Annotated in this window: 56 protein-coding genes and 1 pseudogene (1 of these 57 running past the window's edge); 27 read left to right on the top strand and 30 right to left on the bottom strand. The window is 69.9% G+C overall.

Features of this window, described 5'->3' with window-relative positions:
* From ACFYW3_RS36435 to ACFYW3_RS36415, 5 genes are all read left to right on the top strand, one after another.
* Positions 1–429: the 3' end of a YhgE/Pip domain-containing protein gene (locus ACFYW3_RS36435; protein ID WP_389388646.1), read on the top strand. Its footprint begins 990 nt before the window's first position; 429 of the gene's 1419 nt are visible here — the last part of the coding sequence; its start codon lies off the left edge, out of view; it ends in the stop codon at positions 427–429.
* A 304-nt stretch (positions 430–733) separates the two neighbouring features.
* Complete coding sequence (locus ACFYW3_RS36430; protein WP_389388645.1) at positions 734–1684, top strand: ABC transporter ATP-binding protein; 951 nt, start codon at positions 734–736, stop codon at positions 1682–1684.
* Positions 1681–2538 carry an ABC transporter permease gene (locus ACFYW3_RS36425; RefSeq protein ID WP_351758016.1) on the top strand — a complete coding sequence of 286 codons (858 nt, stop codon included), beginning with the start codon at positions 1681–1683 and terminating at the stop codon, positions 2536–2538. The genes ACFYW3_RS36430 and ACFYW3_RS36425 overlap by 4 nt, the downstream gene beginning before the upstream one ends.
* Positions 2496–3734, top strand: coding sequence for a sensor histidine kinase (locus ACFYW3_RS36420; RefSeq protein WP_389388644.1), 1239 nt, complete (start codon positions 2496–2498; stop codon positions 3732–3734). The genes ACFYW3_RS36425 and ACFYW3_RS36420 overlap by 43 nt, the downstream gene beginning before the upstream one ends.
* 13 nt (positions 3735–3747) lie before the next feature.
* Positions 3748–4374 carry a response regulator transcription factor gene (locus ACFYW3_RS36415; protein WP_351758020.1) on the top strand — a complete coding sequence of 209 codons (627 nt, stop codon included), beginning with the start codon at positions 3748–3750 and terminating at the stop codon, positions 4372–4374.
* Between the two features lie 431 nt (positions 4375–4805).
* Here ACFYW3_RS36415 and ACFYW3_RS36410 read toward each other — a convergent pair.
* The 3 genes and pseudogenes from ACFYW3_RS36410 to ACFYW3_RS36400 all read right to left on the bottom strand — a co-directional run.
* Positions 4806–5060, bottom strand: a pseudogene (locus tag ACFYW3_RS36410) (GNAT family N-acetyltransferase); the annotation flags it as partial.
* A 24-nt stretch (positions 5061–5084) separates the two neighbouring features.
* Entirely contained in the window at positions 5085–5726 is a 642-nt protein-coding gene (locus ACFYW3_RS36405) for a hypothetical protein (protein ID WP_389388643.1), read from the bottom strand.
* A gap of 502 nt (positions 5727–6228) precedes the next feature.
* Positions 6229–6579 (bottom strand): hypothetical protein, encoded by a 351-nt coding sequence (locus ACFYW3_RS36400; RefSeq protein WP_389388642.1) that lies wholly within the window; start codon positions 6577–6579, stop codon positions 6229–6231.
* Between the two features lie 283 nt (positions 6580–6862).
* Between ACFYW3_RS36400 and ACFYW3_RS36395 the strand changes: the two genes are divergently transcribed.
* Positions 6863–7693 carry a nucleoside 2-deoxyribosyltransferase domain-containing protein gene (locus ACFYW3_RS36395; RefSeq protein WP_389388641.1) on the top strand — a complete coding sequence of 277 codons (831 nt, stop codon included), beginning with the start codon at positions 6863–6865 and terminating at the stop codon, positions 7691–7693.
* Between the two features lie 58 nt (positions 7694–7751).
* Here ACFYW3_RS36395 and ACFYW3_RS36390 read toward each other — a convergent pair whose 3' ends face one another.
* Positions 7752–8072 (bottom strand): hypothetical protein, encoded by a 321-nt coding sequence (locus ACFYW3_RS36390; protein WP_389388640.1) that lies wholly within the window; start codon positions 8070–8072, stop codon positions 7752–7754.
* Between the two features lie 118 nt (positions 8073–8190).
* On the opposite strand from ACFYW3_RS36390, the gene ACFYW3_RS36385 reads away from it, so the two are divergent.
* Positions 8191–8649 (top strand): hypothetical protein, encoded by a 459-nt coding sequence (locus ACFYW3_RS36385; RefSeq protein ID WP_389388639.1) that lies wholly within the window; start codon positions 8191–8193, stop codon positions 8647–8649.
* A 435-nt stretch (positions 8650–9084) separates the two neighbouring features.
* On the opposite strand, the gene ACFYW3_RS36380 is transcribed toward ACFYW3_RS36385, so the two are convergent.
* The 5 genes from ACFYW3_RS36380 to ACFYW3_RS36360 all read right to left on the bottom strand — a co-directional run bounded on the left by ACFYW3_RS36380 (position 9085) and on the right by ACFYW3_RS36360 (position 14244).
* A complete protein-coding gene (locus ACFYW3_RS36380; RefSeq protein WP_389388638.1) occupies positions 9085–9708 on the bottom strand; it encodes an ABC transporter permease in 624 nt (207 codons plus the stop codon).
* Positions 9709–9721: 13 nt separating this feature from the next.
* Complete coding sequence (locus ACFYW3_RS36375) at positions 9722–11302, bottom strand: MFS transporter (RefSeq protein ID WP_389388637.1); 1581 nt, start codon at positions 11300–11302, stop codon at positions 9722–9724.
* A gap of 195 nt (positions 11303–11497) precedes the next feature.
* The gene (locus tag ACFYW3_RS36370) at positions 11498–12763 is read right to left on the bottom strand and encodes a cytochrome P450, cyclodipeptide synthase-associated (protein WP_351758049.1); all 1266 of its coding nucleotides are present in this window, start codon (positions 12761–12763) and stop codon (positions 11498–11500) included.
* A 123-nt stretch (positions 12764–12886) separates the two neighbouring features.
* Positions 12887–13324, bottom strand: coding sequence for a hypothetical protein (locus ACFYW3_RS36365; RefSeq protein ID WP_389388636.1), 438 nt, complete (start codon positions 13322–13324; stop codon positions 12887–12889).
* A gap of 572 nt (positions 13325–13896) precedes the next feature.
* On the bottom strand, positions 13897–14244 hold the full coding sequence (locus tag ACFYW3_RS36360) for a ferrous iron transport protein A (RefSeq protein WP_389388635.1): 348 nt from the start codon (positions 14242–14244) through the stop codon (positions 13897–13899).
* 111 nt (positions 14245–14355) lie between these two features.
* Here ACFYW3_RS36360 and ACFYW3_RS36355 point away from each other — a divergent pair, with 111 nt between their 5' ends.
* Positions 14356–14772 (top strand): hypothetical protein, encoded by a 417-nt coding sequence (locus tag ACFYW3_RS36355; RefSeq protein ID WP_351758058.1) that lies wholly within the window; start codon positions 14356–14358, stop codon positions 14770–14772.
* A 147-nt stretch (positions 14773–14919) separates the two neighbouring features.
* Here ACFYW3_RS36355 and ACFYW3_RS36350 read toward each other — a convergent pair whose 3' ends face one another.
* Together ACFYW3_RS36350 and ACFYW3_RS36345 are read right to left on the bottom strand one after the other, a co-directional pair.
* Positions 14920–15909, bottom strand: coding sequence for a ParB/RepB/Spo0J family partition protein (locus ACFYW3_RS36350; protein WP_389388634.1), 990 nt, complete (start codon positions 15907–15909; stop codon positions 14920–14922).
* Positions 15906–17090: a ParA family protein gene (locus ACFYW3_RS36345; protein WP_351758063.1), complete on the bottom strand. Its 1185-nt coding sequence runs from the start codon at positions 17088–17090 to the stop codon at positions 15906–15908. The genes ACFYW3_RS36350 and ACFYW3_RS36345 overlap by 4 nt, the downstream gene beginning before the upstream one ends.
* Before the next feature lie 281 nt (positions 17091–17371).
* Here ACFYW3_RS36345 and ACFYW3_RS36340 point away from each other — a divergent pair, with 281 nt between their 5' ends.
* Both ACFYW3_RS36340 and ACFYW3_RS36335 read left to right on the top strand, forming a co-directional pair.
* On the top strand, positions 17372–18025 hold the full coding sequence (locus ACFYW3_RS36340; RefSeq protein ID WP_351758065.1) for a helix-turn-helix domain-containing protein: 654 nt from the start codon (positions 17372–17374) through the stop codon (positions 18023–18025).
* Positions 18022–19422, top strand: coding sequence for an MFS transporter (locus ACFYW3_RS36335; protein WP_389388633.1), 1401 nt, complete (start codon positions 18022–18024; stop codon positions 19420–19422). Before ACFYW3_RS36340 ends, ACFYW3_RS36335 begins: the two co-directional genes overlap by 4 nt.
* 364 nt (positions 19423–19786) lie before the next feature.
* Here the strand turns inward: ACFYW3_RS36335 and ACFYW3_RS36330 are convergent, their stop codons facing one another.
* From ACFYW3_RS36330 to ACFYW3_RS36320, 3 genes are read right to left on the bottom strand one after another with little or no spacing between them, the layout of a single operon-like run.
* Positions 19787–20161, bottom strand: coding sequence for a DUF6009 family protein (locus tag ACFYW3_RS36330; protein ID WP_351758070.1), 375 nt, complete (start codon positions 20159–20161; stop codon positions 19787–19789).
* Entirely contained in the window at positions 20158–21675 is a 1518-nt protein-coding gene (locus ACFYW3_RS36325) for a phage/plasmid primase, P4 family (protein WP_351758072.1), read from the bottom strand. Before ACFYW3_RS36325 ends, ACFYW3_RS36330 begins: the two co-directional genes overlap by 4 nt.
* Positions 21672–22775 (bottom strand): bifunctional DNA primase/polymerase, encoded by a 1104-nt coding sequence (locus ACFYW3_RS36320; RefSeq protein ID WP_351758075.1) that lies wholly within the window; start codon positions 22773–22775, stop codon positions 21672–21674. The genes ACFYW3_RS36325 and ACFYW3_RS36320 overlap by 4 nt, the downstream gene beginning before the upstream one ends.
* A gap of 1719 nt (positions 22776–24494) precedes the next feature.
* Between ACFYW3_RS36320 and ACFYW3_RS36315 the strand changes: the two genes are divergently transcribed.
* The 3 genes from ACFYW3_RS36315 (at position 24495) to ACFYW3_RS36305 (ending at position 27651) form a co-directional block, all read left to right on the top strand.
* Entirely contained in the window at positions 24495–25523 is a 1029-nt protein-coding gene (locus tag ACFYW3_RS36315) for a bifunctional DNA primase/polymerase (protein WP_389388661.1), read from the top strand.
* A complete protein-coding gene (locus ACFYW3_RS36310) occupies positions 25520–27094 on the top strand; it encodes a phage/plasmid primase, P4 family (RefSeq protein WP_351758078.1) in 1575 nt (524 codons plus the stop codon). The genes ACFYW3_RS36315 and ACFYW3_RS36310 overlap by 4 nt, the downstream gene beginning before the upstream one ends.
* 179 nt (positions 27095–27273) lie before the next feature.
* Positions 27274–27651, top strand: coding sequence for a DUF6009 family protein (locus tag ACFYW3_RS36305; RefSeq protein WP_053685107.1), 378 nt, complete (start codon positions 27274–27276; stop codon positions 27649–27651).
* A 189-nt stretch (positions 27652–27840) separates the two neighbouring features.
* Here ACFYW3_RS36305 and tpg read toward each other — a convergent pair whose 3' ends face one another.
* From tpg to ACFYW3_RS36275, 6 genes are all read right to left on the bottom strand, one after another.
* Complete coding sequence (gene tpg / locus ACFYW3_RS36300) at positions 27841–28404, bottom strand: telomere-protecting terminal protein Tpg (RefSeq protein ID WP_351758080.1); 564 nt, start codon at positions 28402–28404, stop codon at positions 27841–27843.
* A 5-nt stretch (positions 28405–28409) separates the two neighbouring features.
* Positions 28410–30692 carry a telomere-associated protein Tap gene (gene tap, locus ACFYW3_RS36295; protein ID WP_389388632.1) on the bottom strand — a complete coding sequence of 761 codons (2283 nt, stop codon included), beginning with the start codon at positions 30690–30692 and terminating at the stop codon, positions 28410–28412.
* A gap of 137 nt (positions 30693–30829) precedes the next feature.
* Positions 30830–31816 (bottom strand): ParB/RepB/Spo0J family partition protein, encoded by a 987-nt coding sequence (locus tag ACFYW3_RS36290; protein ID WP_351758085.1) that lies wholly within the window; start codon positions 31814–31816, stop codon positions 30830–30832.
* Positions 31813–33090 (bottom strand): ParA family protein, encoded by a 1278-nt coding sequence (locus ACFYW3_RS36285; protein WP_389388631.1) that lies wholly within the window; start codon positions 33088–33090, stop codon positions 31813–31815. Before ACFYW3_RS36285 ends, ACFYW3_RS36290 begins: the two co-directional genes overlap by 4 nt.
* A gap of 180 nt (positions 33091–33270) precedes the next feature.
* Positions 33271–33945 carry a ScbR family autoregulator-binding transcription factor gene (locus ACFYW3_RS36280; RefSeq protein ID WP_351758091.1) on the bottom strand — a complete coding sequence of 225 codons (675 nt, stop codon included), beginning with the start codon at positions 33943–33945 and terminating at the stop codon, positions 33271–33273.
* A gap of 256 nt (positions 33946–34201) precedes the next feature.
* Positions 34202–35416, bottom strand: a complete 1215-nt coding sequence (locus tag ACFYW3_RS36275; RefSeq protein WP_351758093.1) for an FAD-dependent monooxygenase — start codon at positions 35414–35416, stop codon at positions 34202–34204.
* A 125-nt stretch (positions 35417–35541) separates the two neighbouring features.
* On the opposite strand from ACFYW3_RS36275, the gene ACFYW3_RS36270 reads away from it, so the two are divergent.
* Positions 35542–36321 carry a TetR/AcrR family transcriptional regulator gene (locus tag ACFYW3_RS36270; protein ID WP_351758095.1) on the top strand — a complete coding sequence of 260 codons (780 nt, stop codon included), beginning with the start codon at positions 35542–35544 and terminating at the stop codon, positions 36319–36321.
* A gap of 603 nt (positions 36322–36924) precedes the next feature.
* Here ACFYW3_RS36270 and ACFYW3_RS36265 read toward each other — a convergent pair.
* The 7 genes from ACFYW3_RS36265 to ACFYW3_RS36235 all read right to left on the bottom strand — a co-directional run bounded on the left by ACFYW3_RS36265 (position 36925) and on the right by ACFYW3_RS36235 (position 40689).
* Positions 36925–37056 carry a hypothetical protein gene (locus ACFYW3_RS36265; RefSeq protein WP_389388630.1) on the bottom strand — a complete coding sequence of 44 codons (132 nt, stop codon included), beginning with the start codon at positions 37054–37056 and terminating at the stop codon, positions 36925–36927.
* Between the two features lie 378 nt (positions 37057–37434).
* Entirely contained in the window at positions 37435–37701 is a 267-nt protein-coding gene (locus ACFYW3_RS36260; RefSeq protein WP_351758100.1) for a hypothetical protein, read from the bottom strand.
* 234 nt (positions 37702–37935) lie between these two features.
* Positions 37936–38412 (bottom strand): hypothetical protein, encoded by a 477-nt coding sequence (locus ACFYW3_RS36255; RefSeq protein WP_351758102.1) that lies wholly within the window; start codon positions 38410–38412, stop codon positions 37936–37938.
* On the bottom strand, positions 38409–38720 hold the full coding sequence (locus ACFYW3_RS36250) for a hypothetical protein (protein ID WP_389388629.1): 312 nt from the start codon (positions 38718–38720) through the stop codon (positions 38409–38411). Before ACFYW3_RS36250 ends, ACFYW3_RS36255 begins: the two co-directional genes overlap by 4 nt.
* A 30-nt stretch (positions 38721–38750) precedes the next feature.
* Entirely contained in the window at positions 38751–39179 is a 429-nt protein-coding gene (locus ACFYW3_RS36245; RefSeq protein ID WP_351758105.1) for a hypothetical protein, read from the bottom strand.
* A 188-nt stretch (positions 39180–39367) separates the two neighbouring features.
* Entirely contained in the window at positions 39368–39754 is a 387-nt protein-coding gene (locus tag ACFYW3_RS36240; RefSeq protein ID WP_389388628.1) for a hypothetical protein, read from the bottom strand.
* A gap of 158 nt (positions 39755–39912) precedes the next feature.
* Positions 39913–40689 (bottom strand): glucose 1-dehydrogenase, encoded by a 777-nt coding sequence (locus ACFYW3_RS36235; RefSeq protein ID WP_351758150.1) that lies wholly within the window; start codon positions 40687–40689, stop codon positions 39913–39915.
* 300 nt (positions 40690–40989) lie between these two features.
* Here ACFYW3_RS36235 and ACFYW3_RS36230 point away from each other — a divergent pair, with 300 nt between their 5' ends.
* The 6 genes from ACFYW3_RS36230 to ACFYW3_RS36205 all read left to right on the top strand — a co-directional run bounded on the left by ACFYW3_RS36230 (position 40990) and on the right by ACFYW3_RS36205 (position 46900).
* Positions 40990–41583, top strand: a complete 594-nt coding sequence (locus tag ACFYW3_RS36230) for a ScbR family autoregulator-binding transcription factor (RefSeq protein ID WP_389388627.1) — start codon at positions 40990–40992, stop codon at positions 41581–41583.
* Between the two features lie 237 nt (positions 41584–41820).
* Positions 41821–42672, top strand: coding sequence for a BTAD domain-containing putative transcriptional regulator (locus tag ACFYW3_RS36225; protein WP_389388626.1), 852 nt, complete (start codon positions 41821–41823; stop codon positions 42670–42672).
* A 235-nt stretch (positions 42673–42907) separates the two neighbouring features.
* Positions 42908–43699, top strand: coding sequence for a TetR family transcriptional regulator (locus tag ACFYW3_RS36220; protein WP_389388625.1), 792 nt, complete (start codon positions 42908–42910; stop codon positions 43697–43699).
* A 370-nt stretch (positions 43700–44069) separates the two neighbouring features.
* Entirely contained in the window at positions 44070–44891 is an 822-nt protein-coding gene (locus ACFYW3_RS36215) for an AfsR/SARP family transcriptional regulator (RefSeq protein WP_351758116.1), read from the top strand.
* 256 nt (positions 44892–45147) lie between these two features.
* Complete coding sequence (locus ACFYW3_RS36210; RefSeq protein WP_389388624.1) at positions 45148–46329, top strand: epoxide hydrolase family protein; 1182 nt, start codon at positions 45148–45150, stop codon at positions 46327–46329.
* 64 nt (positions 46330–46393) lie between these two features.
* Positions 46394–46900 (top strand): DinB family protein, encoded by a 507-nt coding sequence (locus ACFYW3_RS36205; protein WP_351758122.1) that lies wholly within the window; start codon positions 46394–46396, stop codon positions 46898–46900.
* Positions 46901–47000: 100 nt separating this feature from the next.
* Here ACFYW3_RS36205 and ACFYW3_RS36200 read toward each other — a convergent pair whose 3' ends face one another.
* Positions 47001–47546 (bottom strand): flavoprotein, encoded by a 546-nt coding sequence (locus ACFYW3_RS36200; protein ID WP_351758124.1) that lies wholly within the window; start codon positions 47544–47546, stop codon positions 47001–47003.
* 447 nt (positions 47547–47993) lie between these two features.
* Between ACFYW3_RS36200 and ACFYW3_RS36195 the strand changes: the two genes are divergently transcribed.
* Together ACFYW3_RS36195 and ACFYW3_RS36190 are read left to right on the top strand one after the other, a co-directional pair.
* Positions 47994–48590, top strand: a complete 597-nt coding sequence (locus ACFYW3_RS36195) for a dihydrofolate reductase family protein (protein ID WP_351758127.1) — start codon at positions 47994–47996, stop codon at positions 48588–48590.
* Positions 48591–48700: 110 nt separating this feature from the next.
* The gene (locus ACFYW3_RS36190) at positions 48701–48913 is read left to right on the top strand and encodes a DUF4287 domain-containing protein (protein WP_351758129.1); all 213 of its coding nucleotides are present in this window, start codon (positions 48701–48703) and stop codon (positions 48911–48913) included.
* A 138-nt stretch (positions 48914–49051) separates the two neighbouring features.
* On the opposite strand, the gene ACFYW3_RS36185 is transcribed toward ACFYW3_RS36190, so the two are convergent.
* Positions 49052–49540 (bottom strand): GNAT family N-acetyltransferase, encoded by a 489-nt coding sequence (locus ACFYW3_RS36185; RefSeq protein ID WP_351758132.1) that lies wholly within the window; start codon positions 49538–49540, stop codon positions 49052–49054.
* A 149-nt stretch (positions 49541–49689) separates the two neighbouring features.
* Between ACFYW3_RS36185 and ACFYW3_RS36180 the strand changes: the two genes are divergently transcribed.
* On the top strand, positions 49690–50637 hold the full coding sequence (locus tag ACFYW3_RS36180) for an NAD-dependent epimerase/dehydratase family protein (protein ID WP_389388623.1): 948 nt from the start codon (positions 49690–49692) through the stop codon (positions 50635–50637).
* 31 nt (positions 50638–50668) lie between these two features.
* Here ACFYW3_RS36180 and ACFYW3_RS36175 read toward each other — a convergent pair whose 3' ends face one another.
* A complete protein-coding gene (locus ACFYW3_RS36175; protein WP_351758137.1) occupies positions 50669–51661 on the bottom strand; it encodes a ScbA/BarX family gamma-butyrolactone biosynthesis protein in 993 nt (330 codons plus the stop codon).
* A gap of 415 nt (positions 51662–52076) precedes the next feature.
* On the opposite strand from ACFYW3_RS36175, the gene ACFYW3_RS36170 reads away from it, so the two are divergent.
* The 4 genes from ACFYW3_RS36170 to ACFYW3_RS36155 all read left to right on the top strand — a co-directional run bounded on the left by ACFYW3_RS36170 (position 52077) and on the right by ACFYW3_RS36155 (position 55728).
* Complete coding sequence (locus tag ACFYW3_RS36170; protein ID WP_351758140.1) at positions 52077–52751, top strand: ScbR family autoregulator-binding transcription factor; 675 nt, start codon at positions 52077–52079, stop codon at positions 52749–52751.
* Positions 52752–52856: 105 nt separating this feature from the next.
* Positions 52857–53525 (top strand): ScbR family autoregulator-binding transcription factor, encoded by a 669-nt coding sequence (locus ACFYW3_RS36165; protein WP_389388622.1) that lies wholly within the window; start codon positions 52857–52859, stop codon positions 53523–53525.
* A gap of 260 nt (positions 53526–53785) precedes the next feature.
* Positions 53786–54610: a BTAD domain-containing putative transcriptional regulator gene (locus ACFYW3_RS36160; RefSeq protein WP_389388660.1), complete on the top strand. Its 825-nt coding sequence runs from the start codon at positions 53786–53788 to the stop codon at positions 54608–54610.
* 296 nt (positions 54611–54906) lie between these two features.
* Positions 54907–55728 (top strand): AfsR/SARP family transcriptional regulator, encoded by an 822-nt coding sequence (locus tag ACFYW3_RS36155; protein WP_351758145.1) that lies wholly within the window; start codon positions 54907–54909, stop codon positions 55726–55728.
* Positions 55729–55880 lie beyond the last annotated feature (152 nt).

The following is a 55880-nucleotide window of genomic DNA, read 5'->3' as shown; positions in this document are numbered from 1 at the left end:
CTGCTGGCCACCATCGTGTTCGTCGCGATGGCCGTCCCGTCCTCCGGCGCCACCGTGCCCGTCCAGGCACTGCCCGGGTTCTTCCGCGCCCTGTCCGAGTTCGAGCCGCTGCGCCAGGTCACCGAGGGCCTGCGCTCCCTGCTCTACTACGGGGCCCAGGCCGACGCGGGTCTGGCCCGGGCGTGGACCTCCATGGGTGTCGCCCTCGTCGCCGCACTGGCCTTCGGCTTCGCCGTCACCCGCCTCTACGACCTCAGGGGGCTGCACCGCATCCCGCACCCCGATCCGGTGACCGACACCAACACGGACTCGGACTCTGGCTCGGGCTCGGGCTCGGGCACGGAGACGGGCACGGAGACGAAGAAGGACTCGGGCTCGGGCTCGGGCTCGGACACCAAGACCGAGGCCGCGGCTCCCACCACGGCCTGAGGGAGGGAACCCGAACGGCTACGAGCCCGGCAGGGGTCGACGTACGGCTCGTCCCCTGCCCCGCTCGGGTCGGCCGGGCTTGGCGGGCCGTCCCGGTCGGCCGGTCCGCGTACGTCGGACAGCCCCGTCGACGACGCCGGTGGGTACCGTGCCGGCGCTGCTGCCCGGCCGCGCGCAGCAGCTCCGGCAGCGTCGGCAGCACCTGCGAACCGTGCCGTACGGGGCGCTCTGTCCACCGTTCGATGGACACGAGGACGTACGTACGGGGGGACCGGTGGACGCGGTTCCGGACGAGCATGGACGCATGACACAGAACGCGGTGGAGGTACGGGGGCTTCGCAAGCAGTACGGCGAGGTCACCGCGGTCGACGGACTGGACCTGACGATCCGGCGGGGCGAGGTCTTCGGCCTCCTCGGGCCCAACGGGGCGGGCAAGAGCACGACGGTGGAGATCCTCCAGGGCCACCGGGAGCGGGACGGCGGCGAGGTGTCCGTGCTCGGCGCGGACCCGTCGACCGGGGATCGGGCCTGGCGTTCGCGCGTCGGCATCGTCTGGCAGGACGAGTCGGCGCCCGCCGAACTGACCGTCCGGGAGACGGTGGAGCACTTCGCCCGCTACTACCCGGTACCCCGCGATCCGGCGGAGGTCATCGCCCTCGTCGGCCTGGAGCACAAGCGCGACCAGCGGGTGAAGGGCCTCTCCGGTGGCCAGCGGCGGCGGCTCGACGTGGCGCTCGGCGTCATCGGCGATCCGGAACTGCTGCTCCTGGACGAGCCCACGACCGGTTTCGACCCGGCGGCCCGGCGCCAGTTCTGGGAGCTGATCCGGCTGTTGGCCGGGGCGGGCACCACCATCGTGCTCACCACGCACTACCTGGAGGAGGCCGAGGCCCTCGCCGACCGCCTCGCGGTGATCGCGCGGGGCAGGGTCGTCGCCGAGGGCGACCCTGCGGGACTGCGTGCCCGCTTCGGCACCGGCGCCACCGTGGGCTGGACGGGGGTCGACGGCTCCCCGCACAGCCTGCGGACCGAGAACCCGACCGGGGCCGTCGCGGAGCTGGCGTCCCACTTCGGCGGCGAGGTTCCGGACTTGACGGTCACCCGCCCCACCCTGGAGGACGTCTACCTGCGCCTCACCGGGCAGCTCACCGAGCCGGACAGCAGGACCGGCACCGGGCCCGAAGCCGAGGCCGGCACCCGACCCACCGCCCCATCCGCCGCTGCGAACAGGACCCAGCGGGAGGAAGCCCGATGAGCACCGACACCCCTTCCGCCGCCACCTCCGCCACGACCACCCGGACGGCGAAGGCCCTGCCGGGCGCCTGGACCCTGGGGCTGAGTCGCGGCGCCCTGGAGATCAGGCAGTTCGTCCGACAGCGCGACGCGATGATCTTCACCTTCGCCTTCCCCATCGTCTTCCTCGCCCTCTTCGCCTCGATCTTCAGCGACACCGTGGAGGGAACCGGGATCACCGCCTCCCAGCTCTACGCGGCGGGCATGGTCGCCGCCGGCATCATGTCCACCAGCTTCCAGTCCCTCGGCATCTCGATCGCCGTCGAGCGGGACGAGAAGGTGCTGCGCCGGCTGCGCGGGACCCCGATGCCACCGGCCGCGTACTTCCTGGGCAAGATCTGGATGGTGCTCGCCACCGGGCTCGCCGAGACCGCGATCCTGCTCCTCGTCGGCTCCACCCTCTTCGGCCTCGACCTGCCCTCCTCCCCCGCCAAGTGGCTCACCTTCGGCTGGATCTTCGCCCTGGGCCTGGCCGGTTGCGCCCTCCTGGGCATCGCCGTCAGCAGCCTGCCGAAGTCCGGGAAGAGCGCCAGTTCGGTGGTCGTGTTGCCGTTCCTCATCCTTCAGTTCATCTCCGGGGTCTTCATCCCGGTCAACCAGATCCCCGGCTGGCTGCTGAACCTGGGCGCGCTGTTCCCCCTCAAGTGGATGTGCCAGGGTCTGCGCGGGGTGTTCCTGCCCGAGTCGGCCGCCGTCCTGGAACAGGCCGGCGGATGGGAGTACGGGAAGACCGCCCTGGTGCTCGGGGCCTGGGTCGTCGGAGGATTGGTCCTGTGCCTGCTGACCTTCAAGTGGAAGAGCCGACGGGACGGTTGAGGGGATTCACCACGGCGACCGGAGCGCGCGACGTCCACGTCTGGGACCGCGCGTTCCTGCCGTGGGACGCGTACTTCGGGGTCGTGTGGCTGGCGACCGCGGTCTTCGTACTCGGCGCCGAGTTCCCCTCGTTGCCCTACAGGGTCCCCGCCCTCGTCCTGCTCGCCCTGATGGTCCCCTGGTACCTGTGGGCCGGGCGGCCGCTGCTCCTGCTGGAGCCGGGGGCGCTGCCGGCTGCGTCGGCCCGCTACCTGAACACGGCACTGGTGCTGTTCCTGCCGGCCGCGTGCCTGGTCGGCGAGACCCGTTTGATCACCTTCGCGCTCGCCCCGCACTTCTTCATGCTGGCGCGGCTGCGCCGGGCGATCCTGTCCATGGCGGCACTGACCCTGCTGCCGGTCGCCGGGTGGGGACTGTTGTGGCGGCCCGAGGCGTACGTGCTCCTCCTCAACTCCGTCGCCGCCGTGGCGACGTTCACCTTCTCCTCGTTCTTCGGCGCCTGGATCCTCCGGATCATCGAGCAGAGCATCGGTCGTGCCGGTCTGATCGCCGAACTCGACGCAAGCCGGGAGGAGGTGGCCAGGCTCTCCGCCGAGCACGGAGCCGCCTCCGAGCGGGAGCGCATGTCCCGCGAGATCCACGACACCCTCGCGCAGGGCTTCACCAGCCTGCTGATGCTGGTGCAGGCCGTGCGGTCGGAGATGGACACCGATCCGGCCCAGGCTCACCGCCACCTGGACCTCATGGAGGTGACCGCCCGGCAGAACCTGGCCGAGGCTCGGGCTCTCGTCTCCGGCGGCGCCCCCGCCGACCTCGACTCGGGCTCCCTGCCCGACGCGGTACGCCGCCTCGCGGCCCGGCACGACCCGCCGGCCGCCGTCACGGTCACGGGCGAGGTCCGGCCGCTGCCGGCGGCGCTGGAAGTGGTGGCGCTGCGCACCTGCCAGGAGTCCCTGACGAACTGCGCGAAGCACGCCGGACCGGGCGCCTCGGCCGCCCTGTCCCTCGTCTACGCTCCGTCCACCCTGACGGTGTCGGTACGGGACACGGGACGCGGTTTCGACCCCTCGGCCCCCTCCCCCGGCTACGGCCTGCGGGGCCTGGCGGCCCGCGCGGCGGAGGCCGGCGGTACCGCCACGGTCGACAGCGCGCGGTCCGGGGGCACCACCGTCACCGTCACCCTCCCGATCCGCTGAGGAGCCGTACGACATGATCCGCATCCTGCTGGCCGACGACCACCCGGTGGTACGGGAGGGACTGCGCGGCATGCTCGCCGCCGAGCCGGACCTGAAGGTGGTCGGCGAGGCCGCGAACGGCCCGCAGGCGGAAGCGCTGGCCGCCCGGCTCCTCCCGGAACTCGACCTGATCCTGATGGACCTGCGGATGCCGGGCGGTGACGGCGTCGAGTCCATCGCCCGCATCACGGCGGCCGGGTTGCCGGTCCGGGTGGTGGTGCTGACCACGTACGAGAACGACGGGGACATCCTGCGCGCGGTGGAGGCGGGCGCCGCGGGCTACCTGCTCAAGGACATGGCCCGCGCGGAGTTGGCGGAGGCGGTCCGGGCGGCCGTCCGTGGTGAGACGGTGCTGGCCCCTTCCGTGGCGGGCCGGCTGGTCGACCGGCTGCGCACCCGCCCGGAGCGGCCGCGACTGTCGGAGCGCGAGGTGGCGGTGCTGCGCCTGGTCGCGGAAGGCGCGACGAACGCACAGATCGGGCGCCGGCTCTTCGTGGCGGAGTCCACGGTCAAGACCCACCTGCTGCGGATCTTCGGCAAGTTGGAGGTGACCGACCGTACGGCGGCGGTGACGACGGCCATGCGCCACGAACTGCTCTAGTGCTGTGACCGGAATGGTTTGCCGGGTCGCGGTGTCCGGTGCGGTGCATCGCAAGGCGGAGGACTGCCTCTTGTACTGGACGTACTTGAGCGGTCCGACAACGCGGCGAGGTGCCGTGCCGGGCGCCGTGACACGGTGAACCTTTCCGGTCACAGCACTAGGCCCCGGCCGACAGTGGCGCGTACGCCCCTGTCCGGCTCAACGGGCACCGCTACCTCTCGTCCCATCCCGCCTGTCGAGTCCGGTCGGGCCCGCCGGCGCGCGGTCACCGCACCGTATCCGGTTGCCGTGGTCCGAGCCGGGCGGATGGGACGATTTCACCGTTGGGTCACAACGCACCCCACGGGCCGAACGACCTACCGATCCAACGGACGTGACGATTCCTCCTGGCGGAAGGTCTCTGCGGTGACGGCCCAGCGCTCGTGGTCTCTTCAGGCGCCATTGAGGAATTGGAAGGCGGCCGAGTACCCCTCGCGTCGGAACCCGAGGCGCTTGACCAGGTTCAGGGAAGAAGTGTTGTCGGGCTGGATGTTCGCCTCCAACCGGTGCAACTCCAGCTCGTCGAAGGCATGCCGGAGGACGAGCCTGAGCCCCTCTGTCATGTAGCCGTGACCAGTCGTGGAGACTGAACCCTTCCGGTCACAGCACCAGGCCGTCTCTTTCGGATCTTGCCTGACCCGCGCCGCCCGGCAAGATCCGAAAGAGACGGCCTAGGCAAGCTGGTCCGCGAGTGAGGTGGCCAGGACGGTGATCCGCTCCCGGCCCAGTGATGAGTGCCCGGTGTCGCCGGCCCCGACCACCATGACCGCGTCGCCCTCTCCGTCCAGTTTCAGCCGGACGGCGGCGACGTTGCCGCTCTTGGTCACGACGGGTTCGCCGATCTTGGCCTCGGCCATCCGATTGATGTAGGCGATCAAGTCGTCCGTGGAGGATCCGGCCAGTTGGGCGACGATCGCGGCGAGTGGCGCCACCGCCTGTGAGTGGCGGGTCGCCGCGGTGTGCACGACCACCTCCTCCCGACCGATGTGGAAGACGCAGCTCACCAGGGCGCCTGGGTTCTGCGCCAGCGGCGTGCCCGCCTCGGCCCGGTTGCCCCCTTCCGCGGTGGCGACCGCCGCCCCGGGCTCCTTCAGGGACCCGGGCGCGGACGCCCCGTCGGCGCCCGCGGCCTTCGCGGCCTTGGTGATGTCGTAGGAGAGGGGGCAACTGGCCTGACCCTCGCGGGGGATGGCGTCGGCGGTCTTGGTCAGGCCGCCCAGACTCAGCGCCGGCGCGCTTCCGCTCTGACACCCGGCCAGGAAGGTCACCGCGGCAGCGGCACCTATCAGCGGTCCGAACCGACGGTCTCTCATGTGCCCTCGCTGCTCTCGTCCACAGGTTCCGCCGACGCGGCGGACGGTGGACAGGGCAGCAACCCCTGCCCTCAACCGCCGTGTTCGCGGCCCCCGTCTCCCCGGCCGGTACTCGTCCCGATCCTAACGACGGATGTCCGGGACCAGGGCGCCACCCTGGATCGCGTCCGCCTCGGATGCCTGAGCCGAGCACCCGACAGCTCGGGCCTCCGCTTCCGGCGGAAGCGGTGATCCCGGTCCGCGTCACACCGCGCCCTCGGCCCGTCCGTGCCCGAGGCCGTACAGGGAGGCCAGGGAGGCCAGTGGAAGGATCCTGCGTCCCCCGGTGATCTGCTCGGCGGCGCCACCGACGCCGCGACCAGGTCGATCGGACGATCTGCCGGTTCAAGAACCGCCGGCCCCTCGCGACCCGATACGACAGGCCGCCCTTCCTTTTCCGCGGCAAGGTCCGCCCTCGCAGCGGTTCGACCATGGCTCTGCGGGTGAGCCGCCCTGACCAACCCTAGAGCCGGCGCTGTGCCGCCTCGACGCTGTCCCCACCGCTGGTGTTGAACGCGATGGCGGCTTGGGGTGCATGGCGGTGGATCAGGTTCACGATCTGCTCGAAGAACGGAAGCAGTTGTTCCGTCTTGCGGATTCCGGCACCGACGATCACCACGTCCCAGGGACGCTCGGCCAGCGACGCGACGAGCGTGGGCTCGGCCGACGCGCCGAACGCGACCAGCGTCATGGCTGCTTCGATGTCGTGCTCCGCGAACCGGGCCAGTTCCTTGTCCAGTGCCGCACGAAGTCCCTCCGCGTCGACGCCGGGTATTTCCTGAGGGTCATAGCCAACAATCAGTACGGAGGACATGCCGCCAGCCTACTCACGCCCGCCCGAGCACGGTCTGCCGGGCCGGCCACTCAAGGGTGCTGCGGAAGGCTCCGCCTTGGGCTTTTCGCCTGGATGGGTGGGGTGGCCTCGTTCGCTTTCGGCAGCAGCCTTTGTCCGGCGCTTTCGTGCGGCAGGCGGAGGCGGCGGAGCCCGGGCTCCGCCCTTGTGTTTGAGCCGGCGTTCGTACCGGTCGAGGAAGTCGGTGGCGGAGGAGACGTCGGGCTCCGGGGCCCGTCGCTGTTACCAAAGGCGTCGGGCTCCGGTGCCCGTCGCCGTTACCAACGGGGACGCGGCCGGCGAGTGGGACGGCGCCATCGCGATCCGCCCGCGCTCGGGCGTGGTTCACCCCGAGTACGTACGTGGACTGCCCGGCATACACGTCCAGGACACGGGAGAGGATCCGGAGGTGACCGCCACCGTGATGCGCCGCGCCGCCGAGCTGACGACCGAGTGTCCGGCCGCGAGCATCATCACGTCGAAGGGGGGAAGGGCCTCGCTGACCGTCTCCGAGCTCCACGTCAACCTCGTGCCCCCGCTCCGCCGACCATCGACTGCCGATCCCCTGGCCCCCGCAGCGCACCGGAGGAACCCGATGACCGTGACCCCGAACCTCGTCTACGCCCGCGAACCGCTCCCCACCGGCGGGCCCAGTGTCTTCCTCGCCGGGCCCACCCCGCGCGCCGACGGCCCCGTCCCCTCCTGGCGCCCCGACGCGATAGGCGAGCTCACCACCCAGTGGACCGGCCGGCAGCCGCTGACCGTCCTGAACCCCGAGTCCCGGGGCGGGTTCCGCGCCGTGCACTACGACGACCAGGTCGACTGGGAGACCGACGCCCGCCGCCATGCCGACGCGATCCTCTTCTGGATCCCCCGCGACCTGGTGTCCCTGCCCGGGTTCACCACCAATGTCGAATTCGGTCTCGACGTCGCCACCGGCCGTGCCGTCCTCGGATGCCCGCCCGACTGCCCCAACCCCGAACGAAACCGCTACCTCGTGCATGTCGCCCGCCGCCACGGCGTACCCGTGGCCGAGACCCTGCACGACACCGTGGCTGCCGCGCTCACCCTCGTCACGGTGAAGGGCACCCGGTAGGCCGGTAACGCGCGAGCGGACGCGCGGAACCGTTGCCCGCGCCCTACGTCCATGGGTATCAGTGGGTTGACAGCCAGCCGACTCCTGCGACGGCGACCACCCCGGCGACTGTCAGCGCGGCAACACGGAAACGGTGCAGCGCGAGGGCGACGATCGCTGCGGAAAGCAGAACCGCGACCGTACCGATAGCGCCCCGCAACACGCCGTTGCTGTAGCCGAGTTCATCCCACTCGTCGACCAAAAATGCCAACCATGCCAGTCTCATGACTCCCCCTTTCGTGATCTTGGCGATCGTATGCCGGTACAACAAGTGCACGGGCGTGATCAGGCCGGCGAAGTGTTCGAATCGGAAGCCGGTCGGGCGCGCCCGGACCCGCATCGCACTGGGCTCTCCAGTAGTCGACCTAACGACGTGCGACAACGTGTCCGTTCGACACCGAAGACCGGCGCCCACCCATCCGGACTCGCAACACCCCGGATGAGGAAGAATCGCGATCATGACGCACCCCCACCTGCCATCCACCGAGGCGGCTGTCACCGCGATACGCGAGATCGCGGCCGAATACGGCATGGAGATGACCGTCACCGATGACATAGGCGCGGACCAGACATCGCGCCGCACATCGGCCGGCGTCTTCACCATCGTCGACCCCGACGGCTCGCTGCCGCACGAGGCCTTCGTCGAACTGTCCGGCGTCCCGACCGTAAGCGTCCAGGTCTTCCCCGAGGACGACGCGAAGATCACCGTGGACAACGTCGAGTTCAACGACGTACCGCGCGACTCCCTTCCGGCGTTCCTCCGGTCCGTCTACAGCGGACTGGCCTACACAAAGGGCCGGTTCTTCCCGCCGGGCCATTGGCTCATCGTGCCCCTGCCCGGCGACGAGACGTACAAGGAACTGGTCACGCTCACCGCTCTCACCCCGTGGCTCTCATCTGGCGCCCGCAGCTCCTAGTGCTGTGGCCGTCTCGTCCTCGATGCGGTCGGCATCCCCCTTCGAAGAGCACCCCACGCGGGTCGTGCCGCCAGGCGACCCGGGCTGAACCTTGTCGACGCTGAACCCCCGGGAGGGGACATTGACTCCGACCCGCGCACGGGGTGATTCGTCTCGGCGGTCCTGGTCCTTGTCCTGGTCGGGGTCCTGGTCGGGGTCGGGGTCGGGGTCGGGGTCGGGGAGGGTGTGGTGGGGGTGCCGTGGTGGAGGTAGGCCCTCTGACGGTCCGGTGAATGGATTTCTTCTTGCAGCCCCGCCCAGCCTCAACAGTTCCCATATGGCAGAGGCACGGCTCCCGGCCGTCGGTGATGTCCGTCCCGAAGGTGAGCAGTGCCCTGCGCTCCCCCGCGTAGGGCAGTGCCTTGCGCTCCCCCGCGTACGAACCCGTGAAAGGCGTCAGTTCCGCGAGGGTCCCGCGGGCTGCCGGAGGCGACGGTGTTCGAGGGCCGTGGCGAGAACGTAGGCACCGCCGCCTGCGAGGGCGAGGGCCCCATAGAGGTCGGGGGCGTCCAGCGAGAGCGCCGCGGTGGAGGTCAGGGCCAGCCAGACCCCGAGGACGTAGTGGAGCACGTCGCGGCGTACGGCACCTTCGGCGAGGTAGAGCAGGCCGACGATGAGACCGGAACCGGCGGGCCAGAGGATGGACTGGAGTTCGGGCTGGTCGAGGACGGAGGTGAGGCCGGTGATGGCGAGGAACAGGGCGGTGAACGCGACGATCCAGGCGGCGCCGAGCAGTCTGCCGGAGAGGAGGTCGGGCGCGGTGGCTCCCCGCTGGGCCCGCGACGCGGCGACGGTCGCTTGGACGATGCCCGTCGCGAGCCCGAACCCGAGGAGTGTCATGGGCAGCCAGCCGGGAAGGCCGAGCAGAGGGGCGTCCCCCTGCGAGGCCGCGGCGGCGCCGTGCCCGAGCACGTAGGCCAGTCCGAAACTGAGGTAGGCCGCGCGATTGTCGACCTTGTACGGAAGACGGATCGGATGGACAGGAGCAGCGGGCGGCGGCGCGGTTGCGTGGCTGGACATGGTGGGGTTCCCCTCAAGGGTGGTTGACGGCGGTCGTCTGGTCGGGCGCATGGTTGGGCACCCGGTCGGTCGCACGCTTGGTCACCTGGTCGGTGGCATGGCCCTGTTGGTGCGGGGCGGTGGCCTCGGAGGTCTCGGAGGTCTCGGAGGTCTCGGACGGGAGGGCCGTGCCGGCGCGGCGACTGGGACTGGTGAGGCACAGGGCGAGGAGGGCGGTGGCCGCAAGGATCGCGGCGGAGACCGCGAAGGCGGCCCGGTAGCCGGCGGTGAGGGCGTCCAGGTGTGACTGGTGGGGAGCCGCGTGGGCCGTGACGGATCCGGCGAGGGTGGCGAGGGCGGCGAGGCCGATCGCGCCACCGACTTGGCGGGTGGTGTTCACCAGTCCGCCGGCCAGTCCCGCGTCCCGCCCCGGGACGCCGTCCACGGCGAGGGTGGTGAGTTGTACGAAGGCGATGCTGAGGCCGACGCCGACCAGGACGCTCGGACCCAGGACATCGCCGAGGTAGTTCCCGTCGGGGCTGATCCGTGACAACCACAGCAGCCCCGCGGCCTCGGTGAGCAGGGCCGCGGTGACGGTCGCGGTGGCGCCGATGCGTCGGGAGACGTGGGGCGCGGCGACCGCGCCGAGTATGTTGGCGACGGCGAGAGGGAGTTGACCGGCCCCGGTGGCCAACGGGCTCATTCCGAGGACCTGTTGCTGGTAGAGCGGCAGGAAGAAGAACAGTGCGATCCACACGGAGCCGAGGAGCGTCATCAGCAGGTTGCCCGCGGCGACACGGCCGGTGGAGAACAGCCGCGGGGGTATCAGGGCGTCGGGTCGGCGACGCTCGATGACGGCGAAGGCCGCGAACAGGGCGACGGCGCCGACGAGGGCCGCGAGCACCCCGCCGTTCGTCCAGCCGGCCCCTCGTGCGCTGGTCAACGCCCAGACCAGGCAGGTCAGGGCGAGGGTGACGGTCGCGGTACCCAGCAGATCGAACCGCCCCGCCTCACGGCCGCCGCCCCGGGGGACGAACATCGCGACGGTGATGAGGACCAGTACCGCCCCGAGGGCGACGATGTGGAAGACCCAGGCCCAGCCCCACGCCTGTGTGAGTACGCCGCCCAGCAGGACGCCGGCCGCTCCCCCGGCGCCGGAGACCGCGCCCCACACCCCCAACGCGCGGCCCCGGCCGGGGCCGGCGGGGAACAGACCCATCGTCAGGGCGAGCGCGGCGGGAGCGATGGAGGCTGCGCCGAGCCCCTGTACGGCGCGGGCGGCGATCAGCACGCCCGGGGAGGCGGCCAGTCCCGCCGCCAGTGAGGCCCCCGCGAACACCGCGAGACCGGCGATCAGCACCCGACGGCGACCGAGCAGGTCGGCCGCCCGACCACCCGCCAGGAGCAGCGCCCCGAATGCCAGGCCGTAGGCGTTGACCACCCATGTGGTACCGCCGTCCGACAGACCCACTCCGGCGCGGATCTGCGGCAGCGCGACGTTCACGATCGAGGTGGCCAGCATCACGGTGAACTGGGCCGCGGCCAGCGCCGCGAGGGCGCTCCCCTGGCGGGGCCGGGCGGCGGCCGGGTTGTCCTTCGTACGTACGAGGTTCATGGCGCACAGCCTCGGGTCGGGCGGTGTCCACAATCCATGCTCGGTGGAGACGACGACTGTCCAGTCCTGTCCGCACCCGTCCACCCGTCCACTCGACCACTCGACCGCGCGACCGCCGCCCGACCGCGCGTCCACTGGACCGCGTCGCGGGCTTCGGGGCCGGGACCGGGGACCGGTGGGGCTCGGTCGGGGGGTCTACGGGGTGAGCGGGCGTCCCTCGCGGCCGGCGACGGGCGTGCCGGGCGTGACGGGCGTGAAGTTCAAGGGCAGGAAGGCGGGGCCTCGCGTGTACAGGCCGGTTTCCCGGTAGCGGGAGCCGGGAGCGTGGTGAACCTGGTCGAGCAGTGGCAGGAGCATCGTGGCGACGGTCTCGATCTCGGCGCGGGCGAAGGCCGCGCCGACGCACTGGTGGAGCCCGGTACCGAAGGCCAGGTGCTGGGCGGCCGCGGTGAAGGAGCGGGCCGTGCCGAGGTCCGGGCGGTGGATGTCGAAGGTGTCCGGGGCGGTGAAGGCGTCCGGGTCGCGGTTGGCCGCGCCGATCATGCAGAAGACGACGGCTCCCGCCGGAACGGTGGCGCCGGCGATCACCACGTCCTTCTCGGCCTGGCGCGGGATGAGTTGGACCGGTGGTGTGTAGCGCAGGGTCTCGGCGATCGCGGCGGTCAGCAGGTCCGGATCCCGGCGGACCCGTGCCATCTGTTCGGGATGGTCGACCAGGTGCTTGAACAGCAGGGCGAGGGTCTTGTCGGCGGGCTCGGTGGCCGCGACCAGGACATTGATGATCAGCGCGGTGACGTCGCGGTTGCTCATGGCGATGCCGTCGAACTCGGTGGTGCACAGCCTCGATATGAGGTCGTCGCCGGGATGGCGGCGCCGCCGTTCGATGACGGGGACGAGGTAGGCCTCCAACTGTTCCGCGCAATCCAGGCAGTGCCGGCGGCGTTCGGGGGTGAGGACGACGCTGGTGATGAACTCGGCGACCCCGCCGTGCCAGACGGCGATCCGCTGCCAGTCCTCCTTGTCCAGGCCGAGGACATCGAGCGTCACATGGACTCCGAAGGGCTTGCCGAAGTCGTTGACCAGATCCACCCTCCCCCGGGAGAGGAACGGCTCGATGAGCTCGGCGGCGTTGGTACGTATGGCCCGTACCTGATCCCGTAGTGCTGCCCCGGTGAAGGCCCGGACGACGATCTTTCGCTTCGCGGTGTGTTCGGCACCGGTCATCTGGGCCAACACCCGCCCGCGCATGACCGGTTCGGCTCGGATCGTCAGCATCTCGGTGCTGAACACCTCGTGGTCGGTCAGCACCCGCTTCACGTCCTGGTATCGGGAGACGAAGTAGCTGTCGATCGCGGGCTCGTGGTGAACCGGCGCGTGCTCCCTCAACCCGGCGAAGAACCGGTAGGGGTCGGTGGCGAAGTCCTCCGACAGGACGCTGAAACGGGAATCGATCACGGGCATGCAGGAAGGACCTCACGGGAGCGGATGGAGCGTCACCAGCCAGTGCTGTGACCGGAAAGGTTCACCGTGTCACGGCGCCCGGCACGGCACTCCGACAGGACGTTTACGGAACTCTCGCAGAACTTACGCGGGCCGCACCGCGGGTGGCAGGTCGGATGTCATCCCGAACACCAGGACGTGCTCCGGGTTCATGGTGTCGTTGTTCAGGGTTGCGATGATCCCGGCCGAGAGAAGAATCTTGATCATCGCATTCTGCATGGGAAGACTCACCATTCCGAGACACCGGAGGGCGGGCCCGTCGGAAGTGCCGGAGACAAGCGCGTCAAGGGCAACCTGGAGCTTGGCGGTACCGCACCTCCATCCCACGGACACGGCTGCCGAACCCAACTCGGCGTCGGGCTCGACGTAGACCACCGCGCCCGCCTGGTCCGGGCCGTCGGATCCCATGTCACGGAAGGCGGGCAACCCGGCATCCTGAAGGGCCTTGACCACCTGCTCGGCCAACTCGACACGTATCGAGATGACTTCGTCAGGGGCGCGGATGAATCCGTACTCGCTCATGGTTCTTCTCCGCTTTCCTCGAAGGCATACCGACGACCCGTCAGCCGGGTTCGGAAGCGAGCTTACGGTTGGCTGCGGACCAGCCGATGTCCAGTGCGAGGAGCGGCTCCCATCCAGCCTACGCAGAGACGATTTCCCGCATAACGGAAATATCCGACGCATGAGAAGGCCCTTCAGGGCGCCGATCTCGGCACTGCCGGTGTGATGCGATCACCCCTCGGCCGAGAGGGCCTCAGCAGGCCGCACAGCCGTTTTTGCCTGCTCCCTGTCGGCTCTGGAGCTACGGACAGGCCTCTCCGAGTACATGTGATCGCGCCTGACGGACTGAGCACCGCACACTGCGCACTGCACCGTAACTGAGCACGGCGCTTGGTCTCTTGGCGTTCCACTCCCGCTGAGTGAGCACGCACGGGTGCGGGAGAAGGTCGACTACTGGAGAGCCCAGTGCGATGCGACGGACTGCGGTGCGACGGACTGCGATGCGATGCGGTGCGGTGCGATGCGACGGGCTGCGATGCGACGGACTGCGATGCGATGCGGTGCCGTGCGGTCCAGGGCTGAGCCCGGTGCCCTCAGCTCTCCCCCGCGGGCTTCAGGTATCGACCCCAGAGCTGGGCCTTGCGGTAGGGCCCCTCCCCCTCGGTGTCGTACTGCGGCTCGTCGAAGGCCACCCAATACATCAGCTCGCCGGTGAGCGCCTGGACATGTTCGTTCGGCTCGGGTGCGCCCATGCCATCGATCGTTCCGGGGAATTCTGCCTGCCAACCGCTGTTCCCGGTCATGTCACGAACGACGGTGACCCGAGTACCCGGTTGCAAGGCACCCTCCGGCCAGGCTTGGTTCAGGGGACGGCCGAGGACGTGCTCGATCACCTGGCGATCCGCCGGGTCCGCGGGATCGGAGTGGGATGTGTCTGTCATGCCTGCCATTGTCCTGTCTCACTGAAGGCTGACCAATCTCACTGACGATTGACCGGTGCGGTGTTGTCTCGACGAAGCGCGATCGAGACATTCCCCTGGCAGCCTGGTGGTGTGGACGACTTCACCGAGCAAGGGCTTCGCGACGCGATCGCCGCAGCGGAATCGCCGGCCTGGTCCGTGAGGGCTGCCGCAGGACGACATCTGGCGGCAGCACCGCAGATTGAGGGTGTCACCGGTGTCCTGCACCGTCTCTTGCTAGACGCTCAGGACACCGGCGTGACCTCGGATACTGCGTCAGCTCTCTTGGCTCGGAGAGATCTGGCCGGCCTGCGCGCCGTGCTCGCTGCCCGTGCAGTCGCCTCTGACCAGGGAACCGCCGATCAGCTCGCTGCGGAGCTTGACTGTGACCCACGCTGGGCCACCGGACAGGACGGCGATGAGCTGATCGTGCAGCTCCGGACGTTGGCCGCGGACCGAGACCCCGATGTCCGCAACGAAGCCCGACTACGACTTACGCGCCTTCGCTGAACGGAAGGCACTGACCAATCTTCGGTGAGATCGGTCAACCTTCAGTGAGACAGGACAGCCATCCTCTCCGAACCGATTCAGAAGGGTGCGAGGGGTGGGGGTGCTAACGGCGTTAGCACCCCCACCCCTCGTAACCCGGCGGACCGGTTATCCCTCGCCCCGGGCAGCCAGAAGGCGTTGCAGGAGCACCGCACGCTGTGCTTCGGTCATCTTCTCGAGGACGAGGTCGGCCACCTCGTTGCCGTCGTGCCACGGGGCCTGCGGAACGGCCGACTCCGGCCTCACGGGTGGTGCGTCGTGCTGCTCCTCCCGCCTGCGGCTCGTGGCGGCGGAGTGAGCCGGAGCAGGAGCCGGGTCGGGGGTGCTAACGGCGTTAGCACCCGGAGTGGTCTTCTTGCGCACCTTGCCGGCGGCACGCTTGGCGAGGGCTCCTGCCGCGGCAGGCTGTTGTTGCTGTGCGGGCAACTGGCCGACGTTGCGGGCGATCTCGACCGGGAGCGTGCGGTCCTCGACCTGCTTCTGAAGCTCGGGGGTGAGTTTGAGCAGGGCGATGCGTTGGGTGACCCAGGGGCTGGACTTGCCCAGCGCCCGGGCGACGGCGCGTTGGGATCCGTGGACCTGGACGAGCCGTTCCAGGGCTTTGGCTTCGTCGAGCGGGTCGAGGCTCTCGTGCTGGATGGCGGCCGTGAGGGCGGTTTCCAGAAGGGTGTCGGCGTCCTCGGCCAGGGAGTCGTCGAGGTGGACGGGTACGTCGTCCAGGCCGGCGAGGTTCGCTGCGGCGAGACGCCGGTTGCCGTCCACGACGATGTAGGCGGCCGCTCCGACCTTGTCTTCCTGACCGGGGTGCGCGGCGAGGAAGGCCTGTCGGGTCACGACGGCGAGGGGCTGGATGACGCCTCGGGACGTGAGGCTGTCCGCGAGGTCCTCGACGGCCTTGAGTTCCTCACGCGGGTTGTAGGGGTTGTGGGCGAGAGCCTCCAGGGCGACCCGGAGCGTCCCGGACTGGCCGGTCTGTGCGGCCTCGGCCGCGGGAGCGTCTTGCCCGGAGAATCGCGCGAAGGAGGCCGCGCGGCTGCTCATGGGCTGAGCGACCGCGTTGAAGGTGGGGGAGTCCCCCAGCATGTCCGCCTTGCTCACGCGAGTTTCACCCCTCGGGCGATCTTCCTCATCTGGTGGGACTGCTCGCAGTCGGGCGCGTAGTCGAGGAGCGCACGCTGCTTGCGTACGGCTTCGCGCTGCTCCTTGACGTCCGGTACGACGGCGAGGACCGGGGGAGTACCGAGCGACTTCCACTTGTCCAACGAGGACGTCGCGATGTACCCGCGGCGGCTGTCGAACTTGTTGACGACGAGTCCCAGTTGCTCGATGACGACGTCGAAGTCACGTGAGACGGAGTCGATCTGCTGGATGAGCATGCCGTACGCCTGAGCCGAGGTGTCCTCGGCTTCCACGGGTACGACGAGGCCGGATGAGCCGGGCTTCTCGCCCTCCCTCTGGCGTCCGTAGGTCAGGGCGGCGTCCATGGCGAGGCCGAGGCTGGGCGGCGCGTCCAGGACGATGACGTCGAAGTGCTCTTCGAGGGGCGCGAGGGCACGTTCGAGAGCTGCGTGGCGCAGACCGCGGAACGTGGTGAGGCCCGAGTCGAGGAGGAACGCGTCGAACGCGGCGGGAAGGATCCGCAGTCGGTCGCCGAACCGGTCACCGTCTATGGCGACCGTCAGGTCGAGCAGCGAGTGCTTGCCCTGATCGCGGTGCAGCATGTGGGTGATGAGGCTTTCCTCGCCGGCGGGGATCGCGGTGAGGCCGAGCTGGTGGGTGAGGTGGCCTTGCGGGTCGTAGTCGACGAGGAGGACGCGCAGGCCTCCGATCGCCGCGTCGGCCGCGGCGCCGATGGCGGTCGGGTCTTCGGCGAGGGCCTGGGCGAGACCCGCGGAGACAGCGGTCTTGCCGACACCGCCCTTCTGATTGCAGACGACGATGCGCCGGGTGGTCGCCGTCGCTTCGGCGGGGTTGTCCGCGAGCCAGAGCACCACGGACTGGGCCAGCCCCTGGATGTAGGAGACACCGCGCTCGCGGCAGTCGGCCTTGAAGTCCTCGTAGAGGCCTTCGGGTAGGTAGGTGCCGAACGAGTCGGCGCCGGCGGTGTTGACGTCGGGCAGTTCGTCGGTGCAGTTCCGCCAGGCGTGGATGCCGTTGGTGACGGCGTCCTGCATGTCCGTCTGGAGCTGCGCCGCGCGGACCTTGAGTGCTTGCTGGAGGTGGGCGGGCAGCTTGGAGACGAGCTTCTCCCGCTCACCTCCCGAGGTGGGAGATGACATGGACGGCAGCATACTGCCGCGCAGACGGTTTCAGGCTGTACGTTAGATGCGTTTTGCCTTGTTTCCGCGTTAGTTCCTCCGTGGGTGCTCACGCCGTTGGCACCTGTCCCTCCCCTTCCGGGCAGCGCCAAGGCCGTGGCAGCCCCGCCGGCCCGACCCTTGGAGCCCTGCCGCACGGCCTCGCCACGGCCGTCTCCGACGGACCGGCACCGGTCAACTTCCCAAAGGAAGTTCTGCAAAAATACTTTTGGAAAACCTCTGTCGGGTTCTAGTCTCTCGACATGGTCAGCGAAGAGCACCGACGCGTCCTCGATCCGGAGCAGGACGCCGCAGCCCTGAAAGCCCTTACGCACCCCTTGCGCATCCGGCTCCTCGGGTTGCTGCGACAGCACGGTCCGGCGACCGCGAGTGAACTCGCCACCAGGACGGGGGAGTCATCCGCCTCCACCAGCTATCACCTGCGCGTTCTGGCGAAGTACGTGTTCGTTGCCGAGGCCGATCACCGGGACGGGCGGGAGCGCCGCTGGCAGGCGGTGCACTCCGTGACCTCCTGGAACAACAGGGCGATGGAAGCCACGTCGGACAGCCGGGCCTTCCTCAGCTTCTCCCGCAAGGGCCAGGTCGAGCATCTGGAGGCGTCGCTCGTCCGACACGAGGCGGACGTCACCGCCGGACGGCTGGGTCCGGAGTGGCTGGAGGCGTCCGGGATCAACGACCTGATGCCCCGTCTTACCCCCGAGTCGCTCAGCGAACTCTGGGAAACGCTCGACCGGAAACTGGAAGAGCTGACCCGGCGCGACGAAGCCGACCCCCGCGCCGCGCAGATCGTGCTCGTCACCGCCGGACTGCCACTCGCACCTCACGACCCCGATGTGCGGGAACCGGACGCCTCCACGCCGAGGGGCACGGATACGGATGCCGAGAGCGCGTCGTGACCGTGCCACTGGACTTACGCACCGCCCGACGCCGCTACGTGACGACCTGCGTCCTCTTCTGGCTCCCCCTGGGCCTGGCCGTCACGCCCCTGATCCTGCTCTTCACCGAACGCGGCATGTCCCTGACCGCCATCGCGGGCTTCTTCGTCGCGCACTCCCTGACCGCCGCCGGGCTGGAACTCCCCACCGGGGGGCTCTCCGACGTACTCGGCCGCCGGCCCGTGCTGGCCGCGGCGGGCCTGCTCAACGTGGCCGCCTTCACCCTCCAAGGCCTGGGCACCGCACCTTGGGTCCTCATCCTCGCCATGGCCCTCATGGGCGCGGGGCGCGCTCTGTCCAGCGGGCCGATCGAGGCCTGGTACGTCGACACGGTCCAGGCGGACTCCGGCCCCGACGCGGAACTGCGCACAGGACTGGCTCGCGGGGGAGTCGCCACCTCCGCCGCGCTCGCCGCGGGCACGGTCCTCGGCGGCGCCCTGCCCTGGTTGCTCGCGTGGGGCCCCGACGTCGGTGCCCGACTGAGCCAAGCCACCTCGGGGATGGTCATCCCGCTCTCCGTCCCACCCTTGGCGGGGGCCGTGGTCGAGATCTTCTTCGTGCTCCACGTCCTCACGGCCCTCCCCGAACCGCCCCGCCCACACCGCACGCCGGGCTCCGTGTTCCGCGGCATCCCGGCCACCGTCGCCGACGGCCTGCGACTCGGCGCACATGACGTGTTGGTCCGCCGCGTACTCCTCGGCGCGGGGGCCGCCGGCAGTGCCCTGGCCACGATCGAGCTCCTCACACCGGGCCGTGCCGCGGCGTTCACAGGAGCGCCGGAGTCGGGCGCGATGTTGTTCGCCGCGGTCGCCTGTACCGGCTTCGTCTGCTCAGGGATCGGGAGCCACCTCGCGCCGTCGGCCGCCCGGCTCGCGGGCGGTGGCGAGCGCGCGATCCTGCTGAGCCTGGGCATCAGCGCGAGCGGCCTGCTCCTGCTCAGCGCCACCGCCCTGGCCACGGGCCCTGTCCCCATGGCCCTCGCGGCTTCCGGATACGGTCTCGTGTACCTGGGCCTCGGCGCGGCGGGACCCAGCGAGAACGACTTCCTTCACCGCCGGGTTCCCAGCGCGGGACGCGCCACGGCGCTGTCCGTCCAGTCGCTCGCACTGCAACTGACCGGGGCTCTCACCGGCCTGGCCGTTGGGGTCCTGCCGCCTGGTCCGCTGCGGTGGCTGCCGGGAGGCGCCGCACTGATCGCCGGAGCCCTGCTGTGGATTCACCGCGGCGATCACACTGCCCCCGACCTCGCCGGCTCCGATCGCCCGGAGCAGCCCGGGTCCCTCCCGCCGCAACGACCTGAGGACCTCGAAGTCGGGCCCGGGCAAGGGCGAACGAGCGGCCCGCGCGTCTCGCCGTGACAGGGGAGGCCGCCCGGCAGGGGGCTTCTTGTCGTGCCCCTGACCGGATGGTCCACGCGGCACTCCCATGGGCGGCGACCTGCGGGCCTGGGACTCGAACGGGGTCGAGATCAGGATCTGGTGACCTTCGCCGGTTCGCGGGACCGCGATGCCAGGGTGCGGATCACACGGTCAGCGAGACGTATGCCGCGTACGAAGGACCAGCCGCGGGGGACCAGCGGCGGGACTCGCTCTCGCTTCAGTCGCTTTCACATCACCGCAGCTCAGAGCGGTGCGAGCCAGAGATCAGCGACTGAAGCGACTCAAGCATCGGCATGGGTTCTCCCATCGGGCCGGCCGGTCCGCCGACCCGTCGGGAGAACCGTCAGAAGTCGGCGGCTTGCGCCGGCCGTTCCGACCGTTCGGTCTTGCGACCCTTGCTCCCGGCCACCAGCGTGGTGGGGTCGACCGCTTCCGCCGGCGCTCCGGAGGCGTAGAGGCCGTCCGGGACGCTGTCGCGGTCGTGCGGCAGGAGCCAGAAGACACGGCGGCGGAACGTGCCGCTGGACCTGGAGGGCTTGGCTTGTGGCCCGAGTTGGGCGTAGCCGACGAGGCGACCGTCGCGGTGGTAGGCGGGCTTGCCTCGGCGGGTGGGGAGCCGGTCGAGGGACTGGCGGACGTAATCGAGCTCCGCGACGTCCTCGAGCCAGATCAGGTCGACTTCGTGATGGATCTCGTCGTCGGAGATGAGCGAGCTCACGCGTTCTCCTCCTCTGCGAGCAGTCCGATGCCGGGGTAGTACTTCTTCGAGTTGGACAAGATCATTTCTTTGGGTGAGGCGAGGCCTACGAGCTCTCGGGCCCGTGCCGCGAAGGCGCGGGAGGAAACGGTTGGCGCGCCCTCATTCTGACACCAGGTGCGGTAGACGCTGTAGAGGCGAGCTTGTTCGGCCCGGTGGTCGGCGTGGAAGGTGCAGCATTCTTCGAAGAAGCGGCCGGTGTGGTCTTCGGTTTCCGCGTACGCCGTGGTCGCGATGCGGACGGGAGCGGGTCCGGTCAGGTCCTTCTCGCCGGCGAGGTAGCGGCGCGCACCGTCGATGAGCCAGGCGAGGATGCCGGGGCCTTCCTCGGTGACGAGGATGTCGGCGAGGTTGTCGATCTTCCGGTCGTCGGAGACGACCTTCTCGAAGGGGACCAGGCGCATGCGGCGCCAGAACGCGAAACCGCCGGTGCCGACCTCGGGGCGGTGGTTGCCGATGAGCCAGAGCTTGTGGGTGGGGGCGAAGGAGAAGAAGTCCTGGCGCATCCGGCGCGCCTTGATCCGGTCGCCGCCGGTGAGGAGCTTGACGCGGGCTTCGTCGAACTTGTCGCCGGGCTTGACCTCGGAGCAGACGATGACGCGCCTGCCGTGGAGCTCGGCGAGTTCGGTGGGGTGACCGTCGAAGGCGCGGGCCATCAGGAATCCGGGCGGCGCCGCGTCCGCGTAGTCGCCCAGAAGTTTCATGAGGACGTCGAGGAGGACGGACTTGCCGTTCTTTCCCGCGCCGAACAGAAAGGGCATGACCTGGGCGCCGACGTCACCGGTGATGGAGTAGCCCAGCATGAGGTGGAGGAAGTCGATCATCTCCCGGCCCTCGGTGTCCGCTCCGAAGGTGTCGGTCAGGAACCGTTCCCAGCGGGGTGTGGGCTGCTGCTTGGGTCCGGTGGACGTCGAGCGGGAGTGGAAGTCCTTGTCGGGCTGGGGGGCCCGGAGGAGTCCGGTGTGCAGGTCGACGATGCCCGCGGGAGTGCACAGCGCGTACGGGTCGGCATCGAGGAGTTCGGCCCGAAGGACCATGCCGGGGGCGGACTTCGCCTGGGTGAGCATGGCGTTCACCCCTGAGGTGCTCAGGGCTCGGCGCCGGTGCTTCTGCAGGGACTGGTTGCTGTGGAGTCCGCGGGGGTCGGTGGTGGCGATGGCCTCGGCGAGGTCCCCTGCCGCCCAGACGACGGTGTCGTCCTCGTCGACCTGCCAGCGGGTGGTGTCCCAGCGGTACCAGCCCAGGCCCGGGACGTGGCGATAGTCGCCCGCGTACAGCCGCACGAAGAGTTTGGCGTTGCCGCGGTCGCTGAGGGTGTCGGGAAGGAGTCCGGCGGGGGTCGCGTGGTCCAGGTGCGCCTGTTCTCCGCCCTGGGCGGGCAGGGGAGGCGGTGGAGACTGGGCGAGGATCTGCGCGGCGACGGCCTCGGGGTCGAAGTCGAAGAGGAAGCCGTGGGTCTCGGGTGCGGGGTTCACCGGCGGCCTCCAAGGTGCAGGGGGCGCTGTGCGCCGGCGGCGATGCCGCTGCGAATGATCCGGCCGGAACGCTGCTCTTGGCCGGGACGGGCTGCCGCGGCGGCTTCCCGCAGGGCCTCCTGCGCGTCGGAGTCGCTGAGATGGCCTGCGGCGACGAGCCCTCCCAGGGTGTAGGCGGCCCTGTTCAGCTTCTCCGTGAAGCCGGCGCCCTCGGCGAACTGCGCGCAGGACACGACGTCGGCGAGGAGGGCGGTGAGGAGGCGTGAGGTCTTGTCCTGGCCTCCACCGGCCGCGAGGACGGCCTGGCGGGCCCGTGGGGGCACCGGGCGGGGGGCGGGGATGTGGGCGGCGGGCAGGTGTCCGGTCCGCTGGAGTTCCTGGGCGAGCCACGCGGGCAGGGGGGCGGGCTGACGTACGGGCCCGAGTGGCTTGTACGTTCCGGCGGTCGTGCTGGTCCCCGGCGCGATGATGTACCCGCCGTGGGCTCGGATGTCGACCTGCCAGGCGAGGGCCCTCTTGCCGGACCCCGTGGAGCACTGCCACCGACGTCCGTCGGTGGCCCGGTACCAGACGTGCATGCCGCCCGAGGGCGTTTGCACGCGAAGGGTCGACTCGTCGTCGGCGGGGGAGTTCTCGCCTCGGAGCGCCGCAAGCACGGCCAGGGAGTGAAAGCCCGTTCGCAGGCCTCGCAGGTCGACGGCGTCACCGACGGGAATCCCGGGGAGGAGCCTGTCGCGGTGGGGGAGTTCGCTCTCGTGAGCGTCGATGTCGATGACGACGATGTCCGCCGGGCCGCAGGCGACCCCGACGCCCAGGGACGGGTTGGTGGTCCACCACTGCTCGATGCGGGAGTAGTCCAGGGTTGCCGCGTGGAAGCCGTGGCACCAGCGACCGGCCGGCAGGCAGGGGCAGTTGGTGTGTGTATGGCCCTGTTCGCCGCAGTCGTGGCAGTTGGCGGTGGGTGTTTTGCGGCCGGGCGCCAACGGATGGACCGGCCAACCGTTGCTTGCGCACCACCGGGCCAGTCTCAGGCCGGCGACTGAGCGCTCAGGGGTGGGCTGCCCTGAGTCGCTGCGAGAAAACCGCAGCTCAGCGGGCATGCACTTCCTCTCACAGCGACTGAAGCGACTCAACAACGGACACAGCCTAGCGAAGTCGGTGGGGAAGCGTGCGCAGCGTGTCGCGGCTATCTGGCTCGGCGTGTCGCTTCACGACCACAGGGCCGCTCGACAGCGACTGAAGCGAAGGACGGAGCGACCCAACGGTTTCAGTCGCTTGAGTCGCTCTCAGAAGAACCACAGGTCACAGGCCTACAGCAGCACCAACAGCGACTGAAGCGACTGAAGCCCCCTATATATGACGCACACGCGCACACATGAATGTCCTCATATACCGGAAGTTGAGTCGCTTCAGTCGCTGCCTGGGTATGTGCATGGGCCCTGACCTGCGGTTTCCTAGAGCGACTGAAGCCAGCGACTGAACTTTTCCAGGGTCGCTACCCCTGCGGAGACCGGCTCGGGAGCGATCCTGTGATCGCGTGCTTCGACCGGGCCCACCACGGAACGGCAGGTGAACGGAATTTGACATTCCAGTCCCTTCAGTCCCTCCGGACCCTCCTTTTCTCCCCCGGGAACGCTCTGACCTGCGTCGATGAAGGCTGTACCACCGAGGGACCGAACGTGCTCAGGGGCTGGGCGTGGATGTGGATGGAGGCGCGCGGATGACCGCAGGGGCTCGCGGGCACTCCGGCGGCGCACATCGGGATGCCCTTGTCCCGGGCTGCCGAGGACTGGTGACTGTCGGTCAATCCCTCACCGGAGGCCCCGCGAAGCGCTCTGCGGGGGCCTCAGCGCCCTGGGATGCGTCCGGTGGCTCCCCGGGCGGCTTGGGTGCGGCAGGGGCTCAGAGGTGCCTTCCAGGGCTCTGGGGTCCCTGGTGGGTCCGAGAGTCGAGGGCCGGATGTGCTCAGGGTCTGACGGCCGGCCGGGCGGAGGGCCTGGAGGCGGGGAGGGAGGCGTTCTGGGGTGCCCGCCCCCTCCCTCGGTACCCGCTCCCCCGCAACAGGTACTGAACGCCGGTGAGACTCCTTCGGTCCCTGCTCCTTCAGTCACTGCATGAACCTGCTGGTCAGGGGCGCCTCCCCGGTCGTTCAGGGACTGGAGGGACTCAATTTCGCAGTTATGAGCCACCCAGGAATACGGGAACCTCTTTCTTACGCCTGCGCATACACACACCCGCATGAGAAGTGGAAGTACCAACTTTGAGTCCCTTCAGTCCCTTTGGGTAGATCCCAACCTCTCTGACCTGCGATTTTTCCCAGGGACTGAACGGGTAGGGACTGAACCGGAGTCCAAGCGCTTCAGTACCTGCCGCCGACTCGATCGGCTCGGGAGCCGACGCCAGGGCCGGCGGCGTCGGGAGGGACTGACGGGTGAGGCCCCACCGGAGCTTGACTGGAGAATGGAACGAGCCGTGAGTCCGGACCCTCGGTGAAGAGCTACGACACGCCCGGGAGTCGTTCAGCTCCGGGGCAGGATTTTTTCGGGACGAACCGGCCTGAAACTCCAGGTACTGAGGGACTGAAGGGACTGAACTCTCAATACGGCGGCAAAATCAACCTGAGTCTCCCCAGACTCTGGGGTAACCTCCGCGATAGTGAATCTTCAGTCCCTCTGGTCCCTGAACTGCAGGTGAGAACGCACTTCGGGGACCGCCGCCGGGACAGCAGCAATCGTTCCTCACATCGCGTCAAGGAAGAGCCAGTGCCCGTCCATTCCGAGAACCCGCCCCAAGAGGTGCGCGGCGGGACAGCACTGGACGTGGCGCTCTGGATGGCCCTGAGGGGCTACCCGGTGCACCCTCTGGCCCCGGGGACCAAGACACCCGCACCGAACTGCTCCGACTGCCGAACGGCCCGACACGCGCCTCAGGACTGCCCGTGTCGCTCCCGGGGAGGTTGGTGCCACGGTTTCCACGCGGCGACCACGGACCCCGACACGGTGCGCCGGTGGTGGGGGACCGACCCGGAACCCGGTATCGGGGTCTCCTGTGGACCCGCGGGGCTCGTCGTCGTCGACGTCGACGCCCACGGGGCGCCGGTGCCGGACCGACAGCGGCTGTTGCCGGGCATCCCCATCGACGACCGTGTCGACCTGACCGGGCTGGGCAGCGGATACGACACCCTGGCTCTCCTGGCCGCGTACAGGTCCGCGCCCAACCCCTGTGAGGACACGTCGACGTTGCGCGTCCGCACGCCCTCCGGAGGGATGCACATCTGGTACCGGGCAGCCCTGAACGGCCCCCGCTTCCGCTGCTCCAGCGGGTCGAGTTCCAGGGTGGCGCTCGCCTGGCAGGTCGACGTCCGTGCCACCGGCGGTTACATCGTGGCCCCCTCGACGCGCACCACCGCCGGAGTGTACGAACCGTTGCCCGGAGCCCGCGTGCCGGCGCCCCTGCCCCTGTGGCTCACCGCCGAACTCGTCCGCACCGGCCACTGCGTGGAGACCCCACCCGCTCCGGCCGAGCCCCGTACGCCGCGGGCGAAAGCCGTGACTCCCCGAGGTCACCGACAGGACGGACAGCGCGTGCTGGCCTCGCTCCTCGACGAGGTCCGTTCCTGCGGAGCGAGCCGTGAGGGAACGGCGTTCAGCGAGAAACTCAACCGGGCCGCGTTTACCGCCGGAGGACTGGCGGCGGCGGGGCACTTCACCGAGGCGGAGGCCCGCCGCTCGCTCCTCGAAGTCGCGGAGCAGGCCCGACCCCACCAGCCACGCCGCATCGCACTCATCGTCGAAACAGGGCTGCGCGCCGGAAGCGATCGACCGATCCACCCCAAGGGACGCCCATGAGCAGCGCTGGAAGCACGGGGTTCAACGCCCAGGCGGCGGCGGAACAGCTCGCCGCGTTCACCACGGACACCGCCACGCCGGGCCGACGCCTGCCCGCTCAGCAGAGTGGAGTTCCCGGCGCGGGCGCCGATTTCATCCAAGCGGGTCTCCTGCACAACCTCACCGACCGGGGCAACGCCAAACTCTTCGCCTACCTCCATCACAACCGGTTCCGGCACGTCGAAGGACTGGGTTGGTACGTCTGGGACGAGTACCGGTGGAAGCGCACCGGCGGCGAGAAGGCCGCGATCTGGGCCGCCGGGGACATGGCGGAGGACCTGCCCGCGCACGACCCCCGTGGCGTGTTCACCGATCGGGAACTGGCCCAACACCGCAAGCGCACCATGTCGACCTCGGGTGTGAAGGCCATGCTCACGCAGGCCAAGGCCTCGCCCGAGCTCGCCCTGGACCCGGACACCCTGGACGGCGACAAGTACGCGCTGTGCACGCCCGCCGGTGTCGTGGACCTTCGTACCGGCGACCTGCACAAGCCCAACCCGACCCGTGACCTGCACTCCCGCGCCACCCACCTGGCGCCCGAGGCCATGCCCACGCCCCGGTTCCACACCTTCCTCAAGCAGACCTTCGGCGACGACGACAAGGGCAAGGAGATGATCCACTTCCTTCATCTCCTGCTCGGCTACTCCATCACCGGTGACGTCGGCGGGCAGGTGCTGCCCTTCCTCTACGGAGTCGGTGCCAACGGCAAGTCGGCCCTGCTCGACGTCGTCATCAAGATCCTCGGCGACTACGCGGACGTGGCGCCGCCCGGCTTCCTGATGGAACGGGGCAAGTTCAACGAGCACTCCACCGAGCTGACCGAACTCCACGGGCGGCGGCTGTTCGTGTGCAGCGAACTCAAGCCGCACGACAAGTTCGACGAGGCGCGTGTCAAACTCCTCACCGGTGGGGATCGCCTCAAGGCCCGCCGCATGCGGCAGGACTTCTTCAGCTTCGAGCCGACCCACAAGCTGTGGCTCCTGGGCAACCACCGCCCGGAGGTGGGCACCGGAGGCCACGCGTTCTGGCGCCGGATCCGGCTCATCCCCTTCGAGAAGGTCGTTCCCGACCACCGGAAGATCGACAACCTGGCGGAGGCGCTCGTGCAGGAGGAGGGACCGGGGATCCTCCACTGGATGATCCAGGGAGCCAAGGCCTATCTCGCCGGCAAACCGCCCCTGACCGGCCCCAACGTCGTGCGCGCGGCCACCCAGGCCTACGCCACGACCGAGGACCACATCGGGCGGTTCCTCGTGGAGTGCTGCACCACCGGTGCGCACCTCGCGGAACCCCGTGACCTCAAGGTCGAACAGGGAGCCCTCTACCGCGCCTACAGTGCCTGGTGCCTTGATGGGGAGGGACTGCGCCCCGCCACCACACGCGCGTTCGCCACACGCATTCGAGCCGAGGCGGGCGTCGCCTCGCCCAACGAGATGCTCCGTTCGAACGGCCAGAAGTTCTACCCGGGGCTCGCCCTCCTGGCCGACGAGGAGCAGGTTCCGCGTGACGCGATCAGGGCAAGCACGACGTGACTGGCCGACGTGTGCCGCCGCCTCGGGACGGGCACCCCTACGATGGACAAGGACGATGAACACACCCACCCACCGACGGAGACCCTCGCGGTCCTGTCGCATATCGGCATCGGCGCCGCGAGCGGCGCGGAGAGACCAGGGGCCCGGAGGGCCGACGTGAACGAGGAAGGACTCAGGCCATGAGCTCGCTACTGACAGCCAGCGATCTCGCCCACGAGGTCAACGTGGTGTGGCTGGAGGACCCTGAAGAGCTCGACTACGTCCGACAGGCCCTGGACAAGACCCCCCGCCGTCGGGGAAAGCCGCGCTACCACCGCGACGGACGCATGATCGGTTTCACCGAACTCGGCGAGACGGCGGAAGCCGACCCGGACAGCGGCCTGCAGAAGCGGCGCGTGTTCTACCTCCTGCCGCACGACCGGGACGCCGAGCCCGAGGGTCTCTATCGGGAAGGTGCCCCGGGCGAGGCCGTCGACCCGCGAACGATCGAGCCCAGGCAGGTGGGAAGGAAGACCGAACGCTCACAGCGGGGGCTGTCCGCGCCCACCGTTGCCTGACTTCGGTCCCTGTGGTCCGTCTCCCTTGGCGGGAATCCTGTCTCACCTGCCGGCGTGGAGCGGCTCTGACCTGAGGGTTTCCCGGGACCACGTGCGTGTCTCGTGCTGGACGCGGTTGGCTGAAACGCGCTGAGGTCAATGGCGAATTTCAGTCCCTTCAGTCCCTTGGGACCCTGCGGAGCAGATCGTTCAGAAGGCGACATCGACGTAGTCGATGTCGGTGAACTCGACCAGGAGGCTGGTGGCGCGGGCGCCGCTGTCCTTGAAGTAGACCTCTTGGAGGCCTTCCGCGGCGATGGCGCGCAGTTGCGCCTCCGTGGCTCCGGCGTCCTGGGCCGCGAAGAGCCGGGAGGCGTACTCCGGGGGCAGGTGCTGGGTGATGCGGCGCATGCGGCCGTCGTCGGTGGTGCCGGGGGCGGCGGTGAAGCCGAAGCGGGCGCGGGTCTCGATGACCAGGCCGGTGGTACGGGCCGCCTTGTTTCGGGCGCGCTTGCGGACAAGGGGCTGCCAGCGCCTGCGTACCTCCGCTTCGAGCCGGGAGGCCAGTTCGGGGCGCGGGGTCTTGATCTGGCCCTTGACGTAGCGCTCGACGGTGCGGGGGGAGACGCCGAGGAGCTGTGCGGCGGCCTTCGTGGACCTGGCGGCTTTGACCAGGAACCTCATGCGTGCCTGTGGGGACTTGGGGACGGAGCGGGTGAAGTGCTGTTCGTCGGCGCGCGTCAGGCTGTCGTCGATCTCGGTCGGGGTGCTCATCTCTTCTACTCTCCGTCAGCCGCTGCGTCGTGGCCCTTGATGTGGCGGGCCGGGTTGAGGTGCTCGTCGAGCATCTGGACGGCCCAGAGCAGGGGTTGGGTGCCCTCGTGCTTGACCATGCCCGGGCTGACGCCGAGACGGAAGCCGCCGGGCAGGGGCTTGCCGTCGGGGGTGCGGGGGAGGAAGTCGAGGGGGCTGGGGCCGTCGGAGAGGTACACGGCGCAGTCGGACAGCACGGCGATGGGGTACTGACCGGATGCCGTGGCGAGCTTGTTCATCTTGCGGTGCATGTTGACGCGGGCCGTGGCGATGACGGCCGCGCGGATGTCGGGACGCCAGGTGGGGCGTTCCAGGGCCGGCCAGGGTTCGCCGGGGCGGTAGCCGGCGCCCTGGGGGCGCTCGCGGAGCTTGCCGATGCCTCCCTTGACGGTCGACTTGATGGCGGCGAGGACCGCCGTGAGCGTGGGGTCCTGTTCCTTGTGGACGGCCATCGCGGCGAGGAACTCGGGTTCGGCGAGGTCCGAGGTGACGCCGAGGTCCGCCATCGTGGCGACGTACGCGTCCCTGAGGCGGCCGTACCAGGCGTCGAGGTACGGGCCGTTGTCGGGACGGAGCCAGGCCTCGGTGGCGTGGACGGGGTGGCCGAGTTCGCGGGCGTAGGCGAGGGTCGGCGTCGCGTACCAGGCGGGGCCGGTGGGGGGCTTGCCGTGCGGCGTGAAGGGGCTGGGAAGGCGCGGGTCCAGGGTGAGCGTGGAGAGGTCCGCGAGCCAGCAGCCGGGGGTCTTCGGGTCGAAGGCCGGGTTCTTGGCGTGGGTCGCGGGGCCCAGACCGACCAGGAGCCGGTTGGCGGCTGCCGCGAAGGCCATGTTGACGTCGATGCCGACGGCGTGGGTGCGGGTGCACTCGGCATCGGTGAGGAGCTCAGGGTCGCGGATCCAGTCGTAGGCCTCTTCGTCGAGGACCTGGTCCGGGGTGCGTTGGTGGGAGCGCGGGTAGAGGGCGGCGACGACGGGGTGTTCGTCGGGGGCCTCCGGGGGAGCCGGGTCGACCGGGCCGGTGAGGGAGCCCGCGACGGGGGCGGATTCCCAGGCGTTGGTGACCGGGTTGCGGGCCGCGCGGGTGGGCGGGCGCAGGGCCGTCATGAGCTCCAGGCCCGAGACGGCGGTGGAGCCGCGGGGAGTGAGGACGCGCGTGGCGTAGGTGGTGAGCAGCGCGGCCAGTTCGGGGGCCGGGAGGTCGGCGGTGTCCTCGCCCCAGGCGCGGGGGTCGAGGGCGCCCCAGGGAAGGACGGCGAGTTGGACGCACTGGCGGCCGGTGGTGGGGGTGGCCGGACGGTAGATGCGGGGCCAGGGGCCGAAGCCGCGTCGGGTGAGCTGCCACTTGTGCTTGCCGAGGAGCTTGATGACCGGGTGGTTGTCCGGGAGACGCAGGGCTCGGCGGTCGTCGAGGACGAGGGGCAGACCGAAGGCTTCGGTGGCGGCCGGGGTGAGGACGAGGAGGGGGTCGCCGTCCTTGCCGTTGCGGTGGAGGCGGGGCGAGCGGAGGTCGGCGTCGGGGCCGAGGGCCCAGGAGACGAGGGAGGGCAGGTCGGTGGTGGGGTGGTCGAGGACCTGACCGCCGGCGGTGTGGGCGTGGCCGGTGCCGTCGAGGACGGCGAGGGGGCCGTTGCCCTCGACGGGGAGGGGGCGCGGTGGCGTCGCCCGTGTTCGGGCCCGGGCCGGTGCGCGGGTGGGGGCGGGGGTGGGGGGCTCGGCGTTAACGGCGTTAACGCCGTTAACGGCAGAGGTGGTGGCGGTCGGTGTGGTGGCGGGGGGCTCGGCATTAACGGCGTTAACGGCAGAGGTGGTGGTGGCAGAGGTGGTGGCGGGGGCGGGGGTCGGCTCGGCCGGAGCCGGGGGGGCCGGTGCGGGTGCCGGGGCCGGCGCGATGGCCGGGGTGGCCGGGGTGGTTGAGGCGGCCGGGGGAGTGGGCGGCGCCGGGGGGGCGTTAACGGCGTTAACGCCGTTAACGGGGCGGAGGGCGGCGAGGCCTTCGAGGAGGCGGGCGTATGCGGCGCGCTTGGGCGGGCGGGGAGCGGTGCGGCCGGTTTCCCAGGAGGTCACCGTCTCCCGGCGGACGCCGAGCGCCTTGGCGATCTGGTCCTGGCTCAGACCGGCTGCCTCGCGCAGGCGCTTGCGCTCGTCGGGGTGGGGAAGGGGATCCTGTGCGGCCTCTTCGAGCAGGGCGTCGACTGCCGCGAAGAGCGTCGTCTGTTCCGTGTGGTCGTTCAACTCGTTCATCTCGCTCATGGGGACCTCCAGGGCAGCACCAGCTTAGGTGAACCGCACCTTTGAACGCACACGAAACGCACGTGGGGGGCGGCAGCGGCGTTAACGCCGTTAACGGCGTTAACGCCGACGAGGGCGCCCCCGGCGCGGGCGCGGCATCAGATACGAGTCATCAGCAGCTCCGTGACGGCCTTGAGGTCGTCGGGCGTGAGGTGGGCGGAGAGGGCGTCCGCGATGGTCTCCGGGGAGTGGGTGGAGATCGTGATGCGGGGGGATCCGGGAGTGGACGCAGGAGCCACGGACGCAGGGGCCACGGGGGCGGGGGCTACGGGGGCGGGGGCTACGGGGGGTACGGGTGGCGCGGGGGTCTTGACGGCGTTAACGCCGTTAACGCCGTTAACGGGGGTCGGGGTCGCACGGGTGCGCTGGCGCGGGGGATTGACGGCACTGGCGGCATCGTTCGCCGCCGCTGCCTGCTCCTCCTGGGGGAGGCGGCCGATGCGGCGGGCCGGTTCCACCTTGAGTTCGCCGGTCTCCACCTTCTCCTGAAGGGTGGGGGTGAGGTTCAGCAGCGTCAGGCGCTGGGAGACCCAAGCCGGAGTCTTGCCGAGCCGCTTGGCCACCTGGGCCTGCGAACCGTGGACGTCGACCAGCTCCTGGAGCGCGCGGGCCTGGTCCATGGGTGCCACGTCGACCCGGTGGACGTTGGCGATCAGTGCGGATTCGAGGATGTCCGCCGCCGATGCGGACAGGGCGTCGTTGACGTGGATGTGCATGGTCTTGAGGCCGGCCAACTGCGCGGCCGCGAGGCGCCGGTTTCCGTCGATCACCACGTACGGGGCGCGGCCGAGGCCGTCGGTCTGGCCCGGGTGGGCCTCCATGAACGCCATGCGGGTGGCGACCGCGAGGGGCTGGAGTTGGCCGCGGGAGACCAGGGACTGGGCCAGCTCGTCCAGCTCGGTCAGGTCCTCGCGGAGGTTGAACGGGTTGTGCGCCAGCGCCTCGATGGGTACCTCGGAGGGCGGGACGACCCCGGAGGTGGGGGCGCCCGTGGCCTCCGCGATCGCGGCACGGCGGGAGCTCACGCCGGCGGGCTGGGCTCGTGCGAAGGATGCCGAGACTCCGAGTTTGTCGGCCTTGCTCATGAGATCTCCCTGGCGAGCGCGCGCAGGGCGACCGCCTGGTCGCCCTTGGGGGCGTAGACGAACAGCGGCTGCTTGACCCGTACGGCCTCGCGCTGTTCCTTGAGGTCGGGGACGATGGCGACGACCCGCGGATCCTTTATGTCCATCCAGGCCTGGAGGGACGAGGTCGCGATGTAGCCGCGGCGGCCGTCGTAGAGGTTCACGACGAGGCCGAGGTAGTCGATGTCGAGGCTGAGGTCGTCGCGCAGATCGTTGATCTGCGAGGTGAGCAGGTCGTAGGCGTCGGCCGAGGAGTCCTCTGCCTGCACGACGATCAGGGCGCCGGAGGCTCCCGGCTGTTCGGCGTCGCGACGTCGCCCGTAGTAGATGGCGGCGTCCATGCTGAGGCCGAGGCTCGGGGGGCAGTCGATGAGGATCACGTCGTAGTCGGACTCGACGGGGGCGAGGGCGCGTTCGAGGGCGGCCTCGCGGGCGCGGACGGTGGAGAGGCGGACGTCGAGGAGGAAGGCGTCGGTGCAGGCGGGGAGGATGTGCAGCCGGTCGCCGAAGCGCTCGTCCGGGATGGGGACGATCAGGTCGGCGAGCGGGCCCTTGGCCTCGCCGGCCATGTGGCAGGTCAGGCTGTCCCCGCCGATGGGGAGCGGCTGTCGACCGAGCTGCTTGGTGAGGTGGCCCTGCGGGTCGAAGTCCACGAGCAGGACGCGCATGCCCAGGCCCGGCAGGTCTTCGAGGTCGAGGGGGGTGCTCGGCAGCGGCTGCTGCTCCTCGAACGTGGCTTCGTCGTCGACCTGGACCGGGGAGCGACGGGCCAGTTGGCGGGCGACGCGGACCGGGTGGAGGGTGGCGGGGTCCTCGGCGAGGGCTTCCGCCGTGCCGGCGGTGACGGCGGTTTTGCCGACGCCGCCCTTCTGGTTGCAGACCACGATGCGTCGCACGACGGAGGGCCGCTTCACCGTGGGTGCCGGGTTCATCTCCAGCCAGAGGCGGACGGCTTGGGCGAGACCCTGGATGAGGGAGACACCGCGATGCTTGGAGTCGGTACGGAAGGACTCCCACTGACCGGCGGGCAACCAGGTGGAGAACGACTCGGCACCGGAGGTGTCGACGGGGGAGGGTGCCGAGGCGAGGGCGCTCCAGTGGGCGATGCCCTGGTGGACGGCGTCCTGGATGTCGACCCGCAGTTGAGCGGTGCGGATCTTCAGTTCCTGGCGCAGCCACGGGGGGAGCTTGGAGACGACTTTCTCTCGGTCGCTCTGGGAAGAGGGTGAAGTCATGAGAGGGACTTTACTAACGTTCCAGGGTGTTCGTGAGCGCCACGCTTGGGTTTTGCTAACGAAACACTACGCAGAGGCCCTTTTTCACGCCCGGGTACGTGACAGGGCGGCCTCGCACACGCCGTGGCGAGCACCCCCGTGGTTCACCACGGCGCGTGCGAGGCCGCCCTGGATACGTCGTCAGCCGACCTGGTCCGCGGGGGAGTCCGGGTTCGGAAGACCGAGTTGGGCCCGGCATTCGGTCGAGCCTGCCGGGTCGAATGCGGGAATGCGGTGCGCGGGAGCGATCCCGGGGAGGAGGAACCTCCACAGGTCGGCGATCCGGGCGTGGAGGTCCTCGCGGGTGGTGCGTACGTACGAGGTGACCTGGATACCGGTGAACGAGCCGATGAGGAGGGTCGAGAGGTCGGTGACGTCCAGGGCGGGGAGTACGTCGCCCGACTGCTGGGCCGGCATCAGCAGGCTGCGGGCGGTGTCCATCCAGGTGTTGTACGGCGTCGAGTCCGGGTGGGTGAACGAACCGAACTCGATGACCAGGCGGATGCCCGCCCGGATGCGAACGTTGGTACGCAGGCCGTGTGCCATCTGGTGGGTCACGTCGATGGCGGTCTGGAGACCGGGGTTCTCGATGGCCGGGAGGTCGTCGGACACCCGGAACTGTTCGTCCATCAGGGTGCGGGCGAGGGCTTCCTTCGACTGGAAGTGGAAGTAGAGGGCGCCCTTGGTGACTCCGGCGTGTTTGACGACGTCGCTGAGGCTGGTGCCGTGGAAGCCGGCGTCGTCGAACGCGATGGCCGCGCCGTCGAGGATCGCCTGCCGGGTGACCTCGGCGCGTTCCTGTCGGACCCTGGCCACGTGCGTCTCCTGGTGCTGTCCGGCCGTCGGGCCGATCGTGCTGCTGCGGATGCTGCGGATGCTGCTGTCTGGCCAATCTAGCTGGATGGGGGCAAAGAAAACCAGTCGACAAGTACTTTTCTGCGGGGCGGGGGGTGACGCTCTGGGGGGCTTGATCTGGTTCCGCCAGTCGCTCTTCGAAGGAGGGGGGAGGGCGGACACCGTTAACGGCGTTAACGGCGTTAACGCCGTTAAGTGGAGTGCAACCTTCCGCCGATCAGGGCGTGTGCGCGCTCGCCCCGGTATGCCCGCTCGCCCCCGTGTGCGCGAGGTGCTCCGGGAGCGCGAGCGTGCTGACCTTCTGGCCCTGCTTCAGCATCCAGGCCAGACAGCGGGGTCGGCTGAGGATGGTGTTCCGTAGGCGCAATCCGAGTCGGGTGGCGGGGGCCAGGAAGGGGCCCGTACGGTCACCGCCGCGTTGGCAGCTCTTGGCGTACGGGCGGACCAGGGATTCGTAGCGGGCGAAGGCGGCCCGGTGGTCCCTGGGGGTTCGGGCGAGTTCGGAGGCCAGGACGTACGCGGCCACGATCCCGGTACCAGTGCCCATTCCGCCGATCGTCGCACCGCAGGCGGCGTCTCCGACGAGGGCCACCCGGCCGGCGGACCAGGTGTCGACGTCGGCCCGGCTGATGGAGTCGAAGTACAGGTCCGGGGCTTCGTGGAGGGTGGCGAGGAGCTCGCGGGTCTTCCAGGGGAGGGGACTGAAGGCGCGGGTGATCTGTTCCTTCTGGGCGTGGTGGTCGTGGCGGTCGTACGGCATGGCCGGCGAGGCGAAGAGGAAGAAGGCGCGGTCGGCGGTCGCGGAGGCCAGCCGGCCCGGAGCGTTATAGCCGGTACTACCAGGGCGGGGGAGGTCCAGGCGGGTCGGGAGGGACCAGGAGGCGGCGTGGTAGCCGAGGTGCGTGACGTACTTCTCCTCCGAGCCGAAGGCGAGCCGGCGGATGTGGGAGTGCAGGCCGTCGGCGCCGATGACGAGGTCGAAGGTGCGGGGTGGGGAGTGGCGGAAGGTGACCTGTACGCCGGTGGCGGTCTCGGTGAGGCCGGTGACGGAGTCGCCGAAGACGTACTCGGTAGTGGGGAGTGAGGCGTCGTACAGCACGCGCGAGAGGTCGCCGCGGAGCACCTCGATGTCCCCGCCGGCGAACTCCGCAGGGAGATGAAGGAGTTCGTTGTCGTCTTGGCCGACGAACGTCATGGGGCTGCCGCCGGTTTGGATGCGACGGAGCGTGTCGAGGATGCCCATGCGTTCCAGGACGGTGAGATGGGTGTTGCCGCGGAAGTCCACGGCCTGCCCACCCGCGCGGAGAGACGGGGCGATCTCGACGATGGTGGGGCGGAATCCGTGGCGACCCAGCCAGTAGGCGAGGGCGGGTCCGGCGATGCTCGCGCCCGAGATGAGGACTGTCGTGGGGGGCTGCGGGTGTCGGGTCATGCGATCTCCTTGGGGATGGAGGGGGCGGAGGCAGGGGCCGCTGTTGCGTCATTACTGCGTCCGTCAGACGCAGTTCGTTCCGTGTACGGTAGACGCAGTTTTCGTGCGATGGCAAGGAGATGGCGATGTCCGGTGAAGAGTGGGGCGCGGCGTTGCGATTGCTGTGGGGGCCGCCGGCCCAGCCCGCACGCGGGCCGAAGCGCGGCCTCACGCTGGAGGGCATCGCGAGGGCGGCCGGCCGGATCGCCGACACGCAAGGGCTGAGCGGCGTGTCGATGCAACTGGTGGCCGGGGAACTGGGGGTCACCAAGATGGCCCTCTACCGGTACGTACCGGGGAAGTCGGAGCTGGTCGCGCTGATGGTGGAGTCGGCGGTCCCCGAACCGGTCCTGCTGGACGAGGCGTTGGCGGGCGCCGATGGATGGCGGGGCAGGCTCGAGGTCTGGGCGCGGGGCCTGCTCGCCGGATTCCGGGAACACCCGTGGTTGCTGGAGGCGACCGTGGGGGCGCGGGTGATGGGGCCGAAGGAGATCGGCTGGATGGAACGGGCCCTTGTGGCGCTCGACGGGTGCGGCCTGAGTGGGGCCGAGGCCATGGACACGGTGGTGTTGGTGACGGGGCATGTACGCGGGATCGCCGAGCAGGAGCGGTCCGTGAGGGGCGGGGCGGGTGTGACGAGTGGTCCGGGCGGGGGGAGTGATTCGGGCGCGGCGGGTGGTCCGGACGCGGAGCTCGGGAGGGTGCTGGGTGAGGTGATGCGCGAGCACGGGGAGCGGTACCCGGCGTTGCGTGCCGCCTTGGCCTCGGTCGCGGAGCACGGGGGGCAGGACCAGGCGCTGGAGTTCGGGCTGGAGCGGATCTTCGATGGCGTGGGGTTGTTGGTGGAGCGGCGGACCTGGGGCTGAGGCGGTCAGTGCTGGTCACGCGGGCGGCGGGGGCCGTGGATGTGGCCGGGGCGGCGCATGCGTGAGTTGGTGGTGCGCCGCTGCTGCCGGTGCCGGTGCCGACCGAAGGTAGCGTTAACGGCGTTAACGCTCATGAGGGTCTTCCCGGCGGCGCGTTGGCATGGTGGAGGCGCAAGGTGGTCGGTGGGTGCGGCGGTTGGGGAGGGGCATCGAGCGACGCCGCCAAGGGGGCGGATCGTTAACGCCGTTAACGCCGTTAACGCCGTTAACGATCCGCCCCCTTGGCCGCCCCACCGTCACGTCCTGTTCTTATGCCTTCCAGGTACGGAGCAGTCGATCCGAGGGAGACCGCTGGGACACAGCCGTACACGAAGAGGACCAACTCGCCGGTCGTGCCGCGCAAGGAGACGCCGGCTGCTGCCGGGCCCTCGTCGGCAGCGGCGGCTGGTGTCGTTTCGGGTGCCGTGCCGAGCGTCGCCTCGGGCGTCGTGCCAGGCGCGGGAAGATGGATGAAGCGTGATCGGGGCCTGCCTCGCGCAGTGCGTCCAGCAACTCCTGCGTCGAGGCGGCCAACCAGGCCGGCAGGGCTCCGATGTCCTGCGATCACATCCTGTAGACCCCGCGCCAAGTCCACCCCGCGTCGAGGACGGTCGTACGCAGCGGGTCCTTCAGGTCCCGGGAGTCGAAGCTGAAGGTCTCGACCCTGTGTCTGTGACCGTCCGGTCCCTTCTCCATGGTCCATTCCCTCTGGATGCCGCAGGTCGGCCCGCGGCCGTGCGCGCGCCACGGTCCGGCCGGGCGGGTGGCCCGCCCGGGTCACCTCGAACTGCTCGTCCATGGCCCGGACCACTCGCTCGCGCGGGCACAGGCGCATCCAGATCTTGAGTGTCCGCTCGACCTGGCTGCGGGTCGCACCGGAGCCCGACGCCGGCTTCAGGTATTGCCACTTCGCCGGCAGCTCCGCGCCTTCCGCACCCGTCTCGTGGATGCTGAACGGTACGCCCGTACCGTTCAGCGCGAGCAGCGCGGCCCGTAGTTCCTGGGTGGGAATCGCCCTGATGCCCGCCTCGGCGTGACGGGTCCCCATCCACCTGTCCCACAGGCGTCCCCCCGCTACGCCGCCTTCCCGTCGCCCGCACGCACGCTCCGTAGGAACTCCTGGAAGTCGCCCAGGACGTGGTCGTGCTGGGCTGCCGTCGCGGTCAGGATGAGCCGGATGACCGCGCGCTTGCGCGGTTCCTCGGTATCGACGACGGACAGGTACACCTGGGACTGGACGAGATCGCGGTGCACATGACCGGCGGCCACCGAGAAGACCAGCCGCTGGGTCAGCGCGGGGACGCCGGCGTTGTCGAACTCGCGCCGGTCCGCGACCGTCACCGACTCGGCAGCCTCGCCCAGGCGTACCGCGGACTCTGAGGCCAGCTCGGTCAGCGTCTCCGCCTCCGGCGGGAAGCCGCCTTCGATGGTGATGTTGGCAGCGAATCCGGCGTCCGGCCTCGGATGCAGGGCCGCGAACGCGACGCCCGGGTCATCGCCCTTCGTGCGTGCGGGGAGCGGGCCCCCGGGAAGGCGAAACTCGATGGGGATGGGGATGGGGAGCTAGGTGGGCATTCACATCCGTCCTTCCATGGAGCGGTACATCAGTCCGTCAGCCAGTCGACGAAGTCGCCGGCCTTGCCGCCGACAAGGCCCTTCGCGCCGATCGTCACCTCGTCCTTGGTCACCTTGGCGTTGACGGCCCCTTCGGCGCCGGCGAAGCCGCCCGTGCGTCTCCTCGCCCTTGGCGGTCGCGTGGAAGAGGTCGGCGGACACCTTGAACGAGCCCTCCTTGCCGTACTTGACACCGCTGGTGACGAATTCGGCATTGGGCCCGGTCACCGTGACACCGTCGGTCTTCGTCGCGGCCTTCTCGTCGGCGACCGGCAGGGTTCGCGGCGCCTTTGCCAGGTCGCCCTCGGCGTGTGCGTTGAATCCGGTGAACGTCGCGTCCTTGCCGCTGCCCTGGCCGAAGGCGTCCTTGTTGCTGTCGGTGACGGCGGCGCTCAGGGCCGCCTTGACGTGCTCGTCGGTCTCGGAGACGGCATTCACCCGGTCATGCCGGCGGCTATCACCTCGTCGCGTGCGCTCTCCAACTTCCGCTTGAGGTCGGTGAAACACTCGTGGGCATCCGTCAGCAGACCGGCGATGGCCTTGGCCTGGGTCTGGGCGGCCGCGTACTCGTACCGGGTCGCCGCGAAGTTGGTCTGCGCTGCCCCGGCGCTGAGCCCGGCACAGTTCTGGTCCAGGGCGATCTTCTGGACGGACTCGCCGTACCGGGTCTCGACCTTCTTGAACTCGCCCGCGATCGACTCCCATCCAGTGGCGGCCATCGTTAGCAGACCCAGGTCGGTGGTCATGACGTCGTGGTAGGTCGGCGCCGTGTCTCCTCAGAGGCCGTTCAGCTTCGATGCCGAAGCACGGAAGTCGGCGCCCAGACCGGTGTCATTGCGTACGAAGAGGCCCGAAGCCCCGCGCAGTGCGCTCTTCTCGCCGTCCAGACGGGCCATCAGGGACTTCACCTGACGGTCCCACGTCTCTGCGACGGTCTTGATCCCCGCGGCCGTCTCCCATCCGCCGAAGCCGTTGCCGGCGGATTTCGTGGCCTCGTCCGCGTGGTCCGAAGCCTTCTGCGTGTTCGGCTGGAGTTCGGTCTCGATCGTGTTGGCCGCGGCCTTCTTCTCCGCGGGTGTCGAGGCGAAGTCCTGGTTCCCGCCCGGAGCCAGTGGCCCGGGCACGCTGTTCAGCCGCAGGTTCACATGAGGCGCTGTGACATTCACGCCCCCGTGTTCCTGCTCCCCGCCTAATTCATCTGACATGCTGCGCCCTCCCCATCGGCAGGCTCTGATCATATGCATGGCAATGCACATGATCTGGGCCGGCGGGGCCGAGAGCGAGCCCAACTTCTGTGCAGAAGCGCCTCGTTGTCCGGGGAAGGCCGGCCGGATCTCACCCGCGCGGTGAGAGTGGAACCCGGGCCGCGAGGGTGGCCGGCGTAGGAGACCCTCTAGCGCCGCCGGCCGGTGCGGCCGGTGCGGCCGGTGCGGGCCGCCTGGGCCGTGGCCCAGGCCGCCCGGAAGAAGAACGCGATGCCGACGAACGCGAGGAGTGCGCCCACGACGGAGCAGGTCACGATGACCCCGGTCTCGGCGTTCAGGATCCGAGGCACCGCGTTGAACAGGGAGGGAAGCCAGAAACCGATCATGGCGAAGGCCGGCCACCGGGGTTCGGCGACTCGCGTGCGTACCCAGGTCGGCGCGCGCCCGGTCAGGATGAGCAGCGGCAGCGGCAGCAGAACCAGCGTGGCGATGACCAGCCCATGGTGTGGAACAGCGAGTTTCCGTTCACTGATCCCTCTCTCCGAGGTCAGCCGTTCGGGAGAAGGCTCCCGCACGTGACCATGGTGCGGTACGCCCGTGACCGGGTGGACGCAGAGCCTCAGGCTCAGCCGAGGGCTGTGGCGGATCCGGCGCCGACGGCCAGCGCTGTGACCGGAAAGGTTCACCGTGTCACGGCGCGACCGACCTTTCCGGCCCCAGCGCCAGCGATCCCTCAGCGGGTGGTCCAGCCGCCGTCCACGGAGAGAGTGGTGCCGACCACGAACGAGGCGCGGTCGCTGCAGAGCCAGGCGGCGGCCTCCGCGATCTCCTGGGGCTCCGCGATGCGCGGTAGCGGCGCCGAGTTCAGGAGCATCTGTTCCACCTCGGGGTTCTGCTGGAGCCAGGTGTCGATCATCTCGCTGCGGGTGGACCCGGGTGCGATCGCGTTGATGCGGATGCCGTGCGGCGCGTACTCGCACGCGGCTGCCTTGGTCATGCCGACGACCGCGTGCTTCGAGGCGACGTAGGGGGCGGCGACGGGGGTGGCGACCAGGCCCGCGGTGCTGCTGTTGTTGACGATCGAGCCGCCACCGGTGGTCAGCATGGCGCGGATCTCGTGGCGCATGCTGTTCCAGACCCCGCGGACGTTGGTGTCCATGATGGTGTCGTAGACGTCCTCGTCGAGTACGTGCATGGGCGCCGGGAGCGCGCCGACACCCGCGTTGTTGAAGGCGGCGTCCAGCCGGCCGAACGTGGTGACGGCGGCCTCGACGGCGCGTGCCACGTCCTGGGAATCACGGACGTCGGCGACCACGTACTGGACCCGGTGGCCGGCGGCGCGCAGTTCGTCGGTGAGCGTGGCCAGCGGTTCCTCGCGGCGGGACACAAGGGTCACGCAGGCGCCCTCACGACAGAACACCCGGGCGGCGGCTGCTCCGATACCGGTGCTCGCTCCCGTGATCAGCGCTGATTTCCCAGCCAAAAACCGACTGCTGTCGTCCCCCGTCATCACGTCGCGACCGTAGCACGGTGAGGGGCACCGGAAGGGGGGCGGACGGCAGGTGGCACGAACCTGTCACGACCACCGATTGTGCTGGTTGCAGGCTTGCGGAGGCCGGGTCGGCGCCCGGGCTCGCGAGTGCCCTGTTCGGAGGGCGGCGCGGCCGCTCCAGTCGGGCCGGAGGTGTCCACTCCGGTACGAGTCCGGCCAACCTCCAGTGCACCCGCCGACCGTGTCACCAAGATCTCGTGGCCCTTTGTGTAAATCGAGGGTGCGATGAATGCGGCGAGTGCGGTGTGTGGAGCCTCCATGATCAAGAAGGAGCGTGCGGCTCGCACGCGCGAAACGTTGGTGCGCGCTGCCGCGCAGGTCTTCGCGGAGGAGGGGTTCGCGGCGGCGTTGGTCTCGGCGATCAGTCGCCGGGCCGGAGTGACCGCCGGCGGCCTGCACTTCCATTTCGCGAGCAAGACCGAGATCGCCCGGGCCGTCGAGGATCGGGCGGCGGACGCGGTCGGCCGGATCACCGACGCGGAGCGGTCGGTGGGCAATCCGGTGCGGGTGTTGGTCGATTCGACGGCCGAGTTGATGGAACTGCTCGCGCAGGATGTCGTGGTGCGGGCCGGCTTCGCGTTGTCGGCCGACCCCTCCCACGAGAGCCGGGTGGACCTGCGGGGGCAGTGGCGGCTGTGGGTGGAGGAGTTGCTGGCGGCGGCGGAGCGGGGCGAGATGCTCGCGGAGGGCGTGTCCTCGCAGGACGCGGCGCGTGCGGTGGTGGCCTCGATCGTCGGACTGGAGGTGTTGGGCGCGGCCGAACCCGAGTGGGTGGCGCCGCAGACCCTCGCGCGGATCTGGGGGTTGGTTCTGCCGCGGTTACTGGCAGGTGAGGGACAAGAAGCAGACTGAATGGTCTGTTTACTGGCCTGGTTTGGAGGTGTTCGCCGCCTCAGGCGATCGCGATCGAGAAGCGGATGCTCCCGGTCTGTTCCTGGTATCCCTGTGAACTTGCAGGTCAGATAGGACTCTTGAGTGAAACTCGGGCAGCGCCGGCCTGCGGCTGGGGTGGTGGAAGGTTCATTGACAAACCGCCGGTCCTGTTTTTTACTGACTCTTGCGACTCATCCAAGGACAGGGGAGTACGACGTGGACATCGATGTACTGGGCGCACTGGCCGTGCGGGAGAACGGGGTCTCCATCACGCCGACCGCCCCCAAGCCCCGGCAGGTCCTGGCCCTCTTGGCCCTCCATGCCGATCAGGTGGTGCCCGTATCGGCACTGATCGAGGAGCTGTGGGGCGGCCTGCCGCCGCGCAGCGCCCGCACGACGCTGCAGACCTACGTACTGCAGTTGCGCGCCCTGATCGCGACCGCCCTGGAGGGGAGCGACGCCTCACGGACCGCGAAGGACGTGTTGGTGACGTTGCCGGGGGGTTATTTGTTGAGTGGTGGTGGTGGGGCGAGTGATGTGCGGGAGTTCGAGCGGTTGTCGGGGTTGGGTTATCGGGCGATGGATGCGGGTGATCATCCTGGTGGTGCGCGGTTGTTGAGGGAGGCGTTGGCGTTGTGGTCGGGGCCGGCGTTCGCGGATGTTCAGGGTGGGGTGCAGTTGGACATGGAGATCCGTCGGTTGGAGGAGACGCGGTTGTGTGCGTTGGATCAGCGGATCGAGGCGGATCTGCGGTTGGGTCGTCATCGTGAGTTGTTGGCGGAGTTGACGGTGTTGGTGAGCAGGTATCGCACGCACGAGAACCTGCACGGGCAGTTCATGCTCGCTCTGCACCGCTCCGGCCGCCGGGGCGAGGCCCTGGACGTGTACCAGCGACTGCGGACCACCCTGGTACGGGACCTGGGGCTGGAGCCGTCGGGGGCGCTGCGCAGACTCCAGCGCTCCATCCTGATGGCTGGGCCGGAGGGTGGAGCGCCGGCCGCCGTCGGCGCCGGGGCGGGGGCGGGGGCCGTGGGGAGTACCCGGGTGGAGCGGCTCGTACGGGTCTGAGCCCGGCACGGGGCCCGTGGGTGCGGGGGGCGCGGGTGGGTTCGCGTGCGCGCCCGCGGGTGGGTTTCGTGTGGGTGGGAACGCGTGAGTGCGTTCGTGTGAGTGAGCCCGTGAGGGCGTTCGTGTGAGTGGGGCGGGGTCGAGCGGGGCTGGGGCTGAGCGGGGGCTGGTGGGTCGGACGAGGGCGGCACGTGCGGTGCCGCCGCGGACCGGCTCGGGTGAGAGGAGACGAGCGGTGCAGGAGAGGTCGGAGCGGACGCGTAGGCGACTGCTCTTCGCCGGAGCCGAGATGTTCCACCGGAACGGCTACGCCAATGCGACGCTCGGCGAGATCGCGGGTGCGGCCGGGGTCACGAAAGGGGCGCTGTACTTCCACTTCGCCTCGAAGGACGAGCTGGCGGACGCGGTGCAGCAGTGGGGCTGTGGGCTGTTGCACGAGGCGGTACGGGGATTGCGGGAGGCCGGGGACTCGCCGCTGCAGGCGCTGATCGGCACGACGCACTGGCTCGCGCGCACCCTGCACGAGGCCCCGGCGATCCCGGCGAGCTTCCGGATCACCAAGGAGTGCGCGGGGCAGCAACCGGCGGTGATGGACTTCCACGGGGCTTGGCTGTCGGTGGTCTACCGACTGCTGCGGATGGCCCGGGACGCGGGGGAGTTGGAGGGCTTCTCGGGCGGGGTCGACGCGGGCGGTGGGGACGGCGGGGCTGATGTGTCTGACGGGGTTGATGTGAGCGACGGGGCCGACAGGGCCGGTGAGGCCAGTGAGGCCGGGAGGCGTGGTGCCGGAGGTCGGTGGGAGGGGGCGGAGGCGTTGGTGGCGGCCGCCGTCTGTGGGATCGAGGTGCTGTCCGGGACCGGGCTGTCGTACCGGGAGTTGAAGGGCAAGGTGGCCGCCCTCTGGGGGCTGCTCCTGCCGAGCCTGGTGGGGGAGGCGCGGTCCGGGGAGTACCGGACGTGGGGCGAGGAGGGCGCCGCAGACGGGCGGTGCCTGGAAGCGGTGGGGTTCGTGGCGAGCGGGGGCTAGTGCTGCGACCGGGAGGGTTCCCCGTGTCACGGCGCCCGGCACGGCACCTCGCCGCGTTGTCGGACCGCCCGAGTGCGTCCAGTACGAGGGGCGGTCCTCCGCCTTGCGATGCACCGCACCGGACACCGCGACCCGGCAAACCCTCCCGGCCACAGCACCAGGTCGTCGTTTCGATTTCGATTTCGTCCGCAGTGCGACGTGTGGTGCGTCCGGCGGGGTCCAAAAGGGAGGAGTCGAGCGTGCAGAGTCGGGTTCAGGCCCAGGTTCGGGGCCGTTGGCAGGTTCGTCGCCAGGTTTGTTGTCGGGTTCGTTGTCGGGTTCGTTGTCAGGTTCGGATTCGTTTTCGGTTTCGCGAAGGGGAGGGGAGACCGTGAAGATTCAGGTTCTGGGTCCGTTGAGTGCCGAGGTCAACGGGGGCTCGATCGTTCCGACTGCCGGCAAGCCGCGCCAGATCCTGGCGCTCTTCTCGTTGCAGCCGGGCCGAGTGATTCCGGTACCCACGCTCATGGAGGAGATCTGGGGTCACGATCTCCCGCAGAGCGCGCTGACCACACTCCAGTCGTACATCCTGCAGTTGCGTCGCCGCCTGGGCACCGCCATGGGGCCGGGGCGGCCGGGCGGGGCCAAGGAGGTGCTCGCCACGCGGCACGGCGGCTACGTGTTGCAGGTCCCGCCGGAGGCGGTGGACGTGTACACGTACGACAGCCTCCTCGCCCGGGGGCAGAGCGCGTTCGAGGCCGGTGACGACGAGGGATCAGCGGCCATGCTGCGGGAGGCGCTCGCGCTGTGGAACGGGCCGGCGCTGGTCGACGTACGGCTCGGCCCGATCCTGGAGATCGAGGTCATGCGGTTGGAGGAGAGCCGACTGGTCACGATCGAGCGGCGGATCGACGTCGACCTGCGGTTGGGGCGGCACACGGAACTCCTGGTGGAGCTGACCGAACTGACGGCGCGGCACCCCCAACACGAAGGGTTGCACTCGCAGGTCATGGTGGCGCTCTACAGGTCGGGGCGGCAGGCGGCGGCCCTGGACGTGTACCGGCGATTGCGGAACCGTCTGATCGACGACCTGGGGGTGGAGCCGTCGCCGCAGTTGCAGCGCCTGCACCAGGCGATGTTGGCGGTGGACCCGGCATTGGACGTGGCGGCGGGGGCGAAGCGGGGATCGACGTTCGATCTGTACGCGGCGTAGACCGTTTCCCTGGCCGGGGGTGGATCGGTGCCGGTGCCGGTGCCGATACCGGTGCCGATACCGGGGCCCTGGCCGGGGGCGGGCTCATGCCGATGCGGCGCCGTGGCGCGAGCGGCCCGGGTCGCGTCCGGCTTTCCGGGGCTCCGTCCCGGACCCCGCGCCTCACACGCCGGCGGGGCTGGATTGGTGCTCGCGCCGCGTGGGTCGGGGTGCTGCCGGCGGGGCTGGAACAGGAGCCGCGTGGCAGGGTGGGGGGATGGGTGATCTTGGGCAGGGGTTTCGGGAGTTCCGGCTGGACGTGGGCGAAGGGGAGTTGGACGATCTCCGCCGGCGGTTGGAGCGAGTGCGGTGGCCCGATGAGCTGAGCGGGGTCGGGTGGGCGTACGGCATGCCGTTGTCCGAGGTGCGGGAACTCGTCCGGTACTGGCGTGAGGAGTACGACTGGCGGGCCGCCGAGGCACGGATCAACGGGTGGGCGCAGTACGCCACCGAGATCGACGGGGCCACCGTCCACTTCGCGTACCTCCGCTCGCCCGAGCCGCACGCGACACCCCTGCTGATGACCCACGGCTGGCCCGGGTCGTTCGTGGAGTTCCAACGGGTCGCCGGCCCGTTGACCGATCCGCGGGCGCACGGCGGGGACCCCGCCGACGCCTTCCACCTGGTGCTGCCCCACATCCCTGGGTTCGCCCTGTCGGGGCCGACCACCGAACCCGGCTGGGAGTTCCAGCGGGTGGCGCGCGCCTTCGGGACCCTGATGGAGCGGCTCGGGTACGAGCGGTACGGGGTGCAGGGCGGCGACTGGGGTGCGGCGGTCTCGCGCGAGTTGGGACGGGTACGGCCCGGGAACGTGGTGGGGGTCCATGTGAACCTGCTGCCCGGCGCCGGGGCGACGTCCGAACCCACGCCGGAGGAACTGGCCGCGTTGGACCCCGCCGAGCGGGAGCGGGCGCGGGCGTCCTGGGAGCGGTACCGGGTGTGGGCGCGGGAGCGACAGGGGTACGCCGACATCCAGGCGACCCGGCCGCAGACCCTCGCGTACGCGTTGAACGATTCCCCCGTCGGACTGCTCGCCTGGATCGGGGAGAAGTTCGCCGAGTGGAGCGATCCGCGAACCCCCGTGGACCGGGACCGGATGCTGACGAACGTCATGCTGTACTGGCTGACGGGCACGGTCGGTTCCGCCGCGCGGATCTACTACGAGCGCGCGCACGCCGACCACCACGGGCAGCCGCCCGAGGTGTCGAAGACCCCGACCGCTCTCGCGGATTTCCCCCGGGACAACTTCATCCCGCTGCGGCACATCGCCGAACGCACCGACCACATCGTGCGCTGGACCTCGTACGACAAGGGCGGGCACTTCCCCGCGATGGAGGTGCCCGAGTCGCTGGTGGAGGACGTACGGGCCTTCTTCCGGCAGCTGAGGGCGGCGGCCTGAGCGCGGCGTCCCCGAGCATGTGGCAATGGTCGGGGGTGGAGGGCAGGGCTGTCATCATCAGCCGATGAGAGACGAACAGAGGACCCGACCCGTCCTGACCGGTGACGAACGCGCCACGCTCACCAGCGTCCTGCAGGGGCAACGGGACACGCTGATGATGAAGTGCGCGGGCCTGACGGACGGGCAACTGCGCCGCAAGGCGGTCGCGCCGTCCGAGCTGAGCCTGCTCGGGCTGGTACGGCATCTGGCGGAAGTCGAGCGGAGCTGGTTCCGCAATGTGCTCAATGCCGAGGGCGTGAGCAACTTCTACCCCAGGAACGAGGCGGGCGAGCGGACGGACTTCCACGTCGAGGACGCGGACCCGGCGGAGTCGTTCCGGATCTGGGAGGAGAGCTGCGAGCGCTCCCGCGCGATCGTGGCGGCGGCAGAGTCCCTGGACATGCGGGGGCACCACGAGGACCAGACCTACTCCCTGCACTACGTGCTGGCCCACATGATCGAGGAGTACGCCCGACACAACGGGCACGCCGACCTGCTGCGCGAGGTGATCGACGGGGTCACCGGGGAGTAGCGGGGTCCGGCCGGGCGTGGGGTCGCCGGGGAGTCGGGTGTGGCCGGGGAGCCGCCGGGCTACGGCGCCGGGTGCGGCCGGCGGCCAGGGGGGCCGGAGGCTAAGCGGTCGGGGTGCCCTGGCGGTCCACGGCGTCCAGGGCCACAGCCCACGGGAAGGGCGCCGGGACGTCCTCGTCCGGCGGACCGGGGGTGTACCCGCCCTCGCCGTGGAGGACTTCCACACCGGCTCCCCGCAGCTCGGCCAGCGAGAGATCGAACCGCGGGTGCGCCGCGAGCGCGGCGTTCGTGCAGGGCATGGCGACCACGGGAATGTCCTTGCCGATGGCCTCGGCGGCGATCCCCGCGACGAACCGGTCGGTGAGCCCGAGGGCCCAGGCGTTGAGCGAGTTGAAGGTGACCGGGGCGAACAGCACGGCGTCGGCCGCGGGCCACACGTCGGGTTCCCCGGGCAGCTTGTACTGCCAGCGCACCGGGTTCCCGGTCAGGGCGGCGAGTCCGTCCAGGCTCTCGGACACCCAGTGCGCTGCCGTCGGGGTCAGACCGAGGCAGACGTCCCAACCGCGCGACTGGGCGTTCTCGATCACGTGGGCCACGTCGAAGACGGGCGGGGCGGCGGAGCAGAGCAGATACAAGGTCCTCGTCATATCGCCATGTGATCATATTCCTCCACCTCAAGCGGACTTGAGGTGTGAAAGTCATCGCCGAGAGCACAAAGAACGTGGTGTGCGGAGACCGCCCGTCCTCGGGCCGCGACCCCGCGTGACATGGCGCGCCGGCCGGGGCGACGCGGACGGCTCGGCGCGCACCCGGCGATCGCGGTCCGGTGCGGCGGGACGGGCGTGCCGCGACGGATACGGCCTCGCCTTCGGCGCGTGCCGTCCGTCGGGCGGGCGGAGGGAGCGGCGCGAGTTTCTCTCGCGGGGTGCGATGAGTTTCGGGCGGCGGGACCGTCTGTCCCTGTGACGCGGCGGAACAAGAATGTGGACGGTGTGCACATTGCCTTGTAGGCTGCGGGACGCGGAGATGTGGACGCCGTCCACATGAGCGTGCGACACCGTCGGGTACCGGCGGTCGACAAGGGAGCGGGTCACATGCGCATCGTGGTCAGCGAGTTCATCAGCCTGGACGGTGTCGTGCAGGCTCCGGGCGGAGCGGGCGAGGACGGCGACGGCGGGTTCGCGCACGGCGGCTGGTCGCACCCGTTCTTCGACCCGGAGGTGGTGGGCGGTGCCTTCTCGGACGCGTTGGGCGACGCCGAGGCGCTGCTGTTCGGTCGACGGACGTGGCAGACCATGGCGGCCGCGTGGCCGGAGCGGGCGGGGGACCCGTTCGCCGACCGGATGAACGCGATCCGCAAGTACGTCGTGTCCGGGACGCTCGACGACTCCGAGCCGGCCTGGGAGAACACCACGCGCATCCCCGGTGGCGAGGCGGTCGCCCGCATCCGGGAGCTGCGCGGGACCGAGGGCGGCGACCTGGTCGTCATGGGAAGCCCCACCCTCGTCCGCACCCTGCTGAGCGAGGGGTTGGCCGACGAGCTGCGACTCATGATCATGCCGGTGTTGCTCGGCGGCGGTAAGTCGATCTTCCCGGACGACGGTGGTCTGCGGACGTTGGAGCTGGTCTCCACGGTCACCAGCGCCACGGGTGTCAACGTGTGCACCTACCGGCCGGTGACCGGCGGCTGAGGCCGCCCACCCCTTGCCCACACCCCCACCCCGCACCTGCGCCCCCACCCGCACCCCACCCACGCACACCCCCACCCACGCACCCGCCTCCGTACGGAAGGAATCCCGACATGACCGAAGCCGTCAAGGGCCCCGCGAGCTACTTCCCCTCCATCGAGAAGAAGCACGGCCGCCCCATCGCGGAGTGGAAGGAACTCATCCGATCCTCGCCCCTCACCCGGCACATGGAGCTGGTCACCTGGCTCAAGGCCGAACACGGCCTGGGCCACGGCCACGCCAACGCCCTCGTGGCGCACACCCTCGCCGAGGACGCCGGCAGGTGAACCGCTGAGCGGGGCGCCGCCGAGCAGGGCGGTGCGTTCGCCGAGGCGGTCGTCGCGGCCGGCGCGCGCCGGTTGGTGCTGCCGGCCGTGGTGCTCGGGGGGTGGCGGTGGCCCCGGAGCCCAGCCCCCGCGTTCCCGTCAGAGGGCGAGGACGCCGACCCGCTGGGTGCCGCTCAGTTCGCCCGTGGTCGTGAAGCCCAGACCGAGATAGAAGGGCTCGGGGGTGTGCTCGCCCGGGTTCCAGGTGACGTACGCGCGGGTGCCGCCGAGGCGGCGGATCTCCTCGGCGACCGCCCGGACCGCGAAGCGTCCGTATCCCCGGCCCTGGTGCGCGGCGGAGACGTTCAGGCGCCAGATGCCGGAGCGACGGTCGTCGGCGTCGTCCGCCCAGGCGATGTCGAGGAAGGCCATGACGAAGCCGACCACTTCCTCCGCCCCGCCGTTCCCGCCGTCCCCACGGTCCACGATGGCCCGAGGCCAGGCGCTCGCGCCGTACACGTACGCCTCCGCCAACGATTTCAGGACAGGTGACACCAGGTGCTCCTGATGCGGGTGAAGCCGAATCGCGCACACCGCGTCGAAGTTTTCCGGGGTGACCGGTACCAGGCGGGGAGTTGAGCTGCTCATCGTCTCAGCCTACTTTCCGCCAGGGTGATGATCGACGAAACAGTGATGCTGTAAGACAGTAAGTGCGGCCCACTCCTCCGCTTCCGGTACTTCCCGTACTTCCCGTACTTCCCGACGAAAGGCTGTCGTTGATTCCCGAACGGATCCTCGTGACGGGCGCCACCGGCTTCGTCGGATCCCATGTGACGGCCCGTCTGGCGGCCGCAGTGAGCGGCTCGGACGGCCCGGTCGGTCCCGCGCTGCGGCTGCTCACCCACCGGCGGGCCCTCCCGGGGCACGCGGGTGAGGCGGTCGGGGTCGAGACGGTGAGCGGCGATCTGACGGATCCGGCGTCCCTGCGCGGCATCTGCGAGGGCGTCACCGCGGTCGTCCACCTCGCTGCCCGGATCGGAGGCACCGAGGAGGAGTGTCGGACGGTCAACACCGAGGGCACCCGCGCCCTGCTGGCCGAGGCCGCGCGGGCCGGCGTACGGCGCTTCGTGCACCTCGGCACCGCCGCCGTCTACCGGGACGAACCGCACCGGGGCGAGGCAGAGGGGCTGTTGGCCGAGGAACCGGTCTCCGCGACCAGCGTCACCCGCCTGGAGGGCGAGCGCCTGGTCCTCGCCGCGGGGGGCGTCGTGGTGCGGCCCCACCTCGTCTACGGGCGCGGTGACACCTGGATGGTCCCCGCGTTGGTCGACCTGATGGGGCGCTTGCCGTACTGGGTGGACGGGGGGCGCGCGCGGCTCTCGATGATCTCCGCGGACGCACTGGCGGACGTGCTGGTCGACCTGGCCCGGCTGCCCGGACGGTTGGCGGGACAGGTACTGCACGCCTGCCACCCGGAGCCGGTGAGCGCCCGGGAACTGGTCACCACCGTGGGGGAGGCCCTCGGGGTGCCCCTGCCGGAAGGGGACGTCACCTTGGAGGAGGCCTGCGCTCGGTTGGGTGCGGCGGGCGACCCGGTCACCCGCCGCAGGATCTCGCTGCTGGCGGTCGATCACTGGTACGACGGCAGCCGTTTGTGGAAGCTGGTCGGGGCGGAGCCCGGACCGGGGCTGCTTGAGGGGTTCGCCCGGTACGCGCCGTGGTATCGGGAGTACTCGGGCCGATGACGGGACGTGGCTCCCGGCCGAGGGGACCCGATCAGCCGGAGGCTATGGTTCCGGTGACGGTCGCCTCGAATATCAGGGCATCGCCCTGGTGTCCGGTGACGTGCACGGTGCGGATGCCCGGGTCCATGGAGTGGGGGACCTCGGTGTCGATCCAGCACGGGGCGTCGAGTTCCGCGTAGTTGTGGAACGAGGACTCCACCGCCGTGGGTCTGAAGGAGCGGGCGTGGAGCGTCCCGCAGGCGGCCTGGCGGGCCGCCTCCACCAGGACCATGCCCGGATGGTGGTCGTTGGCGTGCTCGAAGAGGATCGGGTGCGTCAGGTCCGGCGAGAGCAACCAGCGGCCGGGCCGGTCGCCCGGGGCGAGGACCACGTCGAAGGGCAGCAACCGGCCCGCCTCCGCCGGCTGGATCGGCGCCGGACGCGGCGGGAGCTGCGCGGGAGCGGCCGTGGAGAGCCTCCCGTACTCGCCGCGCAGTCGGCGGTAGACCGCCGGGGGAACGAAACTGAAGAGCCCGGAACCGGTGGCCGCGATCCGTCCGTCACGGCGGACGCTCACCTCCAGGAAGCCGGAGAACCGGTTGCCCTTCCAGCCGAAGTCCCGGCAGGTGGCGATGAGTTCCAGATCGGTCGGGCCGGCGCCGATCAGCAACTGTTCCAGGTCGGCCTTGAAGCCCAGGCTCCACAGCAGCACGCTGTGCCCCAGGGGCACCCCGTACTCCGCGTGGCACAGTAAAAGGCCGGCCTGACGGACGGTCTCCCCGACTTGAACGAGGTCGTGTCCGGTACCGTCCGCGCTGATGAAGAAGGTGTGGGCCCGCGGCCACTGGCCGGTCAGCAGGAAGGTGTCGTCACCGATCCGCTCGTAGCCGGTCAGGAACACCTCCGCGACCGAGCTGCGATGCACGTACTCCCGGGGGACGGTGCTCGTGAGCCGGGGGAGTTCGTCACAGCGCGTCGTCCGCCGCACGCCGGCTTCCTTCATGGACGGCGCGGGGGTGTTGTTCTCGAACGTGAGCAGGGTCATGGACCTCTCCGCAGAGCCGAGTTGACGGATGGGACGAGCACTTGAAGTCGTAAGATACGTACTCTCCGGTTTTGTTTGCAAGGATGTTCCGGCCTCCACTTGGCGCAGATGCCGCCGAGGGGCCGATGTGAGGGTGCGGGTGTCACCGAACGGTTAAAACAAACCGGGCAGATGGTTCGGTAAGCGCGGTGACAGCCTGTTCATTCTTGGCTGCTCAACGAAGTTGATCGTGCGAGAGCGCGACGAACGCGAGAACTTCTCCCGCCACATGAGACGGACTTGACTGCCGTGGCCAGAAGGTCACGGTTTATTGTTTCCGTCTTGATAAAATACGAACCTTCTGGTTGGTTTTACCGGGGGGAGCGGAATCCCGAAGGGGTTCCGTCCGTGTGGGCCCGTGGACATCGGAGGCATCGTGGCACGTCAGGAGCGTGCAGTACGCACGCGTCGTGCGATCTTGGAAGCGGCGGCCTCGGTCTTCGACGAGCGCGGATATGAGGCTGCGACCATCGCGGACATCCTCACCCGCGCCGGAGTGACCAAGGGTGCGTTGTACTTCCACTTCTCGTCCAAGCAGGACTTGGCGCGAGGAGTCCTCGACGAGCAATTCGCCGAGGGGGGCGTACCGCCGCGCCAGAGCAAGCTGCAGGAACTCGTCGACACGTCGATGGTGATGGCCCATCGCATGCAGCGCGACCCGATGCTGAGCGCCGGCGCACGGCTCTCGCTCGGGCCCGACATGCGGGAGATCTTCGGAGGCGGATCGGTCCCCGGCTGGATCAAGGTGACCGAGGAGATGCTGATCCAGGCCAAGGCGCGCGGCGAGCTGCTGCCGCACGTCAACACGGCCGAGACGGCCTGGACCCTCTCCGCCTGCTGGACGGGGGTGCAGATCTACTCGCAGACGCTCGTCAACCGCGAGGACATCGAACACCGGGTCTCGGTGCTCTTCGAGCACGTCTATCCGAGCATCGCGACGCCCGCGGTCCTGGCCCGGTTGGAGATGGGGCGGACCCGCGGGGCCGAGGTGGTGGCCGAGATGGAACGGTTGGTGGCCGCGGAGGTGGTCGGAGACCAGGTCGCCTCCTGACTCGCGCCGGCGTTTCTCGGGCACGGCTCCACCGGGGCGTCGGACCGTGCCTGCGAAGCTTTGTACTCCCCTGGGCAAACCGCCGAGGCGGTTTGTGGAGATCGCATGGTCAAGCAAGAGCGTGCTGCCCGCACGCGTGAGGTTCTGGTCCGCGCCGCCGCGGAGGTGTTCGTCGAGGAGGGTTTCGCCACGGCCTCGATCGGCGCGATCAGCAAACGGGCCGGGGTCAGCGCCGGCGGCCTGCACTTCCACTTCGGCAGCAAGACGGCCTTGGCCGAGGCCGTGGTGGACCGTGCCGCGGCCTCCGTCCGCGTGATCACGGTCTCCCGGCTGGCGGGCGGAAACGCGCTCCAGGCGCTCGTCGACTCGACGCACGACCTGATGGCGCTCCTCGCGCACGATCCCGTGGTCAGCGCGGGATTCGGCCTCTGCGTGGCGACCGGAACCGGCGACGACGCGACGGCCGGCCCCTGCGGCGTGCGCCGGCAGTGGCAGCGTTGGGTCGAGGCCATGTTCCGTACCGCCGCCCGGAACGGGGAACTGGCCGACGGCGTCTCGGCGCAGGACGCGGCCGCCGCCGTGGTGGCGGCGATCGTCGGCTTCGAGGTCCTCGGGGCCGACGAGGGAGCATGGCTCGCGGAGCCCTCGCTCGCCCGGTACTGGGCCCTGATGCTGCCGCGGATCGCCGCCGACGACTCGCTCGAAGAGCTGCGCGCCGACGGCTCGGACATGATGTGCGTGGGCGGTGCCGCCCGGGGCGGCGCCCACGACTAGAAAACTGAATGGTCTGTTCCGGTCTCTGAAGCACCCCTCAGGAAGGTTTCTGAGGGGTGTTTTCGTGTGCGCCGGCGGCCCTCCAGAGCCCTCCTTTCCTGGCAAATGCGCAGGTCAGATGCCATCATTGGGTGCCCGTGACCCATGCTGTCAACAAAAACGGCCCAGCCGGTTTGGTATTGACAAACCGCTGATGCTGTTTTTTGCTCATTCCGGTGAAAGTCGAGGGCTCATCCATGGACGAAGCAGGGGAGTACGGCGTGGACATCGATGTACTGGGCGCACTGGCCGTGCGGGAGAACGGGGTCTCCATCACGCCGACCGCGGCCAAACCCCGACAGGTGCTCGCGCTCCTCGCGCTGCACGCCGACCAGACGGTCCCCGTCGCCGCGCTGATCGAGGAGCTGTGGGGCCAGCAACCGCCGCGCAGCGCCCGCACGACGCTGCAGACGTACATCCTCCAGCTCCGCGCGCTCATCGCCACGGCCCTCGCCAACGGCGGGGACACCTCACGGACCGCGAAGGACGTGTTGGTGACGTTGCCGGGGGGTTATTTGTTGAGTGGTGGTGGTGGGGCGAGTGATGTGCGGGAGTTCGAGCGGTTGTCGGGGTTGGGTTATCGGGCGATGGATGCGGGTGATCATCCTGGTGGTGCGCGGTTGTTGAGGGAGGCGTTGGCGTTGTGGTCGGGGCCGGCGTTCGCGGATGTTCAGGGTGGGGTGCAGTTGGACATGGAGATCCGTCGGTTGGAGGAGACGCGGTTGTGTGCGTTGGATCAGCGGATCGAGGCGGATCTGCGGTTGGGTCGTCATCGTGAGTTGTTGGCGGAGTTGACGGTGTTGGTGAGCAGGTATCGCACGCACGAGAACCTGCACGGGCAGTTCATGCTCGCTCTGCACCGCTCCGGCCGCCGGGGCGAGGCCCTGGACGTGTACCAACGACTGCGGACCACCCTGGTACGCGAACTCGGCATAGAGCCCTCGGCCGCCCTGCGCCGGCTCCAGCGCTCCATCCTGATGACCGGACCCGAACGCCCCCTGGAATCCACCGAGACGCCCAGGAGGCGACTGGCTCAGGTGGGCTGACAGGTCATCGCACGGTCTTTGTGCGCTCATTTTCCCGCGGCCACCGGAACCCCACTCCGGAAAAGGCCGGACAGCACCGCGGAAAAACTGCCTCGGGAGCCCCCGAGAAAAGGTCACCATCACCGGTGAAGGGGCTCCCACCAGCGGAAACCCACCCAACGGCGCACCAATGCGGAGAGCTGCTCGACGCAGGCTCAAGAATTCGGTGACCTTGCCCGGGGCCCCGTTACCGTGATCGGGTCGAATACTGAAATCCGAGTGTGGCGCGACGAATTGCGGAGGGGAGACGGGAGACCGTGAAGATTCAGGTTCTGGGACCTTTGAGTGCCGAGGTCAACGGAGGATCGATCGTTCCCACGGCGGGCAAGCCGTGTCAGATCCTGGCGCTCCTCGCGCTCTACCCGGGCCGGGTGATGCCCGTGCCGACCCTCATGGAGGAGATCTGGGGCACCGACCTGCCACAGAGCGCGCTCACCACCCTGCAGACATACATCCTCCAACTGCGCCGCAGGCTCGGCACGGCCATGGGGCCGGGAGCCCCCGGCTCGGCGAAGGACATCCTCGCCACCCGGCACGGCGGATACCTGCTCCAGATCCCCCCGGAATCCGTGGACGTCCACACCTACGAGACCCTCGTGGCCGGCGGCCAGAACGCCTTCGACCAGGGCGACGACGAGACCGCGGCGGACCTGCTGCGCAGGGCGCTCGCCCTGTGGCAGGGGCCCGCGCTGGTCGACGTACGGGTCGGCCCGATCCTCGACATCGAGGTCCTGCGGCTCGCGGAGAGCCGACTCGTCACCACGGAACGGCGGATCGACGTCGACCTGCGGCTGGGACGGCACACGGAACTCCTCGCGGAGCTCGCCGAACTGATCGCCCGGCACCCGCAGCACGAGGGGCTGCACTCGCAGGCGATGGTCGCCCTGTACCGGTCGGGGCGGCAGGCGAAGGCACTGGACGTCTTCCGGCGGCTGCGGACACGACTCATCGACGAACTGGGCGTGGAGCCGTCGCAGCAACTGCAGCGGCTGCACCAGGCGATGCTGAAGGTGGACCCGGCGTTGGACGTGGTGGCGGGGCCGCGGAGGTCTTCGACGTTCGACCTGTACGCCGCGTAGCCCTCCGGGGGTTGTGCGGGTGCGGGTGCGGGCGGTGGCGCGGTGCGGGTGGGCCGGGCCGCGGCCGGGCCGCGGCCGGGTTGCGGGGGGGCCCCCCCCCCCCCCCGGGGGCCCACCCCCCCCCCGGCGGCGGGGGGCGGGGGCGCGGGGCG

Source organism: Streptomyces sp. NPDC002602 (assembly GCF_042889445.1).
In the GTDB taxonomy this organism is placed as follows: Bacteria; Actinomycetota; Actinomycetes; order Streptomycetales; family Streptomycetaceae; genus Streptomyces.
This window is presented reverse-complemented; position numbering and strand designations above follow the sequence as displayed.

Coding starts and splice junctions, on each gene's coding strand:
- ACFYW3_RS36430 (WP_389388645.1), top strand. CDS start 734: ATGACACAGAACGCGGTGGAGGTACGGGGGCTTCGCAAGCAGTACGGC.
- ACFYW3_RS36425 (WP_351758016.1), top strand. CDS start 1,681: ATGAGCACCGACACCCCTTCCGCCGCCACCTCCGCCACGACCACCCGG.
- ACFYW3_RS36415 (WP_351758020.1), top strand. CDS start 3,748: ATGATCCGCATCCTGCTGGCCGACGACCACCCGGTGGTACGGGAGGGA.
- ACFYW3_RS36405 (WP_389388643.1), bottom strand. CDS start 5,726: ATGAGAGACCGTCGGTTCGGACCGCTGATAGGTGCCGCTGCCGCGGTG.
- ACFYW3_RS36400 (WP_389388642.1), bottom strand. CDS start 6,579: ATGTCCTCCGTACTGATTGTTGGCTATGACCCTCAGGAAATACCCGGC.
- ACFYW3_RS36390 (WP_389388640.1), bottom strand. CDS start 8,072: ATGCGGGTCCGGGCGCGCCCGACCGGCTTCCGATTCGAACACTTCGCC.
- ACFYW3_RS36385 (WP_389388639.1), top strand. CDS start 8,191: ATGACGCACCCCCACCTGCCATCCACCGAGGCGGCTGTCACCGCGATA.
- ACFYW3_RS36380 (WP_389388638.1), bottom strand. CDS start 9,708: ATGTCCAGCCACGCAACCGCGCCGCCGCCCGCTGCTCCTGTCCATCCG.
- ACFYW3_RS36375 (WP_389388637.1), bottom strand. CDS start 11,302: ATGAACCTCGTACGTACGAAGGACAACCCGGCCGCCGCCCGGCCCCGC.
- ACFYW3_RS36370 (WP_351758049.1), bottom strand. CDS start 12,763: ATGCCCGTGATCGATTCCCGTTTCAGCGTCCTGTCGGAGGACTTCGCC.
- ACFYW3_RS36365 (WP_389388636.1), bottom strand. CDS start 13,324: ATGAGCGAGTACGGATTCATCCGCGCCCCTGACGAAGTCATCTCGATA.
- ACFYW3_RS36360 (WP_389388635.1), bottom strand. CDS start 14,244: ATGACAGACACATCCCACTCCGATCCCGCGGACCCGGCGGATCGCCAG.
- ACFYW3_RS36345 (WP_351758063.1), bottom strand. CDS start 17,090: ATGTCATCTCCCACCTCGGGAGGTGAGCGGGAGAAGCTCGTCTCCAAG.
- ACFYW3_RS36340 (WP_351758065.1), top strand. CDS start 17,372: ATGGTCAGCGAAGAGCACCGACGCGTCCTCGATCCGGAGCAGGACGCC.
- ACFYW3_RS36320 (WP_351758075.1), bottom strand. CDS start 22,775: ATGCCCGCTGAGCTGCGGTTTTCTCGCAGCGACTCAGGGCAGCCCACC.
- ACFYW3_RS36310 (WP_351758078.1), top strand. CDS start 25,520: ATGAGCAGCGCTGGAAGCACGGGGTTCAACGCCCAGGCGGCGGCGGAA.
- ACFYW3_RS36305 (WP_053685107.1), top strand. CDS start 27,274: ATGAGCTCGCTACTGACAGCCAGCGATCTCGCCCACGAGGTCAACGTG.
- tpg (WP_351758080.1), bottom strand. CDS start 28,404: ATGAGCACCCCGACCGAGATCGACGACAGCCTGACGCGCGCCGACGAA.
- tap (WP_389388632.1), bottom strand. CDS start 30,692: ATGAGCGAGATGAACGAGTTGAACGACCACACGGAACAGACGACGCTC.
- ACFYW3_RS36290 (WP_351758085.1), bottom strand. CDS start 31,816: ATGAGCAAGGCCGACAAACTCGGAGTCTCGGCATCCTTCGCACGAGCC.
- ACFYW3_RS36285 (WP_389388631.1), bottom strand. CDS start 33,090: ATGACTTCACCCTCTTCCCAGAGCGACCGAGAGAAAGTCGTCTCCAAG.
- ACFYW3_RS36275 (WP_351758093.1), bottom strand. CDS start 35,416: ATGACCCGACACCCGCAGCCCCCCACGACAGTCCTCATCTCGGGCGCG.
- ACFYW3_RS36270 (WP_351758095.1), top strand. CDS start 35,542: ATGTCCGGTGAAGAGTGGGGCGCGGCGTTGCGATTGCTGTGGGGGCCG.
- ACFYW3_RS36265 (WP_389388630.1), bottom strand. CDS start 37,056: ATGGAGAAGGGACCGGACGGTCACAGACACAGGGTCGAGACCTTCAGC.
- ACFYW3_RS36250 (WP_389388629.1), bottom strand. CDS start 38,720: ATGACCACCGACCTGGGTCTGCTAACGATGGCCGCCACTGGATGGGAG.
- ACFYW3_RS36245 (WP_351758105.1), bottom strand. CDS start 39,179: ATGTCAGATGAATTAGGCGGGGAGCAGGAACACGGGGGCGTGAATGTC.
- ACFYW3_RS36235 (WP_351758150.1), bottom strand. CDS start 40,689: ATGACGGGGGACGACAGCAGTCGGTTTTTGGCTGGGAAATCAGCGCTG.
- ACFYW3_RS36230 (WP_389388627.1), top strand. CDS start 40,990: ATGATCAAGAAGGAGCGTGCGGCTCGCACGCGCGAAACGTTGGTGCGC.
- ACFYW3_RS36210 (WP_389388624.1), top strand. CDS start 45,148: ATGGGTGATCTTGGGCAGGGGTTTCGGGAGTTCCGGCTGGACGTGGGC.
- ACFYW3_RS36205 (WP_351758122.1), top strand. CDS start 46,394: ATGAGAGACGAACAGAGGACCCGACCCGTCCTGACCGGTGACGAACGC.
- ACFYW3_RS36200 (WP_351758124.1), bottom strand. CDS start 47,546: ATGACGAGGACCTTGTATCTGCTCTGCTCCGCCGCCCCGCCCGTCTTC.
- ACFYW3_RS36195 (WP_351758127.1), top strand. CDS start 47,994: ATGCGCATCGTGGTCAGCGAGTTCATCAGCCTGGACGGTGTCGTGCAG.
- ACFYW3_RS36190 (WP_351758129.1), top strand. CDS start 48,701: ATGACCGAAGCCGTCAAGGGCCCCGCGAGCTACTTCCCCTCCATCGAG.
- ACFYW3_RS36185 (WP_351758132.1), bottom strand. CDS start 49,540: ATGAGCAGCTCAACTCCCCGCCTGGTACCGGTCACCCCGGAAAACTTC.
- ACFYW3_RS36175 (WP_351758137.1), bottom strand. CDS start 51,661: ATGACCCTGCTCACGTTCGAGAACAACACCCCCGCGCCGTCCATGAAG.
- ACFYW3_RS36165 (WP_389388622.1), top strand. CDS start 52,857: ATGGTCAAGCAAGAGCGTGCTGCCCGCACGCGTGAGGTTCTGGTCCGC.